Consider the following 57,671-nt stretch of genomic DNA (forward strand, 5'->3'; position numbering starts at 1 on the left):
TGAGAGACCCCACCTAAATTTAAACATGAAAACCCCTAACTTTATTCATGAAAAAGAGTCGAAGAAAATATATTCTCCGACCCCTTAAAATCAATCTAAAACTGTCAACCTATTTTAGGACGACTCACAACAAGTAATTCTACAATTTAGCTCGCTGAGCTTTAACCGTTGAATCCGTGATGAATTCATCGTAGGTCATCAATTTGTCTAAATAGCCATTTGCGCCTAATTCGATCACGCGATTCGCAACAGTATCCGTTAATTGGTGATCATGACAAGTGAATAAAATAGTTCCTGTAAATTCTACCATTCCATTATTCAGGGCCGTAATTGATTCCAAATCCAAGTGATTGGTAGGCTCATCGAATATACAAACATTCGCACCTGATAGCATCATGCGAGAGAACATGCAACGTTGCTTCTCCCCTCCTGAAATCACCGTACATTTTTTCAAGGCTTCTTCACCTGAGAATAACATACGACCTAAGAATCCACGAATAAAGCTTTCATCTTTTTCCACTGAATATTGACGCAACCAATCCACCAAATTCATTGAATCATCTTTGAAATAGGCCGCATTGTCATTTGGTAAATAAGTTTGAGTTGTTGTAACACCCCACTTAAATTCGCCAGATGTAGGTTTCGCTTCTCCCATTAAGATATCAAACAAAGCTGTGATAGCTAAGGAATCTTTGGCTAAGAATGCTACTTTATCACCTTTATTGATTGTAAAAGATACATTCGTAAATAATGGTACACCTTCCTCTGTCGTAGCCGATAAGTTTTCTACACTCAATAATTGATCTCCAGCTTCACGCTCAGGCTTGAAGTTAATGAATGGATATTTACGAGATGATGGCTTGATATCATCCACTTGCAATTTATCCAACATCTTTTGACGAGATGTCGCTTGTTTCGACTTAGCAACATTGGCCGAGAACCGACGGATAAACTCTTCTAATTCCTTCCGTTTTTCATCGGTTTTCTTATTCTGATCTTGACGTTGACGTGCAGCTAATTGAGACGATTCATACCAGAAAGTATAGGTACCCCCATACAATTGGATTTTCCCAAAATCTAAATCGGCGATGTGCGTACACACATTATCCAAGAAGTGACGATCGTGAGATACGACAATCACCGTATTTTTAAAGTTTTGCAAGAAACCTTCTAACCAAAGTATCGAATCGATATCCAAGTTATTCGTAGGCTCATCCAATAGGAGAATATCCGGATTTCCGAATAAAGCTTGGGCCAAAAGCACCTTCACTTTTTCGGAACCATTCAAATCTCGCAATAAAGTATAATGAATATCCTCTTTGATACCTAAACCACTTAATAAAGTAGCTGCTTCTGATTCTGCTTCCCAACCGTTTAATTCGGCAAATTCAGCTTCCAAATCCGCTGCTTTGTTTCCATCCGCTTCCGTGAAATCTTCCTTCATGTAGATGGCATCTTTCTCTTGCATGATATCATAAAGACGCTTATTTCCCATGATAACCGTTTGAAGAACAGGAAACTCTTCGTACTCGAAATGATTTTGCTTCAAAATCGACATACGCTCACCCGGATTCATCGAAACACTACCCGTTTGAGATTCAATTTCTCCTGACAAAATCTTCAAAAAAGTTGATTTACCAGCACCATTAGCCCCAATTAGACCATAACAGTTACCTTCGGTAAACTTGATATTTACTTCTTCAAATAACACTCTTTTCCCGAAGCGAAGGGAGACATTAGATACTGATAACATACGAATTGGATTAAATAGGGCGCAAAATTACGCATTTTGAGGCTAGAAAAAAATTCTATTTTTTATCTATTGTCCTATTTTTTTTGCAATTTCGGGCACTTTGAAAGAAAATGAACTTGCAAACTGATTTACATACGAATTCTCCACGAACAAGCACAAGCTTGCATTTGCAGGTAAGTGAACAAGGAATTCTTTTGCAAGAAGGTGGAATAATATCATGGAAACAGGCTTCTACAAGTCTTTCTAAAATCCTAAAAAATTCAAGTATTGATCCTACACAAGTTCAAACGCTTGTCATAGATGTAATTTATCCAGCTTTTTTATTACTCCCAGCCATCTATCATGATCCGCTTTATCGAATTGCTTTTCTAGAAAAAGCTTTAGGTGAACATTGTATGGATGGTCATGAATTACACGAGCAACATTGCCCAACGATTGAATCCATTTTGCTATTTCTGATTCCTAGTGTTTGGAAGGATCAATTAGCCATGTTATTTCCTTTGGCAAAGGTCCAATACAAACACCTTGTGGGTAATGAAATTTGTCGCACGAAACTCTATATTCATCCGAGAATTCAAATTTATTTGCAGGAGAATCATGCGTATGTGAACTATTACCAACACGGGAAGCTCCAATTATGTAATGTTTTCCCCTATGAACATGAATTAGCCCTAGCATATTATATTCATTCTATTCGGGAGACATTCGAAATCCAATGGAATCAAGAAACCATCCAATTGCAAGGACCTGGTGCGAATAATGACCAACTTATTGCTGATTTAACCCGACTGAATATCCCACTATCATGAAAAGAACGGCATTTTTCCCTGGCTCCTTTGATCCATTTACCAAAGGCCACGAAGACATTGTCTTGCGCGCATTGACTTTGTTCGACGAAATCGTGATAGGTATCGGTCAAAACTCGAACAAAAATCGCTATTTCAATTTGGAAAAAATGAAAGGTTACATTGAACAAACCTTTCATGGAAAACCCGTTCGAGTGGTAACGTATCAGAATTTGACGGCCAATGTAGCGAAGGAAGTGGGCGCTAAATTCATTATAAGAGGTTTACGCAATACAACGGACTTTGAATATGAAAACTCGATTTCGCAGGTAAACCGACATATCAACGAGGAATTAGAAACCGTATTTTTGATTACATCGCCTCACTTGGCACCCATAAGCTCGACAATTATCCGAGACTTACATCGTTACGGAAGCAAAATTGATCAATACCTTCCTTATACCTTAGATGGAATTTGAGTTTCTTGAAACTTAATCATCACGTAGCGTATTGAGGAATAGGTGTCTGAAACAGCCTTATTCATGGCTACGGGTCCCAACCATTCTACTTTTTCGATATTTTCTTCTACTTGAGGAATCAATTTAGCTATATGCTTGCTACGCATCGCATACCATTTGGTTTTCTTTAGAATGCGTTGGTTTTTATGCGAATAGGTATGAAAAGTGGTACAAACTTTATCCACTAAGGTTGCCTTCACATTACATTCCTCCTCTACTTCCCGAACAGCCGCTTTCTTAAACTTTTCATTTTTCTCCAATTTCCCTTTCGGCAAATCCCATTTACCCAAGCGATAAATCCACAAAACTTCATCTGCTTCATTTTGCACAACACCACCAGCAGCTTCGATGACGGTATATAAAGAACAAATCTTTTCTTTTAGCGCTTTCTTAATGCCCGTCAAGATATATAAAGAATGAAAATCAAAAGGCTTTTTCCCATGCAAGTCTTCGATAATTTTCCCCATTTCATCTACGCTCACATTCAAAAGACAGGTATGACCTTTGAAATCTGAAATTTTCACGGGCTTCAATCGCGCATCAATGATCACATCAAAATCCTCCATCGGGGGATAGCTATGTTTTTTCTTTCGATTAATTAATTTGATCGGGCGATCGTCGATAAAAATGACCATTAGGGAAATTTAATTTTGGCAAAAATAGAATTAAATAACGATAAGATAAGCCGAAAAAACTATTTTTGTATTTATATACTAGAAACGATATCGCATGTCCAATTTGACCATTTCACAAGAAGTTGCCCAGCATTTATTACGCATCAAAGCTATTCAATTACGTCCAGACCAACCGTTTACTTGGGCATCTGGCTGGAAATCACCAATTTACTGCGATAACCGAATCTCCTTATCCGATCCAGAAGCTAGAACTTATATCAAAAACAGCCTTTCTGCCGTGATTAAAGGCTATTTCAAAGATGTGGATGTCATCGCTGGCGTGGCAACAGCGGGTATCGCGCAAGGTGCACTTGTTGCCGATTTCCTAGATTTACCATTCTGCTACGTTCGCCCTGAGCCTAAGAAACACGGCATGGGAAACCAAATTGAAGGATTTGTTAAAGCTGGCCAAAAAGCCGTTTTAATCGAAGACTTAATTTCTACGGGTGGAAGTTCGTTGAAGGCGGCGGAAGCACTCCAACAAGCCGGCGTAGAAGTATTGGGAATGGCAGCTATTTTCACCTATGGTTTTGGAATCGCAGATGAGAATTTCCAAAATGCAGGCATTCCTTTGGTTACTTTATCCAATTACGATGTGCTCGTAGAGGAAGCAATCAAATTAGATTACATTTCAGATACGCAACTAGTGACTTTACAAGATTGGCGCGTGAACCCAAGTACTTGGGGCGTTTAATTTTTAATTCGATAAACATATCCAGGCAAGGCTTTGACCATGCCCTGGAATTCTAAATTAATCAAGGTGATCGCAATTTCGGTCACCTTTTTTTGTAGCTTCCAGGCCAATTCATCCAAGGGCATTTCCCCATTTTTAGCTAGTAAAGCCATCAATTCCGTTTCTGGTTCCGTCAAACGCGACCAACCTAGCTGTTTACTCGGTTTAATTTTATTCGGAATATTTCCCCAGTTCATTTGCTCACACAATTGATTAAAATCCGTATAAATAATCGCTTTATTCTTCTGAATTAATCGATTACATCCTTCCGAAAATAGTTTATCCAAATTTCCCGGAACAGCGAATACCTCCCGATGGTAATTATTCGCATAGTCAGCGGTAATTAGTGCCCCACCCTTTTCCGCAGCTTCCACCACCAAAGTCGCATCCGTCATTCCAGCAATGATCCGATTACGCAAAGGGAAAAACCGGGGATCCGGCTTTTCATGCAATGGATATTCGGAAATGATACCTCCGTTCAATAGCATACGATCGAGGTACTTTTTATGCTTAGCAGGATAAATATGATTAAATCCACCTGCCAACACAGCAATGTTAGGGATTTGGTGGTCAATGCAAGATTTGTGAACTTCCACATCAATCCCATAAGCCAAGCCACTAACAAATGTGACCTGAGCTCCCATAGATTCTTCTACAAGTTTTGTGGTAACACGCCTGCCGTAATCCGTTGCTTTTCGGGTTCCTACGACGGCCAACAAACATTCTGCGTTTAAATCAACGTTGCCTTGTTGGTATAAAATAATCGGAGCATCATAAATTTGCTTCAAGCGGTCCGGGTAGTCAACATCCTGATAAAATAAAACTCGAACATTGGACTGGTCACATGTTTTTATAATCTGTTCTGCTTCCTTGAGAATATGTGTTTGAAAAATCGATTCGGCTAAGACTGGGCCGATGTGTGGAATCTTTAATAAATCTGAACGATTAGCTGAAAATATCGAGGATGCTGATTCGAAATAAGACATCAGTCGGCGGGCATTCACAACACCAATCTGTGGAATACGCGATAAAGCAATTTGGTAAAACAATTCTGTTTGCATCGATTTCTATTTCGAGCCAAGTAACAGACGTTTTAATTCAAACCCTCGGAAATAACTTGTAAAAATTGACGAATATCAAGTAGTTGGTCAATCACCGCCTGATTCGGATTTTTAGGGCTACCGTTTTTCTTGATGGCCAACTTCGCTCCTTCAATAGTCAAACCTTGCTTATCGATAAGATCCACTAAAATAGCAATCTTTTCGATGTCGACCGGTGTGTATTTACGAATGCCTTTTCCCGTTCTTTTGGGCAATAAATGTGGGAATTGCGTTTCCCAATAGCGTAATTTAGACGTATTGACCTTGAAAAGGCTAGCAACTTCGGAAATGGAATAATATTGCTTGTCTAAATTCATAAAAGCCCTTATTTGGTTCAAAAATTCAGCAAAAAAAACTAATTTTGTGATTCTTGTTTAAACAAAAATAAAAAAGCTCGAGAATTAAACCAACCCATTACCAAAATAAGCGCATGACTTCACCGGAGATCCGCCAACAATTTTTAGAATTCTTCAAATCCAAAGGTCACTTAATCGTCCCTTCTGCCCCATTAGTGGCAAAAAATGACCCCACTCTTTTGTTCAACAACTCAGGAATGGCTCAGTTTAAGGACTTTTTCTTAGGCAACGGAACTCCCCCATCGAAGCGTATTGCGGATACCCAAAAGTGTTTACGCGTTTCTGGTAAGCATAATGACCTCGAAGATGTAGGATTTGATACGTATCACCACACGATGTTTGAGATGTTGGGCAACTGGTCATTTGGTGATTATTTCAAGCAGGAGGCATTAACATGGTCATGGGAATTATTAACAGAGGTATTTAAATTACCCAAAGACCGCATTTATGTGTCGGTATTTGAAGGTGACAAAAAAGATGGCGTTCCGTTCGATCAGGAAGCTTTTGATATTTGGAAAGCGATTGTTGGTGAAGATCGTATCATCTACGGTAACAAGAAAGATAATTTCTGGGAAATGGGTGAAACAGGTCCTTGTGGTCCTTGCTCGGAAATTCACATCGATTTACGTGATGCAGATGAAGTTGCCAAAGTATCTGGAAAATCCCTGGTGAATGCAGACCATCCTCAGGTAGTGGAGATTTGGAACAACGTGTTTATGCAATTTGAGCGTATGGCTGATGGATCATTAGTTCCATTGCCAAACAAACACGTGGATACGGGCATGGGATTTGAGCGTCTTTGCATGGCGATTCAAGGAAAGCAGTCCAACTACGATACGGACGTCTTCCAAGGCACGATTCAATACCTAGCACAAAAAGCAGGTAAACAATATGGAGATGAAAAATGGGCAGATATTGCGATGCGCGTTATTGCCGACCACATTCGTGCCATTGCGTTCTGTATTGCAGATGGCCAATTGCCATCAAATGCAAAAGCGGGCTATGTGATTCGTCGTATTTTACGTCGGGCCGTACGTTATGGTTACACCTATTTAGGCTTCAAAGAGCCATTCATGCATGAATTAGTGCCTTTGTTGGCCAAGCAATTCGCTGGCGTTTTCGATGAATTAATTGCTCAAGAAGCTTTTGTTGCTAAAGTGATTTATGAAGAGGAAGTATCTTTCTTACGCACGTTGTCGACAGGCTTAATTCGCCTTGACAAATTGATGGAAGATTGCAAAGGCAAAGTTCTTTCTGGTGATGATGTGTTTGAATTGAACGATACATATGGCTTCCCGATTGACTTAACCGCTTTAATTGCGCGTGAAAAAGGGTTGGATATTGATGAGGCAGGTTTCAACAAAGCACTTCAGGCGCAGAAAGATCGTTCACGTAAAGATGCTGGAGCAAGTGCTGAGGACTGGATGATCGTTCGTGAAGGCGAAGAGGTTTCATTCGTTGGATATGATGAAACGCAAACAGTTACTCAAGTTTTAAAATACCAAAAAGTACAAAACAAAGGTGGAGTACAATACAAAGTTGTCCTTGAAACCACACCATTCTATGCTGAATCTGGAGGGCAAGTTGGCGATACAGGAACATTAACTTTCAAGCCTTCAGGCATTACGCTTCAAGTCTTAGATACGAAAAAGGAAAATGACCTTATTGTTCATTTCGTTAGTGATGCCCGCATAGAGCAGGTAGCTGCGGATGCGGAAGTAATTGCATCGATCGATGTAAGTCGTCGGAGGACTATCACCCAAAATCATACCGCAACACACTTATTACAAGCAGCTTTACAAGAAGTGTTAGGAAATCATGTGGCACAGAAAGGTTCATTAGTAAATGAAGCCTTATTGCGTTTCGACTTTTCGCACTTTCAAAAAGTGACCGACGAAGAAATTCAAAAAATCGAGCAAATCGTCAATGCCAAAATTGCTGAGAACATTCCATTAATGGAAGAACGCAATGTTCCTATCGCGCAAGCGAAGGAGAAAGGTGCGATGGCTTTGTTCGGAGAAAAATACGGTGATTTTGTTCGCGTAATCACCTTTGACAAGAATTATTCCGTTGAACTTTGTGGAGGGACGCACGTACCTGCAACGGGTGAAATTGGACTTTGTAAAATCATTACAGAAACTTCCGTGGCGACGGGTGTGCGTCGGATTGAGGCGATTACGTCCCAACAAGCTTATGCGCTTTTGAGCGAACAAGAAGCTATTATTTCGGAATTAAATGCCTTACTAAAGGCACCGAAGGATTTAGTGAAAGCGGTGGCTAGTTTAATAGAACAGGCAAATAGCCTACAAAAAACGGTTGCCAACTATCAAGCCAAAGAAATTGGAGGTTTGAAAACGGGATTAATGAAGCAAATCGATGCAAAATCGGGTATCCCGGCGCTAATCCAACAGGTATCAGTTCCAACGGCGGATGCATTGAAGAATTTAGCATTTGATTTACAGACAGAGGCAGGATCTTTATTTTGCTTATTGGTGGCTGAAATTGAAGGCAAAGCAAGTTTAGCTTTGGCTATTTCCAAAGATTTGGTGGAAGCGAAATCCTTAAACGCAGGTACAATCGTTCGCGAATTAGCGAAAGAAGTACAAGGCGGCGGCGGTGGTCAAGCGTTCTTGGCGACAGCCGGTGGACAAAATCCTGCAGGATTAAACAAAGTACTTGAATTAGCTCAAAACTACTTATAGGATGTATCCATCCATTCCCTATGTATCCTTGGCAGAAGTATCTGAACAATTGGATACATGGGGAAGCTTAGGCATACCCTTCGTATTTTATATTAATTACGACGGCTCTCAGGCATGGGCTGGTTCGGAAAAAGAGGCCAATGCTTTGGGAATTCAATTTTCTATTCGTCAAGAAAATCCCCTGCATGCGGGTTCATTCAAATTTTCCAAAAGCCCCATATCGTTTGAAGTATACGAGTCAAAATTCAAACAAGTTCAAGCAGGCTTAAGACGTGGCGACAGTTTTCTAGTTAATTTAACAGCAGAAACGCCTATTGAAACCGATGCGAGTTTAGCTCAAATCTATCAAAACGCGAACGCACGCTATAAGCTACAAGTCCAAGAGGCTTTTGTTGTTTTCTCCCCTGAATGTTTTGTTCAAATTCGCGACCAAAAAATATATTCTTATCCGATGAAAGGTACATCTTCGGCGACTGAACAAGGCCCCAAAATGTTGCAAAATGACCCGAAGGAACAAGCAGAACATGCGACGATTGTAGATTTAATTCGAAACGACTTAAGTCAAATTGCCTTTCCTATCCACGTTGATCGTTACAAATACGTTGAAGAAATTAAGACCCATGAGGGAAATCTTTGGCAAATGTCATCCGTCATTTCGGGTGATATCATGCCCCAATTCCAGGGTAAATTAGGACAAATTTTACAAGCACTTTTACCTGCTGGATCTATTACTGGAGCACCAAAAGCATCAACGATGCAAATCATCAAGGATGCCGAAGCCTATGATCGAGGATTTTACACAGGGATCATGGGTAAATTTGATGGTAAAAATCTAGATTCAGGTGTCATGATTCGATTTATCGAACAACGAAGCCAACAAAAGATATTTAAAAGCGGAGGAGGAATTACCATCCAATCAGATCCGCAAAAAGAATACGAAGAATTAATTCAAAAAGTTTATCTCCCCTTTTAGCTATGTTCTCATTTTTAGAAACCATTTGCATCTCGAACGGCCAAGCTCAGCATGTTGACTACCATCAAATGCGTGTTAATGAAACCTTTGAGGCCTTTTTTTCAGAATGGGAACCGTTCGATGTTCAGGAGGAAATCGAGAAAATCGAATTACCTAAGGAAGGCATTCACCGACTGCGCATCACCTACAATGAAGATCCTCAAAGCATCGAAGTATTACCTTACGAAGCCAAAATCGTGAAGACATTCACGTTGGTTGATAGCGGTGAAATCGATTATGGATTCAAATGGGCAGAGCGCGGATTTTTCCAAAGTATTTTAAATGCGCATCCGGAAGCTGACGAAGTGATTTTCCATAAAGATGGGATTATTCAGGATTGTACCTTCGCGAATTTAGCCTTCCTAAAAGAGGGTATTTGGTATACGCCAGAGGCTCCTATGCATTGGGGCACAACTCGCGCGCGCTTGCTAGTCGAAGACCAAGTTGAAGAAACTGATATTTTGGTGGATGAATTAGACCAATACGAACGAATTTGCTTGATTAATGTATTTCGTCCTCTATCTATCGAAAACTCGATTGCCATCGCCGATGCAATTGTGTAATTTCACATTATGAGTAGCACCAAGAGTCCCGCTTTTTTATTGCATCAAAAATTCCCCTTTGAACCGACACCTTCGCAGGCGGAATTATTCAATAAATTAAGCACCTTCATTCTCAATGAGGACGAATGGGCTCCGTTGACATTCATTATTCGTGGTTATGCGGGAACGGGTAAAACAACGGTCATCTCCACGCTCATCAAGATTTTAGGTAGCTTTTCGTACAAAACGCAATTATTGGCACCTACCGGTCGGGCAGCGAAAGTCATGGCTAATTACTCCCAAAAAAAGGCCTCGACGATTCATAAGAAGATTTACCGACAAGTCAGTAATCCCAATTCGGGAGCTTTGGTATTCCAACGAATGAATAATTATGCCACAAACACGGTTTTTATCGTGGACGAGGCTTCCATGATTACGGATGAATCGGAATTTGGACAAAACAGTTTATTGACCGACTTAATTGAATATGTTTTCACGAATCCGGAAAATGGCCATACAGGCAATAAATTGATATTCGTAGGTGATACGGCTCAGTTACCTCCAGTAGGAAAAAGCCTATCGCCTGCCCTTTCCAAAGATTATATATCCGGGGAATTCCACATGGATGTCATGGACCATGAATTAATTGACGTCATGCGGCAAGACATTCATTCGGGGATATTATATAATGCGACCAATTTACGTGGCTTATTAGCGCACAATTCTACATCGATACAGTTTAATACCGCATCATTCAAAGACTTTTTTCGCATGACCGGTGAAAAGATGGAAGATGGGATGCATTATGCGTATCGGAAATTTGGCAAAGAAGATACCATCGTCTTAACGCGTTCGAATAAAAGTGCCGTTCAGTTCAACGAATTTGTTCGTCGGACGATATTGTATCAAGAAGACGAAATATCCTCAGGTGATTTACTAATGATTGTTCGCAACAATTATCACTGGTTGGACGAAGATTCACCGGCAGGATTTTTGGCCAATGGTGATTTTGTGGAGGTGCTAAAGATTAAGAAAGAAGAGGAAATGCATGGATTCCGATTTATGAATGTTGCTTTACGTTTATGTGATTATGAGGAACATCCAGAAATCGAAGCCAAAATCCTTTTAGACACCTTGCATTCAGCTGAATCAGCATTAGGAAAAGAAGGAAACAAAAAACTTTATGATTCCGTTTGTGAGGATTATGCTCATATTACAAAGAAAAAAGAACGATTAGAGGCGATTCGCAAGGATCCATATTTGAATGCACTTCAGGTCAAATTTGCCTATGCATTGACTACGCACAAATCACAAGGTGGTCAATGGAAAGCCGTTTTTGTGGAACAGGGTTATTTAAAAGATGACCAAATTGATGCTGAATATATCCGCTGGCTCTATACAGCCATCACGCGTGCTACACATGAATTATTTCTAGTCAACTTCCATGAACGCTTCTTTAATTAAGCTTAGAAGTCGCCAAGGAATCATTTTCAGAATCCAATAAACTATCTGATTCAAAATAATGCATCAAATCTCCTAAGATTGCATGGAGTTGGCTTAATTTTTCATCCCCTATTACGGTTGAAATCTCTTGATCTACTTTCGTCCGACAAACATGCAAGGCTTCAATGAATGCAGATCCTTGTGAGGTTTTTTGAATTAAACTTGCCCGTTGATCCGTCGGATGTTTAATACTTTGAAGAAACCCTTTTTCAATTAATTCTTGTACAAGCTTACTCATAGCTTGTTTGGTCACACGGACTTTTTTGGCAATTTCTGCAGCCGTCGTCCCATCCTCTTTTAAGTTCATCATCACCATCAGGTGACCTACTTTAAAATCATTATAGCCCAATTCAGCCAAATAACGAGCATTTAGCGCCTTAATAATACGATAAGACTTGGCAAATAGTCGGGAAAGAAAAATTTGTGAATCCTCACGCGCTTCATTCATAACGCAAATTTAACGATATAATTTAGTCAACCAAATTGACTTTATTAAAAATTCATGTAGCTTTGCAACAAATTAGACAAGATGACTGACACTCCGAAACCCAAAAAAAACTTACCTAAAATCATTTTAGGAACTATTGTTCTTGTAGGCGCATTTTACGGCTATACGAAATATCGCCATGCTACTACACACGAAGAAACAGACAATGCACAGATTGAAACCTACTTTGTGCCCATTTTGCCGCGCGTAGCTGGTTTCGTTAAAACCGTGAATGTACACGATTACGAGCAAGTGAAGCAAGGTGCTGTATTGGTTGAAATTGATTCGGAGGAAGCTAAATTAGCTTTATCCGAAATGGAAGTAGATTTAGAACAAGCGCGCATTGATGTAACCATTGCAAAAGCGAACTTGCTTAGTTTACAAAAAGCGATTGTGGCACAACAAGCTCAAGTGAAAACGGCAGACTATTTAAAGTCGAAAGCAGAACGCGATTTAACTCGCAATGGCGAACTAGAGAAAGCAAAAGCAATTACGCACCAACAATATTTAGATTCGAAAGATCAAGTTGAATTAGCGAACATCAAATATTATGGCGCGATCGACGAAATCACAAGTACAAAATCCAAATTAGCGATTCAAGAATCTGCTGTGAAGCGTGCGGAGAATTTGGTAAAAAACAAGGAGGTAAAAATCGCCCAACAAAAATTAAAATTGGGTTATTACCAAGTATTAGCCCCTGTTTCCGGTAAAATTGGCAAGAAAGCCATTGAGCCTGGACAATTCATCCAAGTATCACAACCTTTAATGACGATTGTTGATAACAATACGTTCTGGGTCGTAGCGAACTTCAAGGAAACACAAGTTCAACATTTACGTGCGGGCATGGAAGCCGATTTAACCATCGATGCCTTCCCAAATGAGAAGATAAAAGGAAAAGTCGTTTCTATTTCAGAATCTACTGGTGCAAAAACTTCTTTATTGCCTCCAGACAATGCTTCAGGAAACTTTGTAAAAGTAACCCAACGTATTCCTGTTAAAATCGAAATTACAGATTTAGCGAAATACAAAGCGATGTTACGTGCTGGGATGTCTTTGGAAGTTTCTATCCCATTGAACTAATTCTATGGAGCGCCCGAAAGGATTTGCCAAATTTATTATCGTCATAACCACCATTACGGCTGCCGTGATGGAGTTATTGGACACGACTATTGTCAATGTGGCCCTGAATCAAATATCAGGGGCATTAGGAGCAACCATCGAAGATATCGCATGGGTAATTACTAGTTATGCGATTGCGAACGTGGTGATTATTCCTATGACCGGATTCCTAGGCGAATACTTTGGTCGGAAAAATTACTACTTAGGATCCATGATTCTCTTTGGTATAGCCTCCTATTTTTGTGGCATGAGCGATGGATTGTGGGAACTTGTTTTCTGGAGATTCATCCAGGGTATTGGTGGAGGAGCCTTATTATCCACTTCTCAAGCCATCTTATTTGATGCTTTTGAACCTGAGGAACGCCCCATGGCATCCGGATTTTTCGGTATGGGAATTATCTTAGGACCCTCATTAGGTCCCGTTTTAGGTGGCTATTTAGTGGACAATTTTCACTGGTCTGATATTTTCCTTGTTAATATTCCTATTTGTATCGTCGCTGTCATTTTGACGCTCGTTTACATTGATCGGAAGGAAGGCGAAGGAGCGAATCGACGAAACATGAAAATCGACTATCCTGGAATTCTTTTCCTGATGGTTGCCGTAGGTGGACTACAATTCATGTTGGAAAAAGGAGAATCTGAAGGTTGGTTTGATTCCAAATTAATCAACACGTGCGCCGTACTTTTCGTAGGTGGCTTAGCTGCGTTTATTTACCAAGAGTTGAATACCAAACAACCTGTGGTTAACCTTCGAATATTCCAAAATCAAACCTTTACCATGAGCTCGATATTCACGCTCGTGGGTGGATTTGGATTATTTACGTCGGTATTCGTTTATCCGATCATGGTCCAACGAATCAATGGATTAACACCCACTGAGACAGGTTTATCCCTAATGGTTCCGACGTTCTTAGGTGTATTCTTATTCCCGGTGATTGGTCGGGCCCTTTCCAAAGGCGCCAAACCACTTCCCTTTATGGTTTTTGGCATATTAATCTACATTGTATTTGGGTTTATTGGAGGGGAATCCACGAGTGATATGGGCCGTTGGGACTTTTTTCCCATGCAGATGCTGCGTGTGATCGGGGTTTCTTGTTTACAAATGCCCTTGATAAATCAAGCCGTTGCTGGATTAAAACCGCAAGAATATGCCTCAGGGATTTCGTTGACGAATATGATTCGCCAACTCGGTGGAGCTTTTGGTATTGCGGTTGCCAACAATTATGCAACGACGAGAGCGGCACAACATCGGAGTGATTTATTAGCCAATGTAACGGCAGAGAATCCGTTATTCCAACAGCGTTTTCAAGGCATTAGCCAGACACTCGCTCAGAAGACAGGGGAAATTCAGCGCGCGAGCGAAATGGCTTACAAACAGATCGATCTTATTGTAACGAAGCAGGCCTATTATTTGGCTTATTTAGATACCTTCCGCTTAGTATCGATCATTTTTATCTTGATATTCCCATTCGTATTCTTGATAAAAACGCCTAAGAAAGACAAAAAAGAAATTGAAAAAATATTAAAAGCCAGTGAAGAGGCTCATTAATGCTATGAAGAAAATTGCCTTATTAATTTTTGCCACATTTAGTTTACAAGCGCAAACCAATGCAGATTTATCCGCTTTGGTGAAAAAGGCTTTAGACTATGCACCAGCGTTAAAAGCGCAAAAAACACAATTGCGTATTGGAGACACAAAAACGCTACTCCAACAATCCCTAGACAAACCTACGATTGCTTATGAGGCGGGTATCACACGCGTAGACCCTGTTTCCAAAGCAACCTTTGCGATGGGTGGAGCGCCGGCGGTTTTGCAGTTTCAACCCAATATGAATTACAATACGAATTTCGTGGCCAGCCAGACGCTATATGATTGGGGGAAGAACAAAATAGCCATCGAAAAAAGCCAGTTGGAAACTCAATTAAGCAAAACGCAAATAGAACAAAGCGCTTTCGGTATCGCTTACCAAATCGCAACGATTTATCATCAAATTCTATTCTTGCAAAATGTATTGCGAATCCAGCAATCGGAATTGGTTCGCATTAAATCTCAATCGGCAATTGTAGAGCAGCAATTGAAATTAGGCGAGGCTTTGCAATTGGATGCCATGAGCCTTCGTATTCGCATTCAAAATCAAGAAACGAAGATTGGCGAAACAGATACGCAATTGAACAAATTAACAGATTACCTGGAAACTCAAACAGGTCAATCCGTAAAAGAACTTATTAAGCCTATCCAAGGCAGCATTCAATCGACTGAGACAATCAGTAACAATCCGATATTTGCATCATTGAATGCAGAACATGCCGTGCTCCAACAAGAAATCAATTTGCAAGAAAAGGCGAGTGCTCCTACCCTTTCGGGTGCTGCAAGCTTAGGTTTACGCAATGGTTATTTGCCACGTATTAATGGCGAGGTGCCAGCTTTTTCAGATGATTTTAAAATCAACACGATGGTCGGCTTAAAATTAAATGTGCCCATCTATTCAGGAAAACGTGCTTCACTGCAGAAAAATATCGCTCAAATTCAACAAGAGCGAATTGCATTACAAAAAGAGGATGCTAACACAAAATTAGCTTACGAACAACGTCAAGGGGAAGCGAATACGAAAACGATCTTAGCGAAATTGGCAACTCAACACCAATTGATTGAGCAAGCTAAATACGCGTACCAATTAGGCGAAGCACGCTACAAAGAAGGAACGATTAAGCAGTTGGAATTAGATCAAATTCAAAACACCTTGGAAGAAGCCCAATTGCAAGAGGAAAATTTCAAATTGCAATTGAACCTCCAACAATTGGACTTGTTAAAAACCAAGGGTGTTAAATTCTGGGAATTATAATTTGAAAAGGGCTTTTAAACCTGCATCTATCAATTGACCGTTTTTCAAAGTGAGGCCTTTATTCAGGGCCTCATTTTTGTTACAAGCATTTTCCCAGCCTTCGTTGGCAATCAATAAAGCATAAGGCAAGGTGGCTTGGGTTAAAGCTTGTGTAGAGGTTTGAGGAACGGCACCAGGCATATTTGCTACACAATAATGTTGAATTCCATCAACCAAATAAACTGGATTTTCATGCGTAGTAGGTTTACATGTTTCAATACAGCCACCTTGATCTACAGCTACGTCAACTAACACAGTTCCAGGCTGCATACGCGATAAATCACTTTTTTTGATGAGATGTGGAGCTTTGGCGCCATGTAGTAATACTGCACCAATCACTAAATCCACTTGTGGCAAATGCTCTTGAATGGCGAATTCCGTAGAATATTGGGTTGCTACATTCGCTGGCATGACATCGCTCAGGTAACGTAAACGCGCCAAATTGGTATCCATGATGGTCACATTAGCTCCTAATCCTGCAGCCATTTTCGCGGCTTGCGTACCTACGACACCACCACCCAAAATCAATACATTAGCAGGTTTGACACCAGGAACACCCCCCAACATTTTCCCTTTGCCACCTTGCGGTTTACCTAAAAAATAGGCTCCAACTTGGATTGCCATGCGACCAGCAACTTCCGACATAGGTGTTAATAGTGGTAGGCTTCGGTCCGCTAGCTCAACCGTTTCATAGGCAATACAAATTGCTTTTGATTGAATCATGGCTTCCGTAAGTTCACGAGAGGCCGCGAAGTGGAAATAAGTAAATAGGATTTGACCCGATTTAATTAAAGGAAATTCAGCAGCAAGCGGCTCTTTCACTTTAATGATCATATCGCCTATCTCGTAGATAGCAGCAGCTGTAGGTAAAATATGAGCACCAACCTTTTGATAAGCCTCATCAGGGAAACCTGAACCCAAACCAGCAGCGGTTTCTACATAAACCGAATGACCTGCTTGGATCAAACTTTGTGCACCGGCAGGCGTTAAACCTACGCGAAACTCTTGAATCTTAATTTCTTTTGGAACAGCGATTTTCATAGGATGTTGATTAAAAAAAGAACGGCCAACAGAAAAATCCGCTGGCCGTTACCTTTGATGAAGTATAATACGATACAAATATAGCACAAGCAACAAATATTTTGGATATTAACCTATAAATAAGAAATTAATACGGCAATCAAATAATTACACAAAAAATATTACTTTTACTACGTAATTTATTACTGATAAACCGAAAACTTTATGGCAAAAAATCAACAACTAGATGATCTAGATATTAAAATATTAAAAATAATTCAGGAAAACAGCCAAAAAACACTCAAGGAAATTTCAGAACAGGTTAATCTCTCGTTGAGCCCCACACACGACCGTGTAAAACGCTTAGAATCAGATGGATACATTAAGGGATATGTCGGTTTATTAAATCGCAAAAAGCTCAATTTAGGTTTACTCGTACATTGCCAGGTAACCTTGGAGAAACAAACCAGTCAGAACTTTAGTGAATTCGAAGCAGCTATTAAGGCCTTTCCTGAGGTTATTTCATGCCATTTGGTATCAGGGAACTTTGATTACTATTTAAATGTTCTGAGTGCTGATGTAGAAAGCTATAACCGCTTTTACCAAGAAAAATTAGCGGTATTGCCATCCGTGGCACACATCAGTAGTTTATTTGTTATGGATGAAATTAAGTCGACAACCGCATTGCCCTTAATTTAATTTGTATCTTTGTTATTCATTTGGGATCGACCGGTTTTGACAGCTTATGTAGGTCGGTTGTAAGCACGTCGGGAGTTGGAGGCATTTCCTGTTAAAAAAACCTTCGAATTATAGCTGGCAATACTTCGTATGCCATGGCTGCTTAGTCTGATAGACTAACCAATTGCCATCGTTCCACCCCGGCCAAACTCTGCCGCTAGGGAAGCTGGAGCGTCGACCATGCAGAGTCGGTGAATGCGATTTCGCTAAGCGTTCACTAGTATCCAGCGGATAAGTGTTCAATAAGGTCTGATCTGAACCTGTTGGGCATCGAAAATTGATCAAATCTAAACGTGTAGAAAGCTTCCGGTTTCTAGGTTTGGACGAGGGTTCGAATCCCTCCGATTCCACAAAAAAAAGCCCCATTGTCAGGGGCTTTTTTAATTTAATTTCTTTTCGTCATCCAATAGCCGAGCCATATTCCGGTAAGGCCCCAACCCACAATCGCGTCAATCAATTGTGCACGCAAATCAAAAACAGGATACCAAATGTGTTCCGTGTAGGAAATATTGCTGAAGGCGATAAATCCAACTACAATACTTAAACTTAAAATCGTTTGTTTGCTTGGCACTTTCAGTCGATTGATAATCCAAATCAATAAGAATGCCAACAAAATATTAACAGCCAAGCCGCGAAGCATATTGGAATTCATATCCACTTCATAGGCTTGATAATATCGCACCATTGCCCAGGGTTTACCTTGAATCGACTTGGTAAAAGACTCCATTTGATCCATGGATAATTCATCTTTCATCCGAGGTAATATATACCCACCTGGCTCCTTAATATGCGTTTTAAGGGCTGCCAACACAGAATCTTGACCTGCAGAATATTTCTGATTTGGCTCGTGTAAATTGAATGCCATGTGGGACAATGCCTGCCAAACAAACAGTATCAAGCCGCCCACAAAAGCTCCAAGTAAATTCTTTTTCATGTAAATAATTGTTAGTTATCGGTAAAATTAGAATATTCGTTCTATTTTAACTACAAAATATCCAATTATTTACCGAAACCTTCGACTCGAACTGGCCAGATGGCAGGAAAGCCAACAAATTGATTATCACCCATTTGACCTCGAGCTAAGAAAGCCAAACTTGTCAACAAACCTCCATTCCCGGGCAAATACAAACGAAGGCGCTTATCCTGATAATTATGGCCATTCACTAAATACATATTCTTTTCTTGTGGTGCGAGCAATAAATTAATTGCCAAGTCGGCATCTTTCAATCGAATCGCCGTCATCGCCATCAAGGGATAATCCCAGCCCCATGTACTTGGCCAATTCCAAGTTTTCAATACTTTATCCAACGTAATTCGCATTTTTAACGTATCCGTTGTTGGCAAGGGATCAAGCATCCCCATGGCTCCTAATACAGCAGGGTGATCCGATACAAAACGTGGATTCTGGAAACCATCACCTATTCCAGCTGCTGCTTGGTAAATACCTTCATTTTCAGGCAATGTAGGAAAGTGCGCTAAAGCATGAGCCCAATTCTTATCTGCCTTTAATCCCAATCGTAGCCTCCAAGCTTGGGCCTTTTGCAAGCCTTGAAACCAATGAGCCAATTCCAAAGGTGCATTATACGTACTTGCATAAGGCAATGATTCTTGCGCGGGAATAAAACCTGGCCCTAATTGATATTCCTGTTTTTCTTTATTCCAATGCATCAGCGAATACATGCCTTGGGCTGTTTCATTCACTAATTTGAAATACCGTTTCTGAAAAGCCAAAGGCTTTCCTTTGGCAATTAAATCCAACATATCAATGATATGCGGTTGCTGCCACAATAAAAATGAGCCTACCGACGAAGGTGACTCTCCCCCATCTGGATCCGTCATTTTCTGCCAACGAACTCCCGCAAAACCTTGTCGACGAGCTAAAGCCTCTGCCTTCTTAAAATTCTTCAAATACCAGGGCAAAGATTTCGCCAATAAATCAGCCTTTCCCCAATAACCAAAATGCATCACATGCCACCAAGTCATTTCCAAATGCGGTCGGCCGTACCAGGAATTATAAGTCAAACCTGTCTCTTGCGGCGGTTCCGTGCCGGTCGATTGAATCTTAGTCAAATACATGGATAAGATCATCCGACGCTCTAATTCCTTTGCGCGGTGATCTTTCACATCGCCAAAATCAATCATCCCACCTGAATTCCAATAACGAACATAGGCCTTATGATTTGTTTCACGAGCACGCGCGAAACTGACAGGTATATTTTGACCAAAGCTTACTTGAAGCTCCACTTCATTATTTGCATTCGTAAGTATTTCATATTGATGTGGCGAAACTTGAGCTGCTTTCAGACCAACATTTGCTCGGATATAGGTTGAATATTGTAGTTGATCTAAGACATGCTTAAAAGCAAATATATTGGAATGTAGTCTACGCATTTGGCTCCTATGGCCTGCCGACTGGTATAGCACCCCTTCATCTAAAAATTGTTGGCTTGGAAATGGGAAATCTAGATAAAAGCGTAATTGGCCTGTTTCAAACAAATGAGATTTCACTCGTACATGCACATCGTCGGTATTTTGAGATGAAAATGTAATTACATCCACGGGTACCCCTTCCACCTCAAAATGAGACAAAATTTCACCAGTATAGGGATTCAATTGCTGTGAAATACTTTGTAAATCTTTTAATCCGAGTAGCTTTCCTGCTTTTGAAAAGATGCGAAAACCGACATGCCCCAAATGAACTCGATGCGGATTTTGCCGAAAATATTCGGTTGCTGAATCTTTACGAGCATTTTGATGCCCCTGCAAAGCATAGGATACATTTCTGCCAGCATATAAGGCATTTCGAAAGGTTTCGGATCGCTTAAAATGTGATGTATTGGGAAAAGCATGCCAGCCCCAGGTACTTTGCGTTCCTAATGGGATTCCTTGGGCATACGCTGTAGGAAAAGATTGCAAACCCGTGATATCCACCGTGAAAGCAAAAGATCCGTTTCCTACGGATAATGAAGCTAAGGTATCAGCAGAATTTATTTGAACAACATGGCGTTCCACCACATTTCGTCGATCTATCTTCTGCCCAAAACAAGCAAAAGAAAGGAGTATAAGTGGCAGCCAGCGCATCTTATTTCGCGCGGATTAACTCGGATCCTGCCAATAAAAAACAACCTAAACCAAAATCTTCGAAATTGGGCACATGGTCAAAGGTAACCGGTTGGGAATCTTTAGGCTCCTTTCCTGTCCCCTGCACATAGCCTAAAAACCCATTTGGATGTACACAGGTTGACATTCCTTTCCAAGCTTTATCAATGACTGTTTGATATTTTTGAGCTGGCAAAATACCCTTTCTAACGCCCCAAGCCATTCCATAAACAAACAGCGACGTTCCTGTTAATTCTGGACCGCCGAAATCCGTGGGATCTTTCAAACTCACATTCCAAAACCCATCTTGACGCTGCAAAGCAGGCAGGGCTTGCGAAAGAGCGATAAAATCAGCTAAATATTCCGCCCGATGCGGATCATTTTGTGGTAATAAGTCCAAGGTTCGAACCAAAGCCGCATAGACCCAAGCACTTCCGCGAGACCAATAACAATTCGCCCCATTGGGCTCCTTATAAGGCGGAACAAAGTCCTTATCGCGCCACCATAATTTTTCCTCAGGATTATATAAACCGTTTCCACCATGTTTGTATTTGGTATAGGCATACAAATCATACATCTTTTGGAAGTAGCGCGGATCCTTGTAAATCACCCCTAAACGCGTATAAACAGGCATGCTCATCTGCAAACAATCAATCCAAGACCAATCGTCGGCCTTTGTCGTTGCCACCATGTTATCAATATTCTCTTTGATTGGCTTAATACGTGTTGAATCACGTTGCATCAAGAACAGGTCCATATACACTTGGCCACAGGCTTGATCATCCGCATTACGCGTTTTAGCACCATTGCGTAAACTCCACTGATGAAAATTCCCCCAGTCGACCATGTATTTCAAGTCGGAAGCTTTAGGATCCAATTTATATAGCTCCATCAATCCTTCATAATACACCGCGCGCGTCCAAATATTGGATGGTCGGATTTTATCAGGACTCACGATGGGTTGCCCCACATCCGGCCATTTTTGTTGGAAATAACGATTCGCCAAATGCATCTTTTGCAAGACCTCCTTTTTACTCGGTTTGGCAAACACCATGCCTAGAGGCAATAAAATCAATATAAAGAGTTTTTTGTACATCTTATTCAAAGTAAAAAACGGATGGGATGTCGATGGCCACGGGAGAATTATCCGGGTTCGTCAACATGATATCCCGCATGAATTTCCACCATTTTTGCATCACGGGATGCGCGGGTAAGGAGTCCAACAAAGCTAAATCAGGCGCTTCCAAATAGGCAAAAAGCGTCAAGGTCTTTTCATCCAAGAAAATAGAATAGTGCTGAATACCGACGGATTTCAGGAGTTTGGCCAAATCAGGCCAAATTTCATCATGTCTTTTTTTGTATTCCGCTTCGAAACCCGGAAGCAAGAACATTTTAAAGGCTTTTCGCTGCATGGAATATCATTTTCCAATAAAGGCTAAGCCGAAGGTTTTTTACTGATTGATTTGGGTTTCAAAGGCAGCTAATGCCGCATCATCAAAATTCAAATGCGTTACAAATCGGATGTATTGCGGACCGAAAGGAGCACAACGAATTCCTTTGGCCTTTAAAGCAGCCACCTGCTCATTAGCTTGAATTCCTTCTTTTAATCGAACAATCACAATATTCGTCACCACCGGCAAAATGCTGTCAACCCAAGGTAAATTCGTACAAATCTTGGCGATAGCTGCCGCTCGTGCATGATCTTCCTTCAAACGTTCTACTTGGTGATCCAAAGCATAGATACCAGCCGCAGCTAAAAGACCAGCTTGGCGCCAACCGCCTCCTAAGCGCTTCCGAACTCGGCGCGCTTTTTTGATAAAATCCTTTGAACCTATTAACACGGAGCCTATGGGGGCACCCAAACCTTTGGATAAACAGATCGAAATAGTATCAAACCAGGCACCGAACTGTGAAGGCGTTTGACCCGTCACGGCCATGGCATTGAAGATACGTGCGCCGTCAAGGTGTAAAGGGATTTGCGTTTGCCGACAAAAATCCGATATCGCTTGCAATTCATCAGAACTGTAGACGCTTCCTCCTCCTTTGTTAACTGTATTCTCTAAACTTATTAGACGACTTTCGCATGCATGGATATCATCTGGAGAAATAGCCTCAGCAATTTGGGAAACGGTTAATCGGCCTAAATCACCTTTCAGCAATTTTACAGAAGCGCCCGCATTCGCCATAATTCCACCACCCTCGTACAAATAAATATGACTTAATTCATCGCAAATCACTTCTTGCCCTTTGCTCACATGAACAGAAATGGCAATTTGATTACTCTGAGTTCCTGACACACAAAATAAGGCAGCTTCTTTGCCGAACATCTTGGCCACCTTTTCCTCCAGCGCATTTACAGTTGGGTCCTCCCCAAAAACATCATCCCCAAGCGGCGCCTGCAACATAGCTTCTCGCATGCCGGGTGTAGGTAAAGTAAATGTATCACTGCGTAATTCAATTTCCATCTTAAAACTGTTTAAGGAAAGACAATTTAGTCAAAAATGTTTGCTCGTGCTGCTTGTTTAAGTCTGCACCTGTATAATTCAATTGATTAAACACCAAATAAACATAAGACAAGGGTTGGTATTCCCAAGCAAAACGCAAATTCAAGGCATTTAAATCATCGGTCGTATTCTTTTGATAAAATCCAATTAATTGGATGCGGGGATTAATCGCAAGACGTGTTTCCAACATCAACAAATTCACTTCTTTGGTTTCACGAGCTACTCCCATTTGCTCAAATTTGCTCCAATTCCAAGATAATCCAAGGTTGATATGGGGAATAGGTGCAATGCGAAATTTAGAATCCACTGATTGTAACGACCCATTATAATAGCCACCCCAACCATATTCGGCAGAACCTGAATATTTAGCACTCGGATCGCTAGCAAGCAAAATCCCTTTCCGAACATAAGAATAATTCCCAGGTAAAATGGTGATACCAACCGGAGTAAAGTTTTCTTCTAAATGTTGCTGCGCGGCTTCCGCATAAATCCCGATGGCACCGCCATTTTGTAAACCTAGCCACATGGGACTACCCATAATCCGTTGTTCAACCAAGTTACCGGTTTTCAAACTATGGTAGAATTCGGTATAAATTCCCGGAGCCCAAAAACGAATCATCGAAGGCATCCAGGGTTTCCGGATGTTAAATTCAAAGCCTTGCGAATTTGACATGATATTGCTCCGGGAAACAAAGCCCATCGCAGGTTTGTATTGATCTGTTACGACCGTATGTGTCCAATAGGCCGTCGTAAAATTCCCCTTGTAATAGAACTGGGCATATTCAGCCAAACCGGTTTGGCCTGTTTTGGATTCTTGCGTCGTGGAAACCATGCCACTGAATGATAACACATCATTGAAGCGAACGAAACCGTCGATCGAGCTCGTTGTTTGCTGGTTGGTCGGTGAAATTTTCGATGTCAAAACCCCTCCAATTCGACTGTTACTTCCAAGATTCTCGGAATATCTGGCTACACCAAAATTCGTAAATGGATCACCATCCCCTTCGCCTTGACGTATAAGCATTGCTCCTACGTTGCGTTTTTCAGAACGATAAACAATGCGTGAACCAGCAATAATGGGAATGGCTTGTGCTTGAGCATCTAATCCAATCGACCGACTAAAAAACGGCTGAATGTACATCGATCCCCCAATCACCTGATCCATAGGTGCTAATCCTGCAGAAAACAAGGATGCGTTTTCAAGAAAGAATTGCCTACGTTCTGGAAAAAATACCGAAAACCTCGAAATATTATTGACTTGTCGGTCTACATCCGCTTGCGCAAAATCCGTATTAAACGTAAAATCCATCACCGAAGTTGGACTGATTGCCCACTTGACCTCTCCTCCTAATTTCGCTTGAAATCCAGAACCCTCATTATCTTGATGGGTATTCGTCAATAAATACGGGATAAATCGAATATTAGTCGCTGTAGGTGGTGGAGGAACTATTCCCTTTAATTTTCCCGCATAATCCATACGCAAAGGACTCATCGAACGCGGGTGAGGTGACCAAACTGTCATTTCATTGCTCGACCTGCGAACCCGAAAAAAATTGATTCCCCAATCTTGAACTTGGTCTTTTTGCGTTTTGGGATAGCGTAAGGTTTGCCAAGGAATCGCAAACTCAGCCACCCATGCGGTATCACTTCGATGCGTCCGAACACGATATAATCCATCCCAGTTGATATCAAACTGTCGGTCGTCAAAAGACAACAAATCTCGCTGAGCCCCATATGCATTCGACTGCAAGACCAATGCATTTCGTTTATCTTGAAAACCGTCTATCGCTATGCCAAAAAGATCATTTTCTATGAATTCATAATCCCGCTTTAGATTGGGAGCACGAAATTTATTCCGACCAATCGTATCATGCAAAATAGCCCCTACGTATAAATACTGATGATTATAAACTACCCGAACCTCGGTCTTAAAACTTGCCTTGTTGCCTTGAAAGGGCTCGACTTGGTAATCCAAATAAGTTACAGCTGCCTTTTTCCAAATAGATTCATCTAAGTGACCGTCCGCTTTAATAGCTTCATCCATGTGTAATGGATGATATTCAACAGGCTTTTCTGCGGGAGAAAAGACGGTTTGGGCAGTTACGGTTGTACTGATCAACAAGAAAATGTAGATCTTTTTAAGCATAATTTGATGAAGTAAAAAACAAAGGTAATCAATACCTAGGAAGGTCTCTATCCGTTATTCACCGCTTTTAACCGTACAGCCAAAGAAATTGTGCGAATTAGTATCGGCAACAAGGGGAAAACAAGTGTCCAAGATTCCGTTAGGCACCATACAAATCCTATACAAGCAAATAGGGCCATTACTTGATTATAACGTTTCCAAGCTGGATTTTTGGCGAACCAAAAGACCAACGGAAATTGTAAAGGAAACAACACCAATGAGGCAGGATTCCAACCCATAACGATGTGGTCGGTACCTACAGCCAGGAAAAACAAAAACAGGCCTAATAAACCATAAACGGTATACAAAACCACGTCAAATGCATAAGTACCTCGTGGTGATTTCCAGGAGAAAAATAGGGCTAAAAGACTCAACAGACTCAAAAGAGTAAATGGCCCAAACCAATCAAAACCAGCTTCTGTTGATGCAGGAGCCTGATATAATGCCAAAGGTTCATCGGCGATAGGCTGTCCACCGCGACGAGCTAATTTCGTAGCTTCGAAAAAATTATCTGGCAAATAACAAGACTGAGAAGCTGATGCAATTACATTGGCAGGAACACCTAAAGCTAAATTCATCCCAATCGCTTCCCAGGAGTTGGCATTCAAATAGACATTCATCCAATCTCGATAAGATTTACCTTGAATCTGCTTATACGCATCCCACGCATAGGCTTTTCCTGAAACTGCTTCTACCTGATCGCGAATCCGCGTGGCACAATTATCGTAAAAGAACTTGTAAGAATACTCCCGATTTTCGGGCAAAAGGTTGGTTTCCAATCGATTAAAAATCAAATCTTTTTCTGAAGGACTCAAGTGCAAAACCTGCATATTGACCGTCCGATGTTCCACTTGGCCATAATAATCCAAAATGGTCTGCATGGAATTGACCGAAATCGTATAAGGCAAAGTACCCTTCAAGAATTTCCAATAGAAATATTCCGTATCAAAATCAAAAGTACCATAACTATACACCCGATCGATGCCATTGTTAGGATCCTGAATCCAAATGGATGAATGCCCAAAAACGGAATACAGATCTTTTCCTGGAGCGATTGTAATCAAGGAAACTTCTGCCTGTGGGCTTAATTGAGCCTGTAAACCAAAAGATACCAACAACAAAAACAGCAACTTTTTCATGTTATTTCCCGGCAATGACAATGACAATTTCTCCACGAACTTTATCTGGGTGAGCCGTAAAATAGGCCAAAACATCTTCTGCCGTCCCACGAACCATTTGCTCATGCATCTTACTTAATTCTCTGGCTACCATGACAGGTCTTTCAGCACCCACAAACTCAACCATTTGCTCCAATGCCTTCACCAATCGATGCGGTGATTCATATAAAACCGTTGTCCGCTCCTCTTCCGCAATGGCTTTCCATCGGGTTTGTCGGCCTTTTTTATGTGGCAAAAATCCCTCAAACACAAAACGATCAATGGGGAAACCCGAATTAACCAAAGCTGGAATCACAGCCGTCGCACCCGGAAGCGTTTCCACTTCGATTCCTTGTTCGACACAGGCTTTGACCAATAAAAAACCGGGATCTGAAATACCCGGAGTTCCCGCATCAGAAATCAGCGCTAAAGACTTCCCTTCTTTTAATAAATTAACAATACCGGCAACGCCCGCATGTTCATTGTGCGCATGGTGGGCATAAAGCGGTTTGGAAATATTTAGGTGCTTTAATAAAGATCCTGATGTCCGGGTATCTTCTGCTAAAATGGCATCTACTTCGCCCAAAATACGAATCGCACGCAAGGTGATATCTTCTAAATTGCCAATGGGCGTAGGAACCAAGTATAATTTCATATTCGAATTTAGCCAAAATTGCTAGAAACAAAAAAAGCGAAACTTGCGTTTCGCTTTCCGTAGAGAGTGAGGGATTCGAACCCCCGGACCTGTAACAGTCAACAGTTTTCAAGACTGCCGCAATCGACCACTCTGCCAACTCTCTGTCTCGTAATGAGATTGCAAAAGTAAGTGCTTTTCGGACATTTTACAAGTGAGTCCACAAAAAAATTACAGATTTTTTATCACAAAAGCTCTTTTCCCCTGAAAATCAAGGGCATCCGGAATCCAAGTTATGGGAATTCCTGCTTTCTCCATCTTGCGAAAATAGGTCATCTGACGTTTGGCAAACTGATGAATCGCCACTTCCAACCCTTGCTCAAATCGATCCCTTGAGATCTCTCCGTTCAAAAAATGAACGGCCCATTTATATTCCAATCCCATCCAATTAAGTGCATCCTGCGAAATACCGCGATTCAATAGTGCCTGAACTTCTTCGACTAAACCTTCCTTCAAGCGATGATGTAAACGATTTGAGATTCGTTCCCGACGAACTTCTAAAGCGGGATTCAAGCCAAAAACTTGGAAATCTAAATCATAATTCAAGGATTCTTCTAAAAAATCCGGCACGCGCGAAAACTGAAATTGATTAATCAAAGACTCTAAATAAAGTCCCGTACCCCCACAGACAATTGGCAATTTACCACGGGAAGTAATATCTTGAATCGCATCAAGCGCTTCTTTTTGAAAATGCGCGACGGAATATACATCTCCAATTTGATGATTATCGATCAAATGATAAGGCACGCTTCCATATTCGGCTAAATCCTTTCCTGTTCCGATATCCATCCCTTGGTAAATTTGTCGGGAATCTGCGGAAACAATCTCCCCATCCAATTTATTCGCCAGCGCAACGGCTAAAGAAGTCTTCCCACTAGCCGTAGGCCCCAAAAGTACCAAGACCTTATTTTCCATAGACATAGCGCAATTTCAAATTACCTTTATTGATTCTCGTGGTTCCAAATCGGATTGGTTCTGTATCGCCCACTTTTTCAAAACCAACGGCCATAAAGCCCTTTCCTGTGTTCCATTCCTTGTCCACGTAGGTCATTACATTATGCAAATCTGGGTTTAGATCTTTATAAGCTTGAAGAAATTTAGTTAATCCACCTACAAGTCGGATGCTAGATAATGTAGCAATTTCAATAAGTTCACCTGATAAACAACCCGCTAATCCTGGTTCATTCATGGTAATCGATTTACCAAAAACAGCAACTGCTAATAAAGGGTTACCTTCAAAAGTATAAGGACTTTCAATCCCTCGAAAAACGCGGTGCGGCGGAACGATACATCCTAAATAAAGTGAACCTTTCAAAAACCCCTTCACGTGTTCTTTGTCCAAAAAATCGCGCGCCACTGTCGCGTCAATAGGAACTATCCGCGTATCGCGTGCAAAAACGGATCGCAAAGGTTTCACGCGTGCGATGAGTTGCTTTTCTACCGCTAACTGGCTTGTCACCCACTGATCCTCCCAAATACAAATATCTCCTTCCTGACTGTCTCCTGGCATCGCTTTTACGCGTACCTTAGATTCTTCATGGAGCCACAAAGCTTCTCCTATCGATTGAAAACCGATGGAAAGCAGGAAATGTGCGAGACTATTTGGGAACTCTTTTGGCATAAAACGTGTAAATATACAGTAGAATTAGGCGTAATGGCGCTTTCAAATAAAAAACATAACGAATGGACTATCGATTTGAGGCGAGCCGTAAGGAAGTCTCCACTTTTACGAATCAAGAGATCAGAGATAATTTCTTAATTGAGCGTATTTTCACTGCGGATCACATCAATTTAACCTATACGATTTATGATCGCATGATCATCGGTGGAGCAATGCCCGTGATTAACACGCTTCATTTACCCAATCCTGAAAAATTACGTGCTGAATACTTTTTAGAGCGCCGCGAATTGGGCGTGATCAATGTAGGTGGCAAAGGTACCGTTACCGCAGATGGAGTAGATTTTACGATTGACAAATTAGGCGCTGTATATGTAGGAAGAGGAACCAAAGAAGTGAGTTTCCGTTCTGAATTCAGCGAAAATCCGGCTCAATTCTACATTTTATCAGCTCCGGCGCATGCAATTTTCCCTTGTGCTAAACTCGATAAAGAACAAGTTCAAACGGTTGTTTTAGGAAGCTTAGAAACATCTAATCACCGGACGATTTACAAGTATATTCATAATGAAGGAATTCAATCATGTCAATTAGTGATGGGATTAACCATTTTGGAACCGGGTTCTGTCTGGAATACGATGCCAGCGCACGTACATGATCGTCGGATGGAAGCCTATCTATATTTCGATGTTGCTCCTGAACATGCGGTATTGCATTTAATGGGCGAAACAAATGAAACCAAGCACATTTGGGTGCACAATCACCAGGCAATTATTTCACCACCGTGGTCGATTCACAGTGGAGCTGGTACAAAGAATTATTCTTTTATTTGGGGCATGGCGGGTGAAAATAAAGATTACACCGACATGGATTTTGCAGAAATTACAGCACTACGATAATATGAAAAAATCAATTTTCTCAATCCTCCTACTCGTAGGGGGATTTGTTTTGAAAGGCCAAAACTATTCGGAAAGGATGTCGGCCAGCATCATGCACACGCATGCGGATTCCATCGCCGTCAAGGTAGGGAAACCTGCCGGTTGGGATTATGAACAAGGCTTGATACTAAAGGCCTTGGAAAAAATGTACCAACGAACCGGAGACGCGAAGTATTTCAATTACATCAAGAAGAACATCGACAGCTTTGTGGATGAGCAGGGCAATATTCGCACCTACCATTTCAATGAATTCAATTCCGATAACATCACAACGGGACGAATGTTATTGTATTTGTATCAGGAATTAGGCGATATGCGTTACAAAAAAGCCGCCGACAAATTGCGTGCCCAGATTGCTGCGCAGCCACGCGATGCGGATGGTGGATTTTGGCATAAACAACGTTATCCGAACCAAATGTGGTTAGACGGTTTATATATGTTGGAGCCCTTTTATGCCGAATATTCCAGCATCACGGGAGAGGATAATTGGTCGGATATCGTGAAACAATTCGAACTCATGTACAAAGGTGCTTTAGACGCTAAAACTGGGTTATTGATTCATGCCTATGACCAAGCGCGCGCACAACCCTGGGCAGATAAAAAGACGGGGCACTCCCCTAATTTCTGGGGTCGTTCGATGGGTTGGTATGAGATGGCGATTGTTGACGTATTGGATTACATGCCCGCAAATCACCCAGGACGCAAGATTTTAATGAAGCAATTGCAGGATTTGTCAGGAGCTTTGCTTAAGATTCAAGATTCAGTTTCAGGCCTTTGGTACCAAGTTCCCAATTTCCCTGGTCGGAAAGGAAACTATTTAGAAGCATCTGCATCGAATATGTTTATTTATGCTTTTGCCAAAGGAGCGCGCAAAGGCTATTTACCCGCATCATACTTAGCAGCCGCACAAAAAGCTTATGCTGGAGCTTTGAAAAACTTCATAACAACGGATGCCGCAGGTTATATTCATTTAGAGAAAACGGTGAGCGTGGGCGGTTTAGGCGGCACACCCTATCGCGACGGATCCTATGCATATTATTTGAGCGAACCTTTGCGTCAAGATGATCTAAAAGGAGTTGGGCCATTTATTTTGGCATCGCTAGAAATGGAAATTGCCAAAGAATTACCTGTAGGCAAAGGTAAAAAAGTGGTATTGGATTATTTCTTCAACCATGAGACGAAGAACGGCCAACGATTCCATTACACTTGGGAGGATCGTAAAGATTCAGGATTTCATTTATGGGGCATACAGTTTGAGCAACTAGGCGCTACGCTGGACACCTTGGGTGTATCCCCTACCCGTGAAAACTTGAAAAACGCGTCTGTTTACATTATTGTTGACCCAGATTCTCCAAAAGAAACGGCTAAGCCGAATTACATGAATGCCAATGCAGCTGATGAAATCGAGGCATGGGTGAAGGCTGGCGGAAACTTGATTTTATTAGCCAACGATACGACGAATTGTGAAATCCCACAATTCAATATTTTGGCCCGTCGCTTTGGTATTGAATTCGTTGCGCCAAATTTAAACTTTGTTCAAGGAAGAAACTGGGAACAAGGAACGGTGTTAATTGAGCCTGGTAATCCCGTATTCAATCCGATCAAAAAGGTTTACATCAAAGAGATTACGACGTTGAAATTATCAGGACCTGCGAAATCCATTGCGACCTTGCAAGGCTATCCTGTGATGGCTGTGGCTCAGGTAGGAAAAGGAAAGGTATTTGCCTTAGGCGATCCTTGGTTGTACAATGAATATACGAACAATCGGAGAACACCATTGGAATATGAGAATTTCTTAGCGGCAAAGAAGCTGGCGGAATATATGTTGAAATAAGAAAAGCCCGGTTTAGCCGGGCTTCTTTTTTATCAGTTTAATGGGGCTTGAATTACTTTTTCTCCTTTACCTTTGGCAATCCTCAAAACAGGTTTGCCAAAGGTAGCAAGGGGCGGTTTGCCAAAGGTAGCTAGGGACGGTTTGCCAAAGGTAGCGAGGGGCGGTTTGGCGGGAGTAGCGAGGAATGGTTTGCCAAAACAAGGTGACATCAAGGAAATTGATATCCCGTCATTTTCTCCAACTTATCCTTAGTGACCAAATAGGTCTTCCAATTCTTATTGAGCACATGTTCATTGGGGAATACAACATAAAACACATCCGTGGGGGTGTAAACAGCTTTCCAACAATACATCGGGACAAAGACGCCTGAAGCTAAACGACCTTTGGAACCAATTCCTCCCGCATAGATCAATAGATTTAGCCCTTTTTTAATAGCTAATTTCCGACAATAAGCTTCGAGAAATTTAAAGGGGCCACGGTTTAATTCCGGAGTTTGAGGAATCATATTGGACATCAAAAATGTCTCCTTATTCAAGTATTCTGAGGCAGTGCGATCTTCTGAATTGCATAAATGCCCACGATCATAACCTGATTCCCGGTAATCTTTTTCATCTACAATCTTGAATCCGCGTGGAAACCCATCGTCTTGTCGGAACCTTTCTGAGCGACCAACAGGCCCCACATCCGAGGCACGCAGCGTCCATCCGACCCAATTAGCCCGGCCTTCTGCCCCGTTGTAGGACATGACATAGCCTTTTTTGATCGACAAATAATTCGTCGTAGAAGCCGTCGAGGCACCCGATATATTGGGCACCCCGATAGGCAAATACGATAAAATAAAGAACAGAAGATTTAAAATCATTTACGATGACTGAAAATCCATGAAAGCAAATCTGGCTGCTTGAAAGCATTATCCCAAGAGTTGTGATTAACACCCGGATATTCGGTGTAACGAATATCAACTCCTTGATCTTGAACTGCTTTCACTAATTCGCGCGAATGACGAACCGGAACGACAATATCCGCATCTCCATGGTGAACCCATAAAGGAACTCTTTTGGCATATTTAGGCACATAACTTAAATCCGCTCCACCGCAAATTGGAGAAGCTGCCGCAAACATCTTGGGATTGCGAGAAACCGCTTCCATCGTACCCATTCCACCCATGGAGAGGCCCATGATATATGTACGTTTTTTATCATGTTTGATGGATTTCACCAAATCAATGACAGCCTGCAAAGGCCAATTGATCGGTGCAGAATAATCGAAAATAAACGTCGTAGGTACCGTAGACCGATTAATTTTCACCGATGACCAATAAGATTCTTTCGGACATTGTGGGAAAATAACAATCGCAGGAAAATTAATCCGATTCAACGAATCCATAAATACGCTTTTTCCATATTTCATTTGGGCTTCATTGTCGGTCCCCCGCTCCCCTGCCCCATGCAATACGACCAGCAAAGGATATTTCTTTCCGGGCTTAAAGTCTTTGGGCAACAGAATTTGATATGGCAAAACCTGTCCCTCTTTTGTTTCAAAAGACTTTTTCTCAAAGGAGCTTTGCGCCTGTGCGACGAAAGCAAATAATAATAAAACGAGTATCTTTTTCATCCTTATTTCGCGCGTTTAATCATATCAGCAACAGTCAAATCTATCGTTCTTCCCATGGCTTTATTTCCGCGGTATGTGACAATTTTCATGACAGTCGCATCTTTAGGCACCACAACCGAACCATTCGCTTCCGGATAAAATTGATCTGGGAACGAATGATCAAAACTGTAATGAATCGTTAATCCTGAAATTTCCGTGCTTAATTGAACTGTCAACTCTCCATTTGCATTGCGTTTCACGTCGATGATCGGCTCATACATACTCGGCGCATATTTTTTCTGTGCAACATCAAAACGAGCCATGTGAGCTTCCACACGACCCACGAAATTATCCCAGTTGCGGTTCGCAGGTTCAGACCATAATGCCTCAGCAACAGCGAATGAGCGTGGATAAGTCATGTATTGTAAATGGCGGTAATTGAATAATTGCTCCGACCAAAGGTTAGCTTGTCCACCTTTAACCAATTTAGCATCAACACCAGCCGGAACCGGATTAAACGCATACGAGTCGCGTAAACGAACTGTTTTATACACTGGAGGTTCGATGGCTTTATCGCCTTGCATCAAGTCGATGTACACATGATTATTAGGCGTCATCACCACTTCATGTCCGTCTTTTGCAGCTTGAATACCACCATCCATACCACGCCATGACATTACAGCCGTGTTTTTCGGAAGTCCACCGCCTTCTAAAATTTCATCCCAACCCATCATGCGTTTACCTTTAGATGAAATGATTTTTTCTAAGCGGCGTACAAAATGCGCTTGTACTTCTTGCGAATTCTTAAGTCCTAATTCCTTACGCATTGCCAAGATTTGAGGATTTTTATCCCAATAGTTTTTAGGACATTCATCACCACCCATGTGGATGTATTCAAAAGGGAATAACTGCGATACTTCGCCCATCACCTTATCTAAGAACGTATAAACCTTCTCATTGGCAGGACAAAGCGTATTGTCTTGCAAAGCCTCTGGGTGCCCATGTGACCAATCAATGAAAGGTTCCCCTGAGATCACTTGGTAATTCACAGCCTCAGGCGTACACGAAAGTTCTGGATAGGATGCAATCGCAGCCATCGAGTGACCAGGCACATCGATTTCGGGCATGATGTTAACAAAACGCTCCTGACCGTATTTGATAATTTCTTTGATATCATCTTGCGTGTAGAACCCGCCATAGGTGCGAGGCTCACCTGGAAGGGGTTTCGAAAAGCTCGTAAAATGACCTTCTTTTTTCACATTCCAGGCACCTTTTTTTGTCAAATTAGGAAAGGATTTAATTTCCACGCGCCAACCTTCGTCGTCCGTCAAATGCCAATGTAAGACATTGTATTTATAAGCGACCATTTCATCAATGAAACGTTTCACTTCGTCTTTGGTGAAGAAATGTCGGGCTACATCCAACATCATCCCACGCCAAGCAAAACGAGGATTATCTGTAATTTGGGCATAAGGCACTTTCCAATTGACACCCGAAACAGCTTGAGATGATTCAATTTCATTGGGCAATAATTGTAGTAATGTTTGAATACCATAAAACAAACCCGCAGGCTTATTGGCCGTAATTTGAACCCCTTTGGCATCAGAAACTAATTGATAGCCTTCATTCCCTAAGTTGGCATCAGGATTCGAATTCAATTTGAACCGAATGGCAGCTAAAGAAGCGACCGAACTTTGGTCATATAACCATTGAACTTTTTTGCCGGCAATACGTGTCAACTTATCAGTCAGGTTTGCATATGTTGAAGCTAAAGCTTCGTTCTTAGGCCCAGCAATGATGATGGATTTATTCAAAGCATAAGCTCCTTTAGCATAAACGGCTTTGGTAGGAATGGGGATAATAGAGGGATTTTGGGCGAAAATACCCACGGACATCAAACAAGTGAGGCCCAAGAAACTAATTCTTTTAAGCATGTTGAAATAGGTTTATATAATAGATTAAAGTTCAAGTTAATTGCGATAAATTCCAAATCGTTTTTTATTTTTGCAGGGATTAAGCATTATATACAAAAAACAAAACCATGAATGAATCTGCTACCCTTGCTGCTCAGCAAGCGGAATTAACACACGCAATTGATACGGTTTGGGTTGCCTTATGTGCAGCACTTATTTTTCAAATGGAAGGAGGATTTGCCTTGCTTGAAGCGGGATTTGTCCGTTCGAAAAACGCCGTGAGTATTATCGCCAAAGTCATGATCGACATCATGTTTGGGGGTGTCGCCTTTTATTTGGTGGGCTTCGGTATTGCCTATGGTAAATCCAATGGATATTGGGCATTTGATACGGGAATTATGCAGGGAGATTTAGGTTTGGGATTGACGATTTCGAATTCACTTTTTTGGTTTATCCAAATGGGATTTGCCGTAGCTGCCATCTCGATTGTTTCGGGTGGTGTTGCTGAACGCATGAAAATGTGGTCTTATGCCATTTATGTGGCGATATTCAGTGCTGTTATGTACCCTTTAGCAGCGAATTGGGTTTGGAATCCAAACGGCTGGTTAGCCCTTCGCGGCTTCAATGACTTCGCAGGTTCCGCTGCCATTCATGCCATGGGTGGCTATGCTGCATTAGCAGGAGCCATTGTTTTGGGACCTCGCTTAGGGAAATACAATGAGGATGGAACTGCGAATGCAATTCCGGGTCATAATTTAACATTATCAGCAGTAGGTGCTTTCATCCTTTGGTTTGGATGGTTTGGTTTTAATCCAGGATCAACTTTAGGAGCCGTAGGCAAATGGGATTTAATTGGTTCCGTAGCTACGAATACTTTCTTAGCCTCAGCAGCAGGAGGTATCGCAACAATGCTTTACACCTTCATGCGCTACAAGAAAGTTGATATTACGATGGTCATCAACGGAGTCCTTGCTGGACTTGTAGCTATTACAGCTGGATGTAATGTGGTTAGTCCTGATTCGGCATTAATTATCGGATTCATTGCGGGTACGATTGTTGATATCGCTGTTGTGGTCGTTGACAAAATGAAAGTAGACGATCCTGTAGGTGCGGTAGCGGTGCATGGGGTGAATGGTTTCTTTGGAACGATTGCTGTAGGTTTGTTTTCTCAAAAGAATGGGTTATTCATCACGGGAGAAAGTGCTCAATTCATCACACAGTTAATCGGTGTAAGCGTTATTTCCTTATTCTCTTTTGTGCTAACTTATGTAATCTTCATGGCCTTGAAAAAAACCATGGGAATTCGTTTGAGTCACAAGGCGGAATCAGCGGGTATTGATGCGGTTGAATTTGGGGTTGAAGCTTATACAACATTTGAATAATAGCTAAATAAAAACGATATGAAAAAGGTAGAAGCTATAGTAAAACCATCGAAATTAAAAGCTATTCAAAAGGGCTTAATCGATGCAGATATTCCCTGTATGACGGTGGTGCCGGTTCGTGGGGCTGGACTCCAACAAGGATATTCGGAGATTTACCGTGGGACTGAAAAGTCGATGATTTTATTGCCCAAAGTGATGATTATCTGTGTTGTAAGTGATGAAAATTTGGAAAAATGCATCGATGTCATCTTGGATAACGCATCTGAAGGTAACGTAGGTGATGGTAAAATCTTCATCTACGATGTACAAGATGCGATTCGGATAAGAACAAAGACACGGGGGGTAGAGGCGATAAGGTAGTTCGAAGTCCGAAGGAATAGAGTCCGGAGTGGAATAGTCCGGAGGCAAAGAGTCCCTAACGGGAGATATTATCTTAAAAAGGTTAGCAAATACATTTTCATGTTTGTTAACCTTTTTATTATTCATATAAAGAATAGTAGCGCAAAGAATAAACCACATCAGACACATTCCCTTCGGACTTCGAACTTTATCCCTTCGGACTAGCGACTATCCTCACCACCCCCATCCTAACGAACATCTCCTCGCTGTACCAGTCATATTGCCTCGTCTTCTTTATCATTGGCGCATGTTCCTTGCTTTGGTAGGCAAATTGATCCAAATTGGAGGCTGATTCCCATAACGAAAAAGTAGCTTGTTCAAGCAGTGGAAATTCCCCTACCCCTTTGGCATATGTTAAGCCTTGCTTGCCTTCCAAATGTTTACTTGCGGAAGGCACATTCCACCAAAATAATAAGGATTTATGCCAACGAATACTTGCTCGCGTTATAACCGCAATGGGGCCATTCCACGACAAATTAGAATCTGCAAAATCAAATGGCTGCTTGCCATTCCAGGTACCTTTCCCTTTTAAAGGGATGGCATCCCAACCGGATATCGAATCTGAATGTTGGGCTAACTGAAGCCAACGGGCATCCGTCAAAAAAAACGCCTCAGCTTGTTGGGCTGATTCCCAAACACCCAACCAGGCATATAAACCAAAATTGGGCAGGATCGAAAACCCATTCCCAGCTCCAGTACCAAGGTGTTTGGCAAATAATAATCCAGGTGCCGACCAACCTTGAACGAGCGAACGACCCATTTCAGCAAAGGCATACCTTTTAGCATTAAATCCTGTAAAATTCAAAAAACGGATGGTGATAAATTGCCCTTGCATAGCTGGCAAGTTATCGATTTTCCAACTAAAATTCGAATTAGAAATTTGTAAACAATAAGGAATTCGTGGTTGTACCCTTCAAACCCGAAATTTTATTTTTCGTTGCCGAACTTTTAAGATAGGTCTGAACTTGGGCAGGCAAAGCCAAAGGATTTTGGGCTAAATACAATGCCGCAACACCTGTCACATGAGGCGTTGCCATCGATGTACCACTCAATAGCGCAGTTGCACCAGTTGACGTAATCCAATCCGATTGAATCGAAGTTCCCGGAGCAAAAATATCAACCACCGAACCATAATTGGAATAAGAAGCCATGGCATCATAATTAATACCTAAGGTAGGATAGGCTCCCGTTGCACCAACAGTAATCGCAGCAGTAACACGCGCAGGAGAATATCTTCCTGCATCCGCTGAATTGTTTCCAGCTGCTACACACATGACAATTCCGTCTTTGATTGCATTATTAACTGCTAAATCCAATGCAGAAGAAGCCCCACCACCTAAAGACATATTCGCTACGGCAGGTCTAGTTGTATGGTGACTAATCGCCCAGTTGATACCAGCAATTACACCCGAGGTAGTACCTGAACCTGCTGCATCTAAAACTCGGACAGCTATTAACTTAATATCTTTAGCAACTCCATACATATTTCCACCAACTGTACCAGCTACGTGCGTACCATGTCCATTTTGGTCAATCCAATTCGTCGAGGTACCAATCGAAGAAAATCCTCCAATGGCCCTAGGTCCAAAATCGGAATGATTTACTAAAATCCCCGTATCGATGATGTAGGCATCTACGCCAGTACCCGCCGATACATAAGAATATGTTGTACTCAAAGGCAAACTAACTTGATCGATGCGATCCAAACCCCAAGTTGGATTCAAAACTTGAGTATTTATACGCATAACCTGATCCTTTTCTACATAATCAACTTTGGGATTCTTTTTGACTTTTTCCAAAGCTGAAGGGGATAAAATGGCTGAGTATCCGTTGAATACCTTATTGTAAACATGCTTTGTTTTGACGTTCTCATTTAGCTCCAATTCATTAACATCATCTTCAACATCGCTCGCTTCCGTACTATCCTTGTAAACAATAATATAAGCATCTTCAAGTACAGGTGTCGTCTTCGATGCCGACGTATTCACCTGATCGATAATAATATCAGGATCCTTCTGTTTGGCAATTTCCGATTTCTCTAAAAATTGTTCAGTACAACCAAACAAAGTCATTGAAATAAGCAAGATCGAGTTGAAACGATGAATATTTATCATATCGGTAGTGGATTGAAGATGTGAAATGAATACATAAATCAAAACTAATTACTTAGTAAATCATCACAGCATTCACTTTCACCAAAGATGGACTAGATTTTCATATGAGTTCAAAATACCTCACAATCACAACAAAACTGCAGAAATAGGCACCCATAAACACCAGAGTCAATTCCTGCATCACATTTAACTCGTTTTATAGACCCAAATCAATTTTTAACTAAAAAATTAGTTAAAATAATTTTGTAACTAAATTTTTAGTTATACATTTGACCCAAGCAAAAGAAAAACCATGAAAAAACTCACGCAAGCGGAAGAGCAAATTATGCAGGTTATTTGGAACCTACCTGAGGGTGGTTTTCTGAAAGACATCATCGAGCTACTTCCCGAACCCAAGGCACATTCCAACACCATCGCCACCCTATTGAAAATTCTTGTGGAGAAGGAATTTGTCCAAATCTCAAATCCCAATCGGAACAACTTGTATTCCGCACTGATTAGCAAAGAGCTTTATTCAGGCCAACGAATGGCTGGTCTAACCGAATCCTTTTTCGAAGGATCTTATTCCAATGTCGTATCCTTTTTAGTGGATAAAAACCAAATGTCCATCGAAGATTTAGAAAGCTTAATCGAACAACTAAAAGCGAAACAAAATGACTAGTTCAGCTATTTTCATCTATGCACTCAAGTCGATTGCCCTTTCAGGCATTTGTTTTGGATACTATACCGCGTTTCTTAAAAACACGTTGATGCATCAATATAACCGCTTTTTCCTATTGGGTACCCTCATACTCAGCCTATTCGGCCCATTGGTCAAATTTGATTTTTTGTCGGTGAGCGAAGAACAAGCAGCCAGCATCAGTCAATCCATGATTTACCTGAATTCGATCCAAATTCAACCAAAAGTGGAACAAACCGATTGGAATCAAATCGGGCTATATATTGCCGCAGGTATCTCGTTGATATTGTTGGCTTATTTAGCTTTGGGCATTTATAAAATCTACCAAATCAAACGAGCTCATCCTGTTACATCCAATCAGGGAATCGAAATCATAGAGACTAACTTAGAAAATGCGCCATTTTCTTTCTTAAATCTCTTGTTTTGGAAGCAATCCATCGAATTGACGAGTGAGCATGGGCAGAAGATTTTCCAACATGAATTGGCCCATATCAGGCAAAAGCATACCTATGACAGGCTATTTTGCCAATTCGCCGCATCCATCGCTTGGTTCAATCCCTTTCATTGGCTCATTAGCAAAGAGCTCCAAAATATCCATGAATTCATTGCCGACCGCGAAGCGATTCAAAGCGGTGATATACAAGATTTTGCCAAAATGCTGCTGCAAGCACATTATGGAAACGAATTTTTAAACCCTAGTCATTCCTTTTATTACTCATCTCTAAAACGTAGAATTATGTTATTAACTACATCTCAAAATCCAAAATTCGCTTATTTAAGACGCGTAGCCGTTTTACCTATTGCAGCATGCGCTTTAATCTTGTGCAGTATTCAAATCCAAGCTCAAGTAAAAAAAGCGAAAAAAGCTGCAAAAACAGACTTTCTTGTAAGTATCCAACCTGATTCTACCATATTTTCAGACCCCAAAACGGGTAAGAAAGTATTTGCCGTTGCCACGCGGGACATGCCACCTCCACCAGCACCCGCATCAGTTCCAAGCCCACCCACACCACCTGAAAATCCATCAAAATTCGTAAAAGTCATCTCAGTTGATTCCAATAATTTTGAATTCAAAAGTACGATCAATGGCAAAGTGGTTACGGTAACTGCTCAAAAAGTCAATAACGGAACTAAAGTAAACGGAAAACCCATATCTGTGAAAGCGGATAGTGTCGCATTCGTTTCTGTTCCTACTGAGAAAATCAAAGCTTTAATCGTAATAGATGGTACCATAGCTAAAGACCTTGATTTAAACAAAATAAATCCCCAAACAATTGAGTCTATGAACGTACTCAAAGGCGAAAAAGCCAATGAAAAATATGGAAAAAATGGCGCAAATGGCGTCATAGAAATTATCACTAAAAAACATTAGTTTAATGAATGAAAGAATAAAAAAAGGCCATCGTTTACTGACGATGGCCTTTTTCGTTGATTGAAACACTATATTACTTTCCAATACAAAACTTTCCAAAGATATTCTTCAACAAATCATCATTTGATATCTGTCCCGTAATCTCTCCTAAATCATGTAAGGCATACCGAAGATCCTGTGCAATCAAATCACCCGTCAAACCCGTTTGCAATCCACGTAAAACAGATTCCAAGGTCTCTTGGGTTTGAAGTAGATGTTGGTAATGACGCAAATTCGTCACCAAAGTACCCCCGGTACTCACCTGATCCAAGCCCACCACATCAAGCAATGCTTTTTCTAAATCGGCCAAGCCTTCTTTATTTTTTGCAGATAGGCAAATCAAGGAAGGTAATTCTTGCAAAATCGCCTGTAAAGCTTCCGAAGAAACTTGATCCTTCTTATTTAAAATCTGAATAACCGGAATATCCAACGCGCCCAAGGCTTCTACCCCAGCCTGAATCGATGCCGCCGTTTCCGTCGTTGCATCCGCCATGTAAATCACCACCTGAGCCTTCTTCACCCACGCTTGCGTTCGTTCCACGCCCATCGCCTCAATCACATCTTCCGTCTCGCGCAAACCTGCCGTATCAATCAGACGAAACTTTATCCCGCCCAATACCCACGAATCCTCCAAACTATCTCTTGTCGTTCCCGCGATATCCGAAACAATCGCTCGTTCTTCGTTCAATAAGGCATTCAACAAGGTGGATTTACCCGCATTAGGCTTACCCACAATCACTGTCGCCACCCCATTCTTAATCGCATTTCCTGCTCGGAAACTCGCAACTAAAGGACGAATCGCTACCAATAATTGGTTCACCAAATCCTCTAAATCCTTTCGGTCCGCAAATTCAACATCCTCCTCACCGAAATCCAATTCCAATTCAATCAAGGACGCAAAATGAATCAACTGTTCCCGCAAGGCAGCTAATTCATTCGAAAAGCCCCCACGCAATTGATGCAAAGCCGCAGCTTGTGCCGCCGCCGAATCGGCCGCAATAACATCTGCAACCGCTTCCGCCTGCGCCAAATCGAAGGCGCCATGCATGAATGCCCTTTGGGTAAATTCTCCCGCACGCGCTAAACGCGCACCCTTCTCTACAAACAATTGAATAATACTCTCCTGAATAAACGGAGAACCATGACACGAAATCTCGACCACATCCTCTTTGGTATAGCTCTTCGGGGCAATGTATAAACTCACCACCACCTCGTCATATACCCGACCAGCATCCTCAATACGACCATAGTGAATCGTATGAGAAGCCTGCTTCGTTAAGTCTTTGGGTTTAAATACAGCATTGACAAGGGAAATCGCATCAGGGCCCGACAAACGGATCACCCCAATGGCTCCTACCCCAGCGGGGGTTGCCAATGCCACAATCGTGTCTTGTAATAACATTATAGCAAGTTTTGAAGCTTCATGGCTACCGACATATCGCCAGAAATTTTCACTTTTCCAGTCATCACAGCCATCATAGGATTCAATTCACCTTTTAATAAAGCGGTAAAATTCTCTTCCGTAGCCGCAATCGTGCAATCAGCATCCACGTTTTCGTTGGTCACTGTTCCATCAGCATTCACCACAATAATACCTGAAGGAAATGCAAATTTAAAGGATACACCCTGGCCGCCCTTTTGGGAAGCTAGTGCATGAATACGTTCGTTGATTTCTTGAAATGTCATGTTGTGTCTTTTAAAACACAAAACTAACACTTAAATCTCCCGATGACAAATTACTTTGAAATCACAAAATTGGCATGATTCTACATCCGAAGTCTTTTCAAAGGGCTTCGATCGATCCATCATTTTATCTACCCACGCTTGGATCAATTGGGTAGAATCAGCCATAAATCCTTCCATATTCTGTTCCTCCGAAAACCACAGTCCTAATTTAGGCACCGACAATACGCCAGCATCCAAATTTCGAAAGGAAATGATTCCTGGTTCTATCCACATATTTTTCCAATCCAATCCCGAGAACAAAGAATTCGATTGCGTTCGAGCGGCTTCAGCTAATAAAAATTTATACAACCACAATTGCAATAATTTACCCTTCAAATCAGCCGAAAGCAAGTCGGCCATCAACCCTTGCGTACTTATCGTCAAATCCTTCGTTTCTACTTTTCCTGTCTTATAATCAATGATTCGATACTTGCCATCAACCCGATCCAATCGATCGACTCGCCCCTTCAACTTCACAGAAAACACATCCCCTTCAAAGTTCACAGGTACCAATGTTTCCAAATCCATTTCGGTATCCAATAATTGAACCCGGCCCGCATTCCAATGAACCTCAGCTTTGTAATAATTAGTTAAAATTGTTTTGGCAACTTCCTTTAACACATAATTAAAGCCTTTTTCCATCTCGAAAACACCCTCACGTTCCTGAATTTGTGCCATGGCCTGATCCAACAATTCATCTAAATGATCTATTCGCCATTTCGCATCTGCTTGATCAACCCATCCGGCATGCGATTCCAAAATCTCCTTATCTACATTCTCAAGCACTTTGTGCACCCAAGTTCCAAACACATCAGCCCCCAATTCATCCTCGTATTGTTTCTCCTTGCGCAAATTCAACACATAGCTATAATAATATTGCAAGCTACAATTCGCAAATTGTGCCATGGCCGAAGGCGATAAACCTCGCAAGGATAAATTGTTCTTTAATTGCGCAATTAGTGTATCCGATTTTTCAATTCGATTGACATAATTCCCAATTGTCTGCTCAACTAAATCAAAACGCACATGTGGCTCAGTCCATTTTAAAGCAGGATTTTGTTTCACCCAATCCAAACGTAATTGCTTGATAAAGCGACTCATTTCCTTCACACTTGATTTTTCGGAAGGCTGCACATAAATCAATTCGATCTGTTTTGGCCTCTGCAACAATCGATGAAAGTGATAGGATGTCACCGCATCGGCTTGGGTAAACGTAGGCAAATCAAAGGTGTTCATCTGCGCAATATCCAAAGGAATCAAACTTTCCCGTTTACGCGTTCCTGGCAAACTTCCCTCATTCAAAGACAGGACAATCACGCGATCAAAATCCAAGGTTCGCGTCTCCAAAAGTCCCATCACATGCAGTGTACGATTCTTTTGTTCCGCTACCTCAAAGGTCAATTTCTGCTGTTGGACCAAATTCAACAACAACTTAAAACCGATTTTAACCGAAACTTCATCAACCAATGAGATCACATCAGCTAAATTATCAATCACCCGACGAGCCTGCGTCAAGGCTTGCGCATCAGCGCCCCAATCCTTTTTGGGCATTTCCTCCAGAATATGACCAAAAGCTTCTGAAGTCAATTTGAGTATTTCAGGGAATGTTCCCGATTTGAATAAAAGAGCTAAAACCGGCAACTCAACTAAGCCTTGTATCGCGTCAATAGATACATACAAATCCGTTGTACCCATTAACGACTGCCAAACCCGATTTAAATCTTTCGAAGCGCTTTTTGAACATCCGTCCAAGTAATATTGCATCAACGCATGTTGCATCAAATTGCGAAACTGTCCCACAGGAATACGCGTCGCATCTGCACGCTTATGAATTTCACCCAATAAGGTAATGAAAGAAAATACGGGCGTTTTCTTCAACGAATACCCCATCGTAATATTCAATCGATCCTTAAATTCCCCCACAAACAATAAGACCTGATCCAAAAGACTTTCATCTCCTAACACTAAAGCCACTTGTTCCTCTGCACCATATTCTGCCTGCCATTGACGAATCAATTCCATCGCCACAAAAACCTGCGCACTGGGATTGGCAACGCCTAAAACTTCGACTTCTTTCGCATCTTTTGCAAAATGCTGCTCCATCCATTGGAAATTGGATTTTGCTAAATACTTATTCGATCCTGCATCAGCATAATTACGAAGCCAATTACCCGCTCGGTGAAACGAATTCTTCACATAATACTCATCCGCATCCCAAAGTGTTTCGGCAATATCTTGTTTCAAAAGGGCTCGAATAATCTCCTCCTCCCCTTTGGACAGGGCATTAAAGCCCACAAAATAGATTTTTTTGTATTGCTTCGCCGTAGTTCCATTTGCGGCTAATCGAGCGGCTAAATCCCGATAGGCCATGCCTCGATAAGCTAATCCTCGGTCTTTTAGTCGAGCTTGCAAACGGCCATAAACTTCCAATAAATGGTCATATAGTTTGAAATAGGCCTTGGTATGTTGGGTAATGTATTTTCCCGTATCTTCCTCACCATATTCAGCTCCCCAGCGCTCCAACGACTTCACTTCGGACAGAAAAGAAAAAATCTGATAGGGCTCGACTAGATACATGTCCAACGTATCAAAGTCCTTCAACATCATCTGTCCCCAGCCCATAAATCGGTCGAAATCCACCAAAGGATCTACTTCTTTAAAACAATTATACGCCTCAAATAACAATTCTATTGGATCAATTAATGTCGAATCCGTCATTTTGAGGGCAAATTCCTCAATCGTCATGAAGTCGGGCGCTAAAAACGGCCGATCACTCAGATAGGCTAATTCTTTTTTAAGGTAAAGTACACCACGCTGTGAGGGCATCACCACCGCGATCTCCTGCATTTCTTCAATGCTATGTTGTGCCCACAAATGCTCGGCCGTCTTCCTTAAAAATGTCTTCATTACCTATAAATTCCCCTTTTTCATTTCTTTCACGGCATAATCCACCGCACGCGCCGTCAAAGCCATATAAGTCAATGATGGATTTTGCGTCGACGTAGAAGTCATACATGCCCCATCTGTCACAAATACGTTTTTCACTGCGTGTAATTGATTCCACTTATTCAACATCGAATTCTTCGGATCTGCGCCCATACGAACGCCACCCATCTCATGGATATCTAATCCGGGTGCTTGTTTGCTATCTCTTGTACGAATGTTTTTAAATCCAGCTTTATGATACATCTCCGAAAACTGATCAATAAAATCTTGAACCATTTTATCATCATTGTCATCGTAAGAAACGTCCATGTGCATGATAGGCAATCCATGGGCATCTTTTTTAACCGGGTCCAAACGAACCTGATTGCTTTCCTTTGGTATGGTTTCTCCCATCATATGAGAACCTGCGTACCAATTCGTATTCAATTTCGGATTCAATAGCGAATGTTTCAAACTCTCACCCACCGAATTTTGATCGGCATGCGTTCCTCTTCCCGCGCTCATTCCCGCCGCGTAACCGCGTAAAAAGTTCGTCTCCTGCTTGTACAAATTACGGAAACGTGGTACATAACCCGAAGTAGGTCGAGAACCTTCCGTTTTCGTATCCAAATAACCTTCGTACTCCGCCGAAAGCGAAGCCCGGTAATTATGAAAGGCCACGTATTTCCCTAATACTCCGCTATCATTCCCCAAACCATTCGGGAAACGATGAGATTTCGAATTCAATAAAATGGCATTTGTATTCAAAGCTGCGGCCGTTACAAAAATAACTTTGGCATAATATTCAACCATTTCATTCGTATGTGCATCGATCACCCGAACACCAATGGCCCGAGCCTTTTGCTCATCGTAAATGATGGATTCCACAATCGAATCAGGACGCAAGGTCATATGACCCGTTTTGGCTGCCCAAGGCAAAGTTGATGCATTTGAACTGAAATAACCTCCATAAGGACAACCGCGCTGACATAAGTTCCGACTCATGCAACGACCACGGCCTTGTTGGTAGTGGATTTCACGTGGCTCCGACAAATGTGCACAACGAGCCACAATTACATGTCGGTCATTATAATGCTTTTTCATCTCCGTTTGGAAATGTTTTTCCACGCAGGTTAATTCATAAGCAGGCAAGAAATCGCCATCTGGCAAAGAATCTAAGCCATCTTTATTTCCTGAAATTCCAGCAAAATGCTCGACGTAGGAATACCAAGGATCAATGTCTTTGTAATTAATAGGCCATGGCGTCGCGAAACCATCACGCGCAGGTCCATCAAAATCCAATTGGGACCATCGTTGGGTCTGGCGCGCCCAAAGCAAGGACTTGCCACCCACCTGATAGCCCCGTATCCAATCGAAGGGTTTGTCTTGTTCGTAAGGATGTTCCGCGTCCTTCACCATGAAATGCTTCGCATCTTCGCGAAAAGCATAGCATTTACTCACAATCGGATTGGCAGCGATTTCTTCTTGCGTTAATCGCCCCCGATGTTCAAATTCCCATGGACTCATCAACGTCGTAGGATAATCCTCATTATGTGTCACCTTACGGCCTCTTTCCAGCACCAAGGTTTTAATTCCTTTGTCACAAAATTCTTTGGCAGCCCATCCACCTGCTATTCCCGAACCGATTACAATCGCACCATAGGTACGCTTCTCTGCATGTTTTAAAATTTCCATCGCTTATTTGTTAACCGGCACGCAAGGATTCCAAAATCCGGGCGCCATCTGATAATTTAAATGATTTACCATGACATATTCAGTCGTCACATAACCTTGAATCGTCAAACCCTTCAAGGTCGCCATTGCTTTTTGCGCATCGATACCATGTTTTCCTTGTTCTAATTCAAACAAGAACGCTTCCAATGCAGGACCACTCGCTTGCGACCAATCTCCTTTGTATAAGTTTGGAATTTGGCCCAACACGGCGCGAAAAGTTTGCTGCGCTTTGGGATCGTAACAATCCTTTAACATGGTTTTAACGAAGGCTGGAACACCTAAACTGACAGCTCCCGGAACCGTTGATTCAGGGATAATGCCACCAATCCAGCGATTGAGCACTTCATCCTCTGCAAGACTTAATGAAAGTGAAATGGGTTTGGGTTTGGATTTGGCCGACAAATCATAATAGGCAACGGTTCCCAGGGCGGCTAATGTCATCCCTTTTAACCATACACGGCGACTCGACATTTTCATGTTTGATAGGTTTTTGAATACCCTACAAACTTATCAAAAATTAATCAAATAAAAGCCACTTTACCCCATAAGCAAAGCCCCGACTCATCGCAGGATACAGATATGCCGAATAATAATTATCGGTCAATAATCCTTGCGTCGCATTCGCCATTTTAAAGAACAAACGAACCCGATTAATTCGCAAAGAAACATAAGGATCCACCTGCACAAAGGCCGGTAATTCGTAGCGATTTTGGAGGTGATATTGTTGAATGGCCGGTTGGTACGTATCTCCATAATATGCCGACTGCCCAATCACATCTATCCCAAACTGCATATAAAGCAATTTCTTGTATTGAACATTCAAGGCTAAATTGGCATTCGCAACTAAATTCGGCATACGCATGACATTAGGACCCGTTTGCGTATTTGCATGTAGATTCGATTGCCATTCGAAGCGACCAAAATTACCCCCCAAAGCAATTGAAGTTCGAAAAACGGCAATGGCCTCGCGAGCTTGTGTCGCTGTTCCAAGACTATCATAATACACCCAAGAACCAATGCGCTGAATGGTCACCGATGGCTTCACGTAAAAATGCTTCGTATTAACTTCAATCCCACCGGCTAATTGATCGAACTCAATGTTGGCAAAATCATTCTTCCAGCGATACGACGTATTATACATCCATTGATTGGCCAAAGTTGGACTCACGGATGTTCGTTGGTAATTTGCCCAAAACCATGGCGAACTCAACGAAGCCTTCATCAAATAATCTGACCCAATTAAATACTCCCCTTCTGCCTGAAAATTAAGGTTTTTACCTACTTGTTGGCGTAACCACAAACCCACATAATTTTCTAATTTATCCAAGGTTGTCGTGTTTAAAGGATTATAGACCGACCAGTACCGCTGTTTGACATGCGCGCGGTAGGTAAACTGTCGGTAAATCCCCTTAATACCCGTTTGGTGACTATATGAACGCCATTGATTTTCATTGTAAAGCGAATCACTCGCCGGCGCTTGAATGTAATTGATATAAGTTCGAGGATAAAATCCAGAAGCTAAATTCGTCTGAAAAGCCAAATCCCTGTATTTCACCTTCCGCGTTTCCACATCCAAGCGTTGAAATAATTGCAAACCTTTAAATCCAACAAACTCATGGTAAAGGTGTAGTTTCAGAAACTGGTCGTTGGACTGCGTTTTGGAGTCCGTCAATAAAGCTGTGTTATCGATGTATTTTAAAGCGGCGGCAGGTGTTTGCCCCGTCGTTAATTTAATTCCCCCTTGGTCATTTGTTCCTTGGTCAAAATAATTGATGTGACCCAATAATCGATAGCGCTTATTCCGCGAAGTAAAATTGGTATGCAATAAAACGCCCCATTGGCCGGTTAAACTCTGATCCCCCGATTTAAACGCGGCATCTGTTAAATTCTTATCAGCAACTAATCGTTGGATTTCAAGCCCCACATTCCACAATGAATCCACATTTCGTGCAAAGGCAAAATTCAAATTAGTTTGACCGCCTGCACCCAGATTATAGGTTACATCCGAATAGGGCGATTTGGTTTGATAATAACGGATTTGATCTGCCTGGAAAGCATAAGGCACATAGGCATTATAGCCCATTTGGGTACCAATAACCTTAGGAGCCTTGGTGAAAATATCCCGATAGGCTGTTCCTTGATTCCCTAAATTCGCAGATAAAAAGCCATCCCGTTCTTGAAATAAGTAGCGATGCAATAGTGTCAACGTTGTATCAATACGGCGTTGAACCACTTCACTATTTACAGCATCCGATTCCAAGAAATAATGCACGGTTTGCGGGCCATAGATTTGTTTGGTCGAATCATCCAAGGCAGCTCTGCCCGATTTATTCGAAGTTTGTTGGCCACCTTTCTTCTGTGTTTTCGGATCCGGGAAACCGGCATTGGCAGGATCATAAGCACCCATTTGCCCATTGGTAATTTGACTAAACCCCTGCAAGGCTAGCAACAGAAAAACAATAAGAGGGTAAATCGACCGCATTTTCACAGCGCAAAGGTAATTAAATAATGTTTAGCGCTTAAGGCTTTGCTTTAACCAAGTCCAAAATTCCGCTTCATGTGACACAAATTCCATTTGCATGGGTAAGTAATATAAGTGTGCTGCCAAATGTGGATAATCCTCCAAATGTTCTTGGAAACGCATAAAATCCTTGTGCGTTGTCAAGATACCCGTATCGTCTTGGCATTGCTTCGCTATGTATTCCCAATACTGAAAATCGGCCGTTTGAAAGGCATAATGATCAGCGTAAGACTCCTGATTAATGATATCACCTAAACTTTTGGCCTGTTTGAAAAAAGGCATTGGATCCGCAATTCCTGCCACGAGGTGCCATTTTTTGATCGAAGAAGTATCAGAACCTATTGGATTTCCATAGGCCACTCGCGTATAAAAAACAGGCAGACCAAAGGATTCAAAAGCTGTTTGTTTAGCCTCAGCTAAAGTTGCTGGACAACGATTAACGATGATAGCCTGCGCGCGCTGAACGCCCGCAATCGACTCTCGCAATCTCCCCAAAGGCATTAATTTATCCGTAAAAAAAGGCTTATCGTAAGTCGTACAAAGTAAATTCACATCCCCTTGGATCGCACGATGCTGAAAGGCATCATCTAAAAACAAGGTATCTATATCCTGTTGCAATTTTTCTACCCCCACAACTCGTTTTTCACAAACGGCTACGGTGATTTCCGGCATGAGTTGTTTATAAGCCAAAGGTTCATCGCCCACTTCAGATGCTTTGGAGCTAGATTCCACTATACGAAAGCCTTTGGTTTTACGCCCATAGCCCCGACTCAATATCCCCAAACGTTCCTGAAAAGGCCAATGCTGAACTAAATAAGCCACAAATGGACTCTTTCCTGTGCCGCCTACGGCGAGGTTACCGATTATGATTGTTTTCGGTTGATCTACATGCTTGCTTTCGAAATACTTGTGATCATACAACCAATTCCGGCAGGAAGTAATCAGGCCATATAACTCCGATAATAAATAAAAAAGCAAGCGTTTTATCATTCCTTAAAACTACTAAATAAACAAATCAATAGAAAATAATAACTTGCGGGCATGATTCAATTGAAATCCCACACACTCAATTTCCATTTCGAGGCAGGAACATCCCGCGGTATTCTAACACAGAAGACGAGTTATTTTATTCGTATCAAACAAGATGGACGCAGGGGTATCGGCGAAGCAGGTCCCCTGCGCGGCTTAAGTCCAGAATTTGAGGAAGATTGCACGGCTTCATTTCAAAAGATTATTGATCAATTACCTGAATTACCCCATTCCACCGCTGAAATTCCAGCATATCTGGAAAACATACCTTTCACGTTCCCCTCCTTGCGTATGGCTATGGAAATGGCCTTATTGGATTGGATGCAAGGTGGACATGGACGATATTTCAACAATTCCTTTTCTACGCAGGAAGCACTTATTCCAATCAATGGATTGATCTGGATGGGAAATCCTTCGTTCATGCGCGAGCAAATTGATGCCAAATTAGCAGCTGGTTATAATTGCCTGAAATTGAAAATTGGAGCCATTGATTTTGACCAAGAAATCGAGATACTTCAAGAAATACGTGCTCGTTATTCTGCTTCTGACCTAAGCATCCGTGTAGATGCCAATGGCGCCTTTGCCGTTTCGGAAGCTGCAGAAAAACTGGAACGTTTAGCTCAATTTGACTTACATTCCATCGAACAACCTATTCGCGCGGGCCAATGGGAAGCGATGCATGATTTATGTGCCCAAAACATCTTGCCCATTGCGTTGGATGAAGAATTGATCGGTGAGGAACAGCGGGAGGAATTACTACAAGCAATAAAACCGCCATACATCATTCTAAAACCAAGTTTATTGGGCGGTTTTCATGCAACAAGGCTTTGGATCGCAGCTGCTGAAGCACAAGGAATCGCTTGGTGGATTACGTCTGCCTTGGAATCGAACATTGGCCTGCAAGCGATTGCGCAATTTACCGCGGAGTTCAATAATCCATTACCGCAAGGTTTGGGAACGGGCCAATTGTACACGAATAATTTTGAAAGTGGACTTTATATCCAACAAGGTAATATTTTTCAAAAATCGGGGCATCCAAGAGCCACGCCTTTTGACTAAAACTCCTATCTTTGTTCAGCAAAAATTTAATATATCCGCATGAATACGATTGACGAGGCGATGATTGCCATCTTAGAGCAACGATTGAAATTGAGTAAATTGTCTTATTCCGACGAAAATTACGATGACGTAGAGGAATTGCTACATGATTTAGAAGATGATTTCAATGAGAAATATGGTGACCAATTAGAGGAAATCCTTGAAAAAGTTCACTTGAAACATTGCCCAGAATCAGATGTATTATTGCCTACGGCTTATTTAGCAAAGAAATTTGTAGAAACAGCGGACGGTGAAGTCGAAATCAGCAAAAAAGAAGGTGTCGAAGTAGAGTGGATCGAAGACCCAGCGGCAGCAGCCCGTTTGGTATTGTTACCCTCGCCTACCCGCGTGCTACTCATGACTCCCAAAGGACTCGAAATCGTCTGGGAAGAATCGAAATAAACAAAAAAGGTGAGGAACAAAATCCTCACCTTTTTTTATGCCAACCAATCAATTCCCTTTTTCAGTAAATCCAAGGTTTGTTGGCCTTCCGGATACCCCGAGGCATCATACATATATTCCCAAGCCGCCAAAGGTGGCAAGCTCATTAAGATCGATTCCGTCCGACCATTCGTTTCTAATCCAAATTTCGTCCCGCGATCGTGAACAAGATTGAATTCCACATAACGACCCCGACGCAATAATTGGAAATTACGCTCCTGCTCAAAAACCGCTTTGGATGCGTTTTCCTTCATCAAATGGCTATAAATAGGAACAAAAGATTCTCCTACCGACTTCACAAAATCAAAGGTTTTAGCTTTATCTTCTTTCAAATAATCAAAGAAAATCCCCCCAATGCCGCGCGTTTCATTGCGGTGTGTATTGAAGAAATAATCATCCGCCCAAGTCTTGTATTTGGCATAAACATCAGGACCAAAACCATCACAAGATGCCTTCACTTGTTGGTGAAACCATTTCGCTTGTTCCGGAATAATGATATGTGGCGTTAAATCAATGCCACCACCAAACCACGATTGACCATTGCTCAATTCAAAATAACGCACATTCATGTGGATGATCGGAACCCAAGCATTGATCGGATGCATCACGATCGAAACGCCTGTCGCGAAGAATTCAACCTCTTCCGTCACATTCAAACTCGTGACCATTTTAGGATGCAATGGCCCGGAAACGGCTGAGAAATTCACACCTGCTTTTTCTAAGATAGCACCTCCTTCGATCAGTCGGGTTCTTCCGCCACCCCCTTCAGGACGCGACCAAAGATCCTCACGGAATTTACCTGTTCCATCCGCTGCTTCGATTCCCGCACAAATCCGATCCTGTAGATCACGGAAATACGCTTCAATTTGCTCTTTATTCATACTAATTAGGGGATGAGGTGCTCGAATCCGATTGCGTTTCAGGTTCACCCATCAAGGCATTCAATGAATCTAACTCAGAATCCGACACCTGCAAGGAATCCGGCAAAATGCTCGTTCCTCCTCCACAATCGAAATCTTTCTTAACCACGCGTTTATCTAATTTATCAAAAGGCGTTGGTTTGTACATGGCCAACAAAGGATCATTGACCACCTTGATCATAAAGCGTTTGTATATCGGCATGGCAGTTTTAGACCCCTCTCCCAATGCACCCGATCGGAAGTGAATCGAGCGATCATCGCCACCAACCCAGACGCCTGAAATGAGGTTTTGGGTCATTCCGATGAACCAACCGTCAGAGTGATTAGATGTCGTCCCCGTTTTACCTGCAAAATTATGCGCATAACGATTATTACCTTCTGGCAATAACACAGCGCCATCGCCCCACAATAAGGAACTTGCCGTTCCACCTTCGTGAATGACACCTTCCAACATATAGTGCATCAATTGGGCAGATTCCTTTTTGATTACCCGTTCAGCTTGTGGCTCAAAGTTGACCAATACCTTGCCATTTTGATCCTTTATCTCCGTAATGATCATTGGCTCCACATGAATTCCTTCATTCACAAAAGCAGAATATGCCCCAATCATCTCATACAGCGATACGTCGATCGAACCTAAACCAATGGAAGCCACGGGTTTCAAAGGACTTTTAATCCCCATCTTTTTGGCATAATAGGCAACGGTATCCGGGCCTACAAATTCATTGGTTAAACGCGCCGTGACAGTATTTACCGACTTGGCTAATGCCCGCTTCAATGGCATCAAACTATACGAAAAGGTACCATCCGCATTGTGTGGCGACCAAATCTTTTTCTCTCCATTCTCCTCAATCTCCAAGGAATAAGGCGAATCTTCGACCGTAAAACAAGGTGACAAATCCCGCGGACCATCTATCGCAGCCGTATAAACGAAAGGCTTGAAGGTAGATCCAGCTTGTCGTTTACTTTGCTTAACGTGATCGTATTTGAAGTATTTAAAGTCCAAACCGCCTACCCAGGCTTTGATGTGACCCGTATATGGATCCATGGTCATCATACCTGCTTGAAGGAATCGCTTATAATAATTAATCGAATCAATCGCACTCATCGTTTGCTCCTCTTCCCCGAGCGTATTACGTGAATACACCCACATTTTCCGCTTCACATGCTTCATTTGATACCAAACCGAATCCGGATTATTCGGATAACGACGAACCAAAGCCTTGTAATATTCAGTCCGTTTTGCAACCGAATCGATGAAACCTGGAATCTCTTTTCCCGTTTCATCCACCCATGGATTTTGCCCTGTCCAGTGATTATCAAAGGATTTTTGCGTGCTACGCATTCCTTGCTCCACAGCCTCTTCGGCATGCATTTGTAAACGCGAATCGATGGTCGTCGTGATTTTCAAACCATCCCGATACAAATCAATTTCCATGTCATTCGCCTTCGCCCAATCCTGAATGAATTTCGCCACGGCTACTTTGAAATAATTTCCCGTGCCATCGTAAGGTGATTCTTGGTTCTCATGTAAAACGATAGGTAATGGAGCTAAAGAATCATATTCATTTTGCTTCAAATAACCCGCTTTGACCATTTGAGATAAAACCACATTCCGACGCTTCCATGCCTTATTTTCAGCCAAAGGCTTTCCATCATATCGCTTCGGATTGTAAGTTGTCGTTGCTTTCTGTAAACCGACTAAAATAGCTGCCTCCTGAATATTCAGACTATCTGGTGAGGTATTGAAATAGGTCTTCGCTGCCACTTTAATCCCGTAGGCATTATTGCCATAATCCACCGTATTCAAATACCAAAGAATAATCTCATCCTTCGTATAAAAACGCTCTAATTTGATTGCTGTAACCCATTCTTTGGTCTTGTAAATCAATTTATTTAAACCCGGAATGTAGCCCAAAAGCCCCGTTTTCGTGAAGCTTTTCTTCGTACGCGTTTTGAATAAGTTCTTAGCAAGTTGTTGGGAAATTGTACTTCCACCCCCGCGATCACCCCCTTTTACAATGCCCACGGCAACACCCGCCCAAGCCTGAAAGTCAATCCCCGTATGTTCGTAAAAACGGGAATCTTCCGTTGCAACCAAGGCCTTTACTAAATAAGGTGAAATCAATTTATAATCACGAATCGGCGTGCGATTCTCCGCGAAATACTTGCCTAACAGCACTCCATCCGCTGAATAAATTTCGGACGCTTGGGATAATTTTGGATTTTGAAGGTCGTCGACACTTGGCATTTGGCCGGTCAACCAAAAGATATTCGTCTCAATCACAAATAAATAGACCAAGACATAAAAAACCGTTTTACCAGCAATGCGCCATAAGCGAACAATCGGTTTATAATAGGGTGAATTTTTATCTACCCGCGCATCATAATAAGCTTGTAGTTTTGCGCGCTGGGAATCGTAATAAGCAATAGCTTGATTGCAAACGGCATCTAAACGGCCATATTGCTTCTGCCCCAAAAGCTTTTGAACACCCATTAATAACAAGCTCCAAAGGAAAAAAAGCCCTTGTTTAAGCTTGGATGTAATAAGCGAATAATACTGTTGAATCTTTTGGAACATCGTTTATTCTGTTTCTAATTTCTCTAAGATATTCATTAAATCGGTAAAATCCCGAAATCCCGGACGATCTTCATCGCCTGCCACCAGACCAATTCCTCTGATGGAACTTTGATCAATCCATTCTTCTAAATCGGCCTCAGGGATTTCAAGCCCCACAATAATCGGGTATTGCGCCGACCAAATCTCCACGGAACCTTCCATGCCATCCAAGGAATTTGGACTATCGCCTACCAATAAGAATTGCGTCACATACGGAGCCGATGCCGCAAAAACGGCTGGCAAATTATCCGTATCGATGTTTACGCGTAAAATTTTAGGAATCGCTATATCTTGAATCGCAACCAAATTCACCTTAGTATCGATTTCAAGATAATCAGGTTGATATTCAGCTACTTTGGCCTTAATTTCTTCAGCATCGTGTGTAGAAAACTCGCCTACAATCTCAACACCAGCTAACCAATTTCGAATTTCAGTGAATTTTTCGAGGGAAATTTCTTGAATAGGAAAACCTAATAAATCGACTCCCATGCCGGCGCAGTAGCGCGCATCGGACAGATTGGTAATCGACGAAACTTTAACTTGTGTTTTTAACATAGGGTTATTTCATGCTTAGACGCGAGAACAAAACTACGCTTTCAGGAAAATATATCCTAACTTGCAGGAAATTTTCGGCAGGCCTTGAACCTGTAATAGAATATGGAATCAAAAGGAAGAGTATTGGTCGCGATGAGCGGCGGAATCGACAGCTCGGTCGCAGCTGTTTTGTTACACGAACAAGGATATGAGGTCATCGGGATGACCATGAAAACCTGGGACTATGCCAGTTCAGGGGGTGATAAAAAGGAAACAGGTTGTTGTTCCTTGGATTCCATCAATGATGCCCGCCACATAGCGGTATCGTTGGGCTTCCCACATTATATCTTAGACATTCGCGAGGAATTCGGTGATTCAGTCATTGACTATTTCACGCAGGAATACGTGGACGGTCGGACACCCAACCCCTGCGTTATGTGCAATACGCATATCAAATGGGACGCATTGCTTCGTCGCGCCGACCAATTAGGCTGTGAATTCATCGCAACGGGCCACTATGCACAGATTCGTCAAGAAAACGGCCGCTACGTTATTTCCAAAGGCGTAGACACCTTAAAAGATCAAAGTTATGTCCTTTGGGGCGTTTCGCAATCGAGTTTAGCACGGACCATTTTGCCTTTGGGTGGATTAACCAAAGCGCGTATTCGTGAGATGGCAACGGA

General features: G+C 41.8%; 51 protein-coding genes, 1 tRNA gene and 1 other RNA gene (1 of these 53 running past the window's edge). 21 read left to right on the forward strand and 32 right to left on the reverse strand.

Features of this window, described 5'->3' with window-relative positions; genetic code table 11:
- Positions 1-139 precede the first annotated feature (139 nt).
- Positions 140-1,753, reverse strand: a complete 1,614-nt coding sequence (locus V7S75_RS10825) for an ABC-F family ATP-binding cassette domain-containing protein (RefSeq protein ID WP_459513833.1) — start codon at positions 1,751-1,753, stop codon at positions 140-142.
- Between the two features lie 110 nt (positions 1,754-1,863).
- Between V7S75_RS10825 and V7S75_RS10830 the strand changes: the two genes are divergently transcribed.
- Positions 1,864-2,562 (forward strand): DUF3822 family protein, encoded by a 699-nt coding sequence (locus V7S75_RS10830; RefSeq protein ID WP_459513834.1) that lies wholly within the window; start codon positions 1,864-1,866, stop codon positions 2,560-2,562.
- Positions 2,559-3,017: a pantetheine-phosphate adenylyltransferase gene (coaD, locus tag V7S75_RS10835; RefSeq protein ID WP_377976332.1), complete on the forward strand. Its 459-nt coding sequence runs from the start codon at positions 2,559-2,561 to the stop codon at positions 3,015-3,017. The genes V7S75_RS10830 and coaD overlap by 4 nt, the downstream gene beginning before the upstream one ends.
- Here coaD and V7S75_RS10840 read toward each other — a convergent pair.
- Positions 2,996-3,691 carry an NUDIX hydrolase gene (locus V7S75_RS10840; protein WP_459513837.1) on the reverse strand — a complete coding sequence of 232 codons (696 nt, stop codon included), beginning with the start codon at positions 3,689-3,691 and terminating at the stop codon, positions 2,996-2,998. The genes coaD and V7S75_RS10840 overlap by 22 nt on opposite strands.
- Before the next feature lie 94 nt (positions 3,692-3,785).
- On the opposite strand from V7S75_RS10840, the gene pyrE reads away from it, so the two are divergent.
- Positions 3,786-4,424 (forward strand): orotate phosphoribosyltransferase, encoded by a 639-nt coding sequence (gene pyrE, locus V7S75_RS10845; RefSeq protein WP_377976335.1) that lies wholly within the window; start codon positions 3,786-3,788, stop codon positions 4,422-4,424.
- Here the strand turns inward: pyrE and dprA are convergent.
- Together dprA and V7S75_RS10855 are read right to left on the reverse strand one after the other, a co-directional pair.
- Entirely contained in the window at positions 4,421-5,524 is a 1,104-nt protein-coding gene (dprA, locus tag V7S75_RS10850; protein ID WP_459513838.1) for a DNA-processing protein DprA, read from the reverse strand. The two genes, pyrE and dprA, sit on opposite strands and share 4 nt — an antisense overlap.
- A 32-nt stretch (positions 5,525-5,556) precedes the next feature.
- Positions 5,557-5,880 carry a MerR family transcriptional regulator gene (locus V7S75_RS10855; RefSeq protein ID WP_377976339.1) on the reverse strand — a complete coding sequence of 108 codons (324 nt, stop codon included), beginning with the start codon at positions 5,878-5,880 and terminating at the stop codon, positions 5,557-5,559.
- Positions 5,881-5,993: 113 nt separating this feature from the next.
- Here V7S75_RS10855 and alaS point away from each other — a divergent pair, with 113 nt between their 5' ends.
- The 4 genes from alaS to V7S75_RS10875 are packed head-to-tail and all read left to right on the forward strand — an operon-like array spanning position 5,994 to position 11,639.
- Positions 5,994-8,621 carry an alanine--tRNA ligase gene (gene alaS, locus V7S75_RS10860; protein ID WP_459513840.1) on the forward strand — a complete coding sequence of 876 codons (2,628 nt, stop codon included), beginning with the start codon at positions 5,994-5,996 and terminating at the stop codon, positions 8,619-8,621.
- Position 8,622: 1 nt separating this feature from the next.
- Positions 8,623-9,594, forward strand: coding sequence for an aminodeoxychorismate synthase component I (locus V7S75_RS10865; RefSeq protein WP_459513842.1), 972 nt, complete (start codon positions 8,623-8,625; stop codon positions 9,592-9,594).
- Positions 9,595-9,596: 2 nt separating this feature from the next.
- On the forward strand, positions 9,597-10,196 hold the full coding sequence (locus V7S75_RS10870) for an aminotransferase class IV (protein ID WP_459513844.1): 600 nt from the start codon (positions 9,597-9,599) through the stop codon (positions 10,194-10,196).
- A gap of 9 nt (positions 10,197-10,205) precedes the next feature.
- Positions 10,206-11,639: an ATP-dependent DNA helicase gene (locus V7S75_RS10875; RefSeq protein ID WP_459513846.1), complete on the forward strand. Its 1,434-nt coding sequence runs from the start codon at positions 10,206-10,208 to the stop codon at positions 11,637-11,639.
- Here the strand turns inward: V7S75_RS10875 and V7S75_RS10880 are convergent.
- On the reverse strand, positions 11,632-12,126 hold the full coding sequence (locus tag V7S75_RS10880) for a MarR family winged helix-turn-helix transcriptional regulator (RefSeq protein ID WP_459513848.1): 495 nt from the start codon (positions 12,124-12,126) through the stop codon (positions 11,632-11,634). The genes V7S75_RS10875 and V7S75_RS10880 overlap by 8 nt on opposite strands.
- 81 nt (positions 12,127-12,207) lie before the next feature.
- Between V7S75_RS10880 and V7S75_RS10885 the strand changes: the two genes are divergently transcribed.
- Genes V7S75_RS10885 through V7S75_RS10895 form a run of 3 tightly spaced genes read left to right on the forward strand, consistent with a single transcriptional unit; the run spans position 12,208 to position 16,127 of the window.
- The gene (locus V7S75_RS10885) at positions 12,208-13,245 is read left to right on the forward strand and encodes an HlyD family secretion protein (protein WP_459513849.1); all 1,038 of its coding nucleotides are present in this window, start codon (positions 12,208-12,210) and stop codon (positions 13,243-13,245) included.
- Positions 13,246-13,249: 4 nt separating this feature from the next.
- Complete coding sequence (locus tag V7S75_RS10890) at positions 13,250-14,833, forward strand: DHA2 family efflux MFS transporter permease subunit (protein WP_459513851.1); 1,584 nt, start codon at positions 13,250-13,252, stop codon at positions 14,831-14,833.
- A 4-nt stretch (positions 14,834-14,837) separates the two neighbouring features.
- Positions 14,838-16,127 carry a TolC family protein gene (locus V7S75_RS10895; RefSeq protein WP_459513853.1) on the forward strand — a complete coding sequence of 430 codons (1,290 nt, stop codon included), beginning with the start codon at positions 14,838-14,840 and terminating at the stop codon, positions 16,125-16,127.
- Here V7S75_RS10895 and ald read toward each other — a convergent pair.
- On the reverse strand, positions 16,122-17,207 hold the full coding sequence (gene ald / locus V7S75_RS10900; RefSeq protein ID WP_459513855.1) for an alanine dehydrogenase: 1,086 nt from the start codon (positions 17,205-17,207) through the stop codon (positions 16,122-16,124). The two genes, V7S75_RS10895 and ald, sit on opposite strands and share 6 nt — an antisense overlap.
- 204 nt (positions 17,208-17,411) lie before the next feature.
- On the opposite strand from ald, the gene V7S75_RS10905 reads away from it, so the two are divergent.
- Complete coding sequence (locus V7S75_RS10905; RefSeq protein WP_459513857.1) at positions 17,412-17,885, forward strand: Lrp/AsnC family transcriptional regulator; 474 nt, start codon at positions 17,412-17,414, stop codon at positions 17,883-17,885.
- Positions 17,886-17,907: 22 nt separating this feature from the next.
- Positions 17,908-18,277, forward strand: a transfer-messenger RNA (tmRNA) gene (gene ssrA, locus V7S75_RS10910).
- A gap of 32 nt (positions 18,278-18,309) precedes the next feature.
- Here ssrA and V7S75_RS10915 read toward each other — a convergent pair.
- From V7S75_RS10915 to V7S75_RS10965, 11 genes are all read right to left on the reverse strand, one after another.
- Positions 18,310-18,858: a hypothetical protein gene (locus V7S75_RS10915; RefSeq protein ID WP_459513859.1), complete on the reverse strand. Its 549-nt coding sequence runs from the start codon at positions 18,856-18,858 to the stop codon at positions 18,310-18,312.
- A 65-nt stretch (positions 18,859-18,923) separates the two neighbouring features.
- Positions 18,924-21,005 (reverse strand): hypothetical protein, encoded by a 2,082-nt coding sequence (locus tag V7S75_RS10920; RefSeq protein ID WP_459513860.1) that lies wholly within the window; start codon positions 21,003-21,005, stop codon positions 18,924-18,926.
- Position 21,006: 1 nt separating this feature from the next.
- Positions 21,007-22,119 carry a glycoside hydrolase family 88/105 protein gene (locus V7S75_RS10925; RefSeq protein ID WP_459513862.1) on the reverse strand — a complete coding sequence of 371 codons (1,113 nt, stop codon included), beginning with the start codon at positions 22,117-22,119 and terminating at the stop codon, positions 21,007-21,009.
- A gap of 1 nt (position 22,120) precedes the next feature.
- Entirely contained in the window at positions 22,121-22,435 is a 315-nt protein-coding gene (gene rhaM, locus V7S75_RS10930) for an L-rhamnose mutarotase (protein WP_459513864.1), read from the reverse strand.
- A gap of 39 nt (positions 22,436-22,474) precedes the next feature.
- Positions 22,475-23,488: a threonine aldolase family protein gene (locus tag V7S75_RS10935; RefSeq protein ID WP_459513866.1), complete on the reverse strand. Its 1,014-nt coding sequence runs from the start codon at positions 23,486-23,488 to the stop codon at positions 22,475-22,477.
- Position 23,489: 1 nt separating this feature from the next.
- Positions 23,490-25,673 carry a carbohydrate binding family 9 domain-containing protein gene (locus tag V7S75_RS10940; RefSeq protein WP_459513867.1) on the reverse strand — a complete coding sequence of 728 codons (2,184 nt, stop codon included), beginning with the start codon at positions 25,671-25,673 and terminating at the stop codon, positions 23,490-23,492.
- Between the two features lie 47 nt (positions 25,674-25,720).
- Positions 25,721-26,851, reverse strand: a complete 1,131-nt coding sequence (locus tag V7S75_RS10945; RefSeq protein ID WP_459513869.1) for an Lnb N-terminal periplasmic domain-containing protein — start codon at positions 26,849-26,851, stop codon at positions 25,721-25,723.
- Between the two features lies 1 nt (position 26,852).
- Entirely contained in the window at positions 26,853-27,524 is a 672-nt protein-coding gene (gene rsmI, locus V7S75_RS10950) for a 16S rRNA (cytidine(1402)-2'-O)-methyltransferase (RefSeq protein WP_459513870.1), read from the reverse strand.
- A gap of 60 nt (positions 27,525-27,584) precedes the next feature.
- Positions 27,585-27,669: transfer RNA gene (locus V7S75_RS10955), tRNA-Ser, on the reverse strand.
- 65 nt (positions 27,670-27,734) lie between these two features.
- Complete coding sequence (locus V7S75_RS10960) at positions 27,735-28,478, reverse strand: tRNA (adenosine(37)-N6)-dimethylallyltransferase (protein ID WP_459513872.1); 744 nt, start codon at positions 28,476-28,478, stop codon at positions 27,735-27,737.
- Positions 28,468-29,184, reverse strand: coding sequence for a hypothetical protein (locus tag V7S75_RS10965; RefSeq protein ID WP_459513873.1), 717 nt, complete (start codon positions 29,182-29,184; stop codon positions 28,468-28,470). Before V7S75_RS10965 ends, V7S75_RS10960 begins: the two co-directional genes overlap by 11 nt.
- Positions 29,185-29,246: 62 nt before the next feature.
- On the opposite strand from V7S75_RS10965, the gene kduI reads away from it, so the two are divergent.
- Together kduI and V7S75_RS10975 are read left to right on the forward strand one after the other, a co-directional pair.
- Entirely contained in the window at positions 29,247-30,077 is an 831-nt protein-coding gene (gene kduI, locus V7S75_RS10970) for a 5-dehydro-4-deoxy-D-glucuronate isomerase (RefSeq protein ID WP_459513874.1), read from the forward strand.
- A 1-nt stretch (position 30,078) separates the two neighbouring features.
- Positions 30,079-31,950 (forward strand): glycoside hydrolase family 88 protein, encoded by a 1,872-nt coding sequence (locus V7S75_RS10975; protein ID WP_459513876.1) that lies wholly within the window; start codon positions 30,079-30,081, stop codon positions 31,948-31,950.
- 208 nt (positions 31,951-32,158) lie between these two features.
- On the opposite strand, the gene V7S75_RS10980 is transcribed toward V7S75_RS10975, so the two are convergent.
- Genes V7S75_RS10980 through V7S75_RS10990 form a run of 3 tightly spaced genes read right to left on the reverse strand, consistent with a single transcriptional unit; the run spans position 32,159 to position 35,477 of the window.
- Entirely contained in the window at positions 32,159-32,812 is a 654-nt protein-coding gene (locus V7S75_RS10980) for a DNA/RNA non-specific endonuclease (protein WP_459513877.1), read from the reverse strand.
- Positions 32,809-33,564, reverse strand: coding sequence for a carboxylesterase family protein (locus V7S75_RS10985; RefSeq protein ID WP_459513879.1), 756 nt, complete (start codon positions 33,562-33,564; stop codon positions 32,809-32,811). The genes V7S75_RS10980 and V7S75_RS10985 overlap by 4 nt, the downstream gene beginning before the upstream one ends.
- Positions 33,565-33,566: 2 nt before the next feature.
- The gene (locus V7S75_RS10990; RefSeq protein ID WP_459513880.1) at positions 33,567-35,477 is read right to left on the reverse strand and encodes a beta-N-acetylhexosaminidase; all 1,911 of its coding nucleotides are present in this window, start codon (positions 35,475-35,477) and stop codon (positions 33,567-33,569) included.
- 107 nt (positions 35,478-35,584) lie between these two features.
- Between V7S75_RS10990 and V7S75_RS10995 the strand changes: the two genes are divergently transcribed.
- A complete protein-coding gene (locus tag V7S75_RS10995; protein ID WP_459513881.1) occupies positions 35,585-36,838 on the forward strand; it encodes an ammonium transporter in 1,254 nt (417 codons plus the stop codon).
- 18 nt (positions 36,839-36,856) lie between these two features.
- Positions 36,857-37,198 (forward strand): P-II family nitrogen regulator, encoded by a 342-nt coding sequence (locus tag V7S75_RS11000; RefSeq protein WP_377976391.1) that lies wholly within the window; start codon positions 36,857-36,859, stop codon positions 37,196-37,198.
- A gap of 187 nt (positions 37,199-37,385) precedes the next feature.
- Here V7S75_RS11000 and V7S75_RS11005 read toward each other — a convergent pair whose 3' ends face one another.
- Entirely contained in the window at positions 37,386-38,072 is a 687-nt protein-coding gene (locus V7S75_RS11005) for a spheroidene monooxygenase (RefSeq protein ID WP_459513882.1), read from the reverse strand.
- Between the two features lie 37 nt (positions 38,073-38,109).
- A complete protein-coding gene (locus V7S75_RS11010; protein WP_459513884.1) occupies positions 38,110-39,351 on the reverse strand; it encodes a S8 family peptidase in 1,242 nt (413 codons plus the stop codon).
- A gap of 292 nt (positions 39,352-39,643) precedes the next feature.
- On the opposite strand from V7S75_RS11010, the gene V7S75_RS11015 reads away from it, so the two are divergent.
- Together V7S75_RS11015 and V7S75_RS11020 are read left to right on the forward strand one after the other, a co-directional pair.
- Positions 39,644-40,012, forward strand: a complete 369-nt coding sequence (locus V7S75_RS11015; protein ID WP_459513886.1) for a BlaI/MecI/CopY family transcriptional regulator — start codon at positions 39,644-39,646, stop codon at positions 40,010-40,012.
- Positions 40,005-41,402 carry a M56 family metallopeptidase gene (locus V7S75_RS11020; protein ID WP_459513888.1) on the forward strand — a complete coding sequence of 466 codons (1,398 nt, stop codon included), beginning with the start codon at positions 40,005-40,007 and terminating at the stop codon, positions 41,400-41,402. Before V7S75_RS11015 ends, V7S75_RS11020 begins: the two co-directional genes overlap by 8 nt.
- Positions 41,403-41,475: 73 nt before the next feature.
- Here the strand turns inward: V7S75_RS11020 and mnmE are convergent, their stop codons facing one another.
- The 7 genes from mnmE to lpxK are packed head-to-tail and all read right to left on the reverse strand — an operon-like array spanning position 41,476 to position 51,336.
- Complete coding sequence (mnmE, locus tag V7S75_RS11025; protein WP_459513890.1) at positions 41,476-42,843, reverse strand: tRNA uridine-5-carboxymethylaminomethyl(34) synthesis GTPase MnmE; 1,368 nt, start codon at positions 42,841-42,843, stop codon at positions 41,476-41,478.
- Positions 42,843-43,127, reverse strand: coding sequence for an SCP2 sterol-binding domain-containing protein (locus tag V7S75_RS11030; protein ID WP_459513892.1), 285 nt, complete (start codon positions 43,125-43,127; stop codon positions 42,843-42,845). The genes mnmE and V7S75_RS11030 overlap by 1 nt, the downstream gene beginning before the upstream one ends.
- Before the next feature lie 30 nt (positions 43,128-43,157).
- Positions 43,158-46,073: a PD-(D/E)XK nuclease family protein gene (locus V7S75_RS11035; protein WP_459513893.1), complete on the reverse strand. Its 2,916-nt coding sequence runs from the start codon at positions 46,071-46,073 to the stop codon at positions 43,158-43,160.
- 3 nt (positions 46,074-46,076) lie between these two features.
- Positions 46,077-47,786, reverse strand: a complete 1,710-nt coding sequence (locus tag V7S75_RS11040) for a GMC oxidoreductase (protein WP_459513895.1) — start codon at positions 47,784-47,786, stop codon at positions 46,077-46,079.
- Positions 47,787-47,789: 3 nt separating this feature from the next.
- Positions 47,790-48,302, reverse strand: coding sequence for a gluconate 2-dehydrogenase subunit 3 family protein (locus V7S75_RS11045; RefSeq protein WP_459513896.1), 513 nt, complete (start codon positions 48,300-48,302; stop codon positions 47,790-47,792).
- Positions 48,303-48,342: 40 nt separating this feature from the next.
- Complete coding sequence (locus V7S75_RS11050; RefSeq protein ID WP_459513898.1) at positions 48,343-50,307, reverse strand: putative porin; 1,965 nt, start codon at positions 50,305-50,307, stop codon at positions 48,343-48,345.
- Positions 50,308-50,337: 30 nt separating this feature from the next.
- Positions 50,338-51,336: a tetraacyldisaccharide 4'-kinase gene (gene lpxK, locus V7S75_RS11055; RefSeq protein ID WP_459513899.1), complete on the reverse strand. Its 999-nt coding sequence runs from the start codon at positions 51,334-51,336 to the stop codon at positions 50,338-50,340.
- 51 nt (positions 51,337-51,387) lie between these two features.
- On the opposite strand from lpxK, the gene V7S75_RS11060 reads away from it, so the two are divergent.
- Together V7S75_RS11060 and V7S75_RS11065 are read left to right on the forward strand one after the other, a co-directional pair.
- Positions 51,388-52,434, forward strand: coding sequence for an o-succinylbenzoate synthase (locus V7S75_RS11060; RefSeq protein ID WP_459513901.1), 1,047 nt, complete (start codon positions 51,388-51,390; stop codon positions 52,432-52,434).
- Positions 52,435-52,473: 39 nt separating this feature from the next.
- On the forward strand, positions 52,474-52,875 hold the full coding sequence (locus tag V7S75_RS11065; protein ID WP_377976420.1) for a hypothetical protein: 402 nt from the start codon (positions 52,474-52,476) through the stop codon (positions 52,873-52,875).
- 35 nt (positions 52,876-52,910) lie between these two features.
- Here V7S75_RS11065 and hemF read toward each other — a convergent pair whose 3' ends face one another.
- The 3 genes from hemF to V7S75_RS11080 are packed head-to-tail and all read right to left on the reverse strand — an operon-like array spanning position 52,911 to position 57,009.
- Positions 52,911-53,795 (reverse strand): oxygen-dependent coproporphyrinogen oxidase, encoded by an 885-nt coding sequence (hemF, locus tag V7S75_RS11070; protein ID WP_459513903.1) that lies wholly within the window; start codon positions 53,793-53,795, stop codon positions 52,911-52,913.
- Between the two features lies 1 nt (position 53,796).
- Positions 53,797-56,415 carry a transglycosylase domain-containing protein gene (locus V7S75_RS11075; protein WP_459513905.1) on the reverse strand — a complete coding sequence of 873 codons (2,619 nt, stop codon included), beginning with the start codon at positions 56,413-56,415 and terminating at the stop codon, positions 53,797-53,799.
- Positions 56,416-56,418: 3 nt separating this feature from the next.
- Positions 56,419-57,009 (reverse strand): N-(5'-phosphoribosyl)anthranilate isomerase, encoded by a 591-nt coding sequence (locus V7S75_RS11080; RefSeq protein ID WP_459513906.1) that lies wholly within the window; start codon positions 57,007-57,009, stop codon positions 56,419-56,421.
- 102 nt (positions 57,010-57,111) lie between these two features.
- Between V7S75_RS11080 and mnmA the strand changes: the two genes are divergently transcribed.
- On the forward strand, positions 57,112-57,671 hold the start of the coding sequence (mnmA, locus tag V7S75_RS11085) for a tRNA 2-thiouridine(34) synthase MnmA (protein WP_459513907.1). It continues 589 nt past the right edge of the window; only the first 560 of its 1,149 coding nucleotides appear in the window; its start codon is at positions 57,112-57,114; the stop codon falls past the right edge of the window.

The organism is Aquirufa sp. TARAVU-A1A (genome assembly GCF_054558675.1).

Coding starts and splice junctions, on each gene's coding strand:
- V7S75_RS10855 (WP_377976339.1), bottom strand. CDS start 5,880: ATGAATTTAGACAAGCAATATTATTCCATTTCCGAAGTTGCTAGCCTT.
- V7S75_RS10995 (WP_459513881.1), top strand. CDS start 35,585: ATGAATGAATCTGCTACCCTTGCTGCTCAGCAAGCGGAATTAACACAC.
- V7S75_RS10880 (WP_459513848.1), bottom strand. CDS start 12,126: ATGAATGAAGCGCGTGAGGATTCACAAATTTTTCTTTCCCGACTATTT.
- V7S75_RS11030 (WP_459513892.1), bottom strand. CDS start 43,127: ATGACATTTCAAGAAATCAACGAACGTATTCATGCACTAGCTTCCCAA.
- V7S75_RS10935 (WP_459513866.1), bottom strand. CDS start 23,488: ATGGAAATTGAATTACGCAGTGATACATTTACTTTACCTACACCCGGC.
- V7S75_RS11035 (WP_459513893.1), bottom strand. CDS start 46,073: ATGAAGACATTTTTAAGGAAGACGGCCGAGCATTTGTGGGCACAACAT.
- V7S75_RS10895 (WP_459513853.1), top strand. CDS start 14,838: ATGAAGAAAATTGCCTTATTAATTTTTGCCACATTTAGTTTACAAGCG.
- V7S75_RS11045 (WP_459513896.1), bottom strand. CDS start 48,302: ATGAAAATGTCGAGTCGCCGTGTATGGTTAAAAGGGATGACATTAGCC.
- rhaM (WP_459513864.1), bottom strand. CDS start 22,435: ATGCAGCGAAAAGCCTTTAAAATGTTCTTGCTTCCGGGTTTCGAAGCG.
- V7S75_RS10885 (WP_459513849.1), top strand. CDS start 12,208: ATGACTGACACTCCGAAACCCAAAAAAAACTTACCTAAAATCATTTTA.
- V7S75_RS10840 (WP_459513837.1), bottom strand. CDS start 3,691: ATGGTCATTTTTATCGACGATCGCCCGATCAAATTAATTAATCGAAAG.
- V7S75_RS10830 (WP_459513834.1), top strand. CDS start 1,864: ATGAACTTGCAAACTGATTTACATACGAATTCTCCACGAACAAGCACA.
- V7S75_RS10925 (WP_459513862.1), bottom strand. CDS start 22,119: ATGTACAAAAAACTCTTTATATTGATTTTATTGCCTCTAGGCATGGTG.
- coaD (WP_377976332.1), top strand. CDS start 2,559: ATGAAAAGAACGGCATTTTTCCCTGGCTCCTTTGATCCATTTACCAAA.
- V7S75_RS11020 (WP_459513888.1), top strand. CDS start 40,005: ATGACTAGTTCAGCTATTTTCATCTATGCACTCAAGTCGATTGCCCTT.
- V7S75_RS11015 (WP_459513886.1), top strand. CDS start 39,644: ATGAAAAAACTCACGCAAGCGGAAGAGCAAATTATGCAGGTTATTTGG.
- dprA (WP_459513838.1), bottom strand. CDS start 5,524: ATGCAAACAGAATTGTTTTACCAAATTGCTTTATCGCGTATTCCACAG.
- V7S75_RS10865 (WP_459513842.1), top strand. CDS start 8,623: ATGTATCCATCCATTCCCTATGTATCCTTGGCAGAAGTATCTGAACAA.
- V7S75_RS10990 (WP_459513880.1), bottom strand. CDS start 35,477: ATGCTTAAAAGAATTAGTTTCTTGGGCCTCACTTGTTTGATGTCCGTG.
- V7S75_RS10905 (WP_459513857.1), top strand. CDS start 17,412: ATGGCAAAAAATCAACAACTAGATGATCTAGATATTAAAATATTAAAA.
- lpxK (WP_459513899.1), bottom strand. CDS start 51,336: ATGATAAAACGCTTGCTTTTTTATTTATTATCGGAGTTATATGGCCTG.
- V7S75_RS11040 (WP_459513895.1), bottom strand. CDS start 47,786: ATGGAAATTTTAAAACATGCAGAGAAGCGTACCTATGGTGCGATTGTA.
- V7S75_RS10870 (WP_459513844.1), top strand. CDS start 9,597: ATGTTCTCATTTTTAGAAACCATTTGCATCTCGAACGGCCAAGCTCAG.
- V7S75_RS11050 (WP_459513898.1), bottom strand. CDS start 50,307: ATGCGGTCGATTTACCCTCTTATTGTTTTTCTGTTGCTAGCCTTGCAG.
- V7S75_RS11060 (WP_459513901.1), top strand. CDS start 51,388: ATGATTCAATTGAAATCCCACACACTCAATTTCCATTTCGAGGCAGGA.
- rsmI (WP_459513870.1), bottom strand. CDS start 27,524: ATGAAATTATACTTGGTTCCTACGCCCATTGGCAATTTAGAAGATATC.
- V7S75_RS10915 (WP_459513859.1), bottom strand. CDS start 18,858: ATGAAAAAGAATTTACTTGGAGCTTTTGTGGGCGGCTTGATACTGTTT.
- V7S75_RS10825 (WP_459513833.1), bottom strand. CDS start 1,753: ATGTTATCAGTATCTAATGTCTCCCTTCGCTTCGGGAAAAGAGTGTTA.
- V7S75_RS10965 (WP_459513873.1), bottom strand. CDS start 29,184: ATGCCAAAAGAGTTCCCAAATAGTCTCGCACATTTCCTGCTTTCCATC.
- alaS (WP_459513840.1), top strand. CDS start 5,994: ATGACTTCACCGGAGATCCGCCAACAATTTTTAGAATTCTTCAAATCC.
- V7S75_RS10920 (WP_459513860.1), bottom strand. CDS start 21,005: ATGCGCTGGCTGCCACTTATACTCCTTTCTTTTGCTTGTTTTGGGCAG.
- kduI (WP_459513874.1), top strand. CDS start 29,247: ATGGACTATCGATTTGAGGCGAGCCGTAAGGAAGTCTCCACTTTTACG.
- V7S75_RS10890 (WP_459513851.1), top strand. CDS start 13,250: ATGGAGCGCCCGAAAGGATTTGCCAAATTTATTATCGTCATAACCACC.
- V7S75_RS11005 (WP_459513882.1), bottom strand. CDS start 38,072: ATGCAAGGGCAATTTATCACCATCCGTTTTTTGAATTTTACAGGATTT.
- V7S75_RS11075 (WP_459513905.1), bottom strand. CDS start 56,415: ATGTTCCAAAAGATTCAACAGTATTATTCGCTTATTACATCCAAGCTT.
- V7S75_RS10945 (WP_459513869.1), bottom strand. CDS start 26,851: ATGAAAAAGTTGCTGTTTTTGTTGTTGGTATCTTTTGGTTTACAGGCT.
- V7S75_RS10960 (WP_459513872.1), bottom strand. CDS start 28,478: ATGGAAAATAAGGTCTTGGTACTTTTGGGGCCTACGGCTAGTGGGAAG.
- V7S75_RS11010 (WP_459513884.1), bottom strand. CDS start 39,351: ATGATAAATATTCATCGTTTCAACTCGATCTTGCTTATTTCAATGACT.
- V7S75_RS10980 (WP_459513877.1), bottom strand. CDS start 32,812: ATGATTTTAAATCTTCTGTTCTTTATTTTATCGTATTTGCCTATCGGG.
- hemF (WP_459513903.1), bottom strand. CDS start 53,795: ATGAATAAAGAGCAAATTGAAGCGTATTTCCGTGATCTACAGGATCGG.
- mnmE (WP_459513890.1), bottom strand. CDS start 42,843: ATGTTATTACAAGACACGATTGTGGCATTGGCAACCCCCGCTGGGGTA.
- V7S75_RS10975 (WP_459513876.1), top strand. CDS start 30,079: ATGAAAAAATCAATTTTCTCAATCCTCCTACTCGTAGGGGGATTTGTT.
- V7S75_RS11000 (WP_377976391.1), top strand. CDS start 36,857: ATGAAAAAGGTAGAAGCTATAGTAAAACCATCGAAATTAAAAGCTATT.
- V7S75_RS11065 (WP_377976420.1), top strand. CDS start 52,474: ATGAATACGATTGACGAGGCGATGATTGCCATCTTAGAGCAACGATTG.
- pyrE (WP_377976335.1), top strand. CDS start 3,786: ATGTCCAATTTGACCATTTCACAAGAAGTTGCCCAGCATTTATTACGC.
- ald (WP_459513855.1), bottom strand. CDS start 17,207: ATGAAAATCGCTGTTCCAAAAGAAATTAAGATTCAAGAGTTTCGCGTA.
- V7S75_RS10875 (WP_459513846.1), top strand. CDS start 10,206: ATGAGTAGCACCAAGAGTCCCGCTTTTTTATTGCATCAAAAATTCCCC.
- V7S75_RS10940 (WP_459513867.1), bottom strand. CDS start 25,673: ATGCTTAAAAAGATCTACATTTTCTTGTTGATCAGTACAACCGTAACT.
- V7S75_RS10985 (WP_459513879.1), bottom strand. CDS start 33,564: ATGAAAAAGATACTCGTTTTATTATTATTTGCTTTCGTCGCACAGGCG.
- V7S75_RS11080 (WP_459513906.1), bottom strand. CDS start 57,009: ATGTTAAAAACACAAGTTAAAGTTTCGTCGATTACCAATCTGTCCGAT.